The following is a 57,671-nucleotide window of genomic DNA, read 5'->3' as shown; positions in this document are numbered from 1 at the left end:
CCGGCCAGGTGGGTGCCGCCATCTTTCTGCGGAATGTTGTTGGTGAAGCAGTACATCGTTTCCTGGTAGGAATCGGTCCACTGCAACGCCACTTCCACGGTGATACCGCTGTGCTCGCCCACGACCGAGATCACGTTCGGATGCAGCGGGGTCTTCAGCTGGGCAAGATGCTCCACGAAGCTGGCGATGCCGCCTTCATAGTGGAAATCATCGCGACGACCTTCTCCGCGCTGGTCGATCAGCACGATCTTGACGCCGGAGTTGAGGAACGAGAGCTCGCGCAGACGACGGGCGAGGATGTCGTAGTGGAACTCGACGTTGTCGTGGAACGCTTTGGTCGAGGGCCAGAATCGGAGGGTGGTACCACGCTTTGTGCTGGCCTCAACCTGCTTCAGCGGCATCACGGCCGCACCGTCGGCGTATTCCTGGTGGTAATGGAAACCGCCCTGATAGATGTCCAGCGTCAGCTTCTGCGACAGCGCGTTGACCACGCTGACGCCCACGCCGTGCAGGCCGCCGGAGACTTTGTAGCTGTTGTCGTCGAACTTGCCGCCTGCGTGCAGGACCGTCATCACGACCTCGGCTGCCGAGACCTCGCGATCCAGCTTCCTGCTCATCTGCTCGTGCTTGCCGGTCGGGATGCCACGGCCGTTATCCGTCACGCCCACAGACCCGTCTGCGTGGATCGTGACCGAAACGTGGTCGGCATGGCCCGCGAGCGCCTCATCGATGGAGTTGTCGACGACTTCGAACACCATGTGGTGCAGGCCGGTGCCATCGTGTACGTCACCGATGTACATGCCGGGACGCTTGCGGACGGCCTCCAGGCCCTCCAGCGCAGTGATGCTGTTGGCGTCGTAGGTGCCGCTGTTTGCAGGTGCAGGGGTGTTCTGTTCGTCGGTCATTGCGCTCGCCGTAGGCTCCGCAGGTCGGGCGCCAACGAATGGCGCGCCGAGAAAGAGGGGGTGATACAACCTGAATTATACCAGCCGGGCAGGTCTACCCCGTGGACCACTATGGCACACCGGTCACTTGGCCATGTTCCACGTGGAACCGCGCGATATCAGTGCGATCCAGCAGTGGTGATGGGGTTTCGGTGGCGGTAATGAATATCTGCGCCGGGCCAGCCAGCAGTCGGTCCAGCACCCGGCCTTGATGGTTGCGATCCAGCTCTGATCCCAGGTCATCCAGTGCAATCACCGGCCAGTGCCCGCGTTGCACGGCGTAGTCTTCGGCTTGGGCCAACAGGCAGGTGAGGGCAGTCAGCTTGGCCTGTCCACGCGACAGTGCGTCGCGCCCCGGGATGCTGCCGAAGCCAACTGTCCAATCCGCACGGTGCGGTCCCACCGAGGTATAGCCCGCCTGCCGGTCTCGCTCGCGCGCAAGCAGCAACGCATCGGCGAGGGACACCTCGTGGCGGCGCCAGCCAGGGCTGAGCGTCATTGACTGCACGTCCAGTTGTGGCGCCAGTTCGGCGGCCAGTTCCACGGCTCGGGACTGCAGGCGCTCCAGGTAATGAAGACGCCGACTGGTCAGCGGTTCTCCCGCCTCCGAGAGCTCATGATCCCATGTGTCCAGCATTCGCGGCGCTCCCCCTTGCTTCAGCAGGGCATTGCGCTGTTTCAGCGCCCGGGAATATCGCCGCCACAGGGAAAGAAAGTCTGGTTCCACGTGGAACAGACCCCAATCCAGGAATCGACGCCTGGGCTCGCCGCCCCCGCTCACCAGTGCGTGGCTGCCGGGCTCAAAGGTCACCACGGCCAAGGCTGCGCACAGGTTTCCCAGCTGCGCGACATCTTCTCCGTCCAGCCGGCCTTTCCAGTCCTGTCCAGAATGACGAAGACCCGCGCGACGCCGGGTTTCCCTGCCTTCGGCGTTGGATTCGTCCCATTCCACGAAAACGTCCAACGATTCCTGGCCTTGACGGATCAAACCGTCCCGCACGCGGCCGCGGAAGCTGCGCCCGTAGGCCATCAGGTGCAGCGCTTCGAGCACGCTGGTCTTTCCGGCGCCGTTGTCGCCCGTCAGCAGGTTGATACCCGGATGCGGCAACAGGTCTGCCGACTCGAATCGACGTACGTTCTGTAGGGAAAGGCGGCGGATCTGCATGAAGGGAGGTTGCCGGAATCGACGGCGCGGGAGGGTGAGCGATCTACCAGCTTACTGCATCGGTCAAGGGCATCGACTGGCCATGGAGATCGGGCAGCGATGCAGCTCAATCGTCTCGAATCCGCTGCCTTCTGTGGCCTTGCTGGTCGCACCAACCATCAGATTTCAAGGAATCTGCGCCCTTCGCGGGTCGCTGTTCCACGTGAAAGGCGTCGAATCCTTGAATTCTGCTGGGTCCCAACCCGCGCGCCCCATCAGATTTCAAGAAATTGACGGCGTGGCCGGATACGTCTTGAAACCCTTGGGATTACTTATACACAACCTCTGCGCAAGCTGTGGATAAAAAAGCGGTTTTACTAAGCCCCGAAATCTATCCACAGGTATTCCCCCAGCCCAACCCCCACTTGGAAGGGGGGTTTCAAGGCCAATAAACCTATATAAATCATGCATATAGGCTAGTTATACATGAAATCTGGCCCTACCATCACCACCATGCTTTAGATTTATACCCAGATTTAAAAGCTTGGGAGCCCCTTCGATCAGGTCCGGCCGGGATGTGGATAATCGAAAACAGGGGGGGTGCGACGCACGTGGCAAACCATCGACATCTGGCCCGCCGCACCAGCGCATCTTACGAACGACCGGCCAACGAACCCTGCATCGAAGACCCCATCGGTCCATGGGGCGACTCAGTGGCGCGATGCTCCGCCTGCTACGAATGATCCACGTGGAACAAAAAAAACGCCCGAACATGTCGGGCGCTTCTTGTTCCACGTGGAACCGGATGTCAGAGACGCAGCGGCATCACCACGTGGCGAGACTTCTCGCTGCTGGCTTCGCGGACCAGTGCGGAGGAGTTCGAATCACGCAGCTGCACGATGATGAACTCGTCGCGCAGCGCCGACAGGGCATCCAGCACGTAATTCACGTTGAACCCGATCGCCAGATCGGAGACCGTGGTCTCGGCCTCTATTTCTTCCTGGGCTTCTTCCTGCTCCGGGTTGTGCGCGCTGATCTTCAAATTGCCCGGCGAGACTTCCACGCGGATGCCGCGGTACTTCTCGTTGGACAGGATCGCCGCACGCTGCAGAGAGGCGCGCAGTGCTTCGCGGTCCACTTTGACCTCACGGTCGGCGCCAATCGGAATCACGGCCTCGTAATCCGGGAACCGGCCGTCGATCAGCTTCGAAGTGAAGGTGACATCGTCGCGCTTGACGCGGACATGGCTGCGGCCCACTTCCAGCTCGATCTCGCGATCACCGCTTTCCAGCAGACGCTGCAGCTCGGTGACGCCCTTGCGCGGCACGATGATCTGGCGCTTGGAACCGCTGGGCTTGGCCAGGTCGGTCTCGCACAGGGCCAGACGGTGTCCGTCAGTGGCCACCGTGCGAAGCGTATCGCCACGCAGGTCAAACAGCAGACCGTTGAGGTAATACCGCACGTCCTGCTGGGCCATTGCAAACGCAGTGCGCTCGATCAGCTCCTTCAGCGTGGCTTCGCCGATCACCACACGCTCGGTGGCCTCGACCTCGTCGACCGACGGGAAATCATTGGCGGGCAGGGTAGCGAGCGTGAACCGGCTGCGGCCGGCCTGCACGGTGATCTTGTCGCCGGTCTGCGAGACCGTGATCCGGCTGCCGTCAGGCAGGGCGCGGATGATCTCGAACAACTTGCGGGCCGGAATGGTTGTCTCGCCGTCCTGAGCATCTTCAACCGCGATCCGCGACACCATTTCAACTTCCAGATCCGTACCGGTCAGCGAAAGCTGCCCGTCTTTGACCTGGACGAGGAAATTGGCCAGAACCGGCAGGGTCTGGCGGCGTTCGACCACGTTGACGACCTGTGCCAACGGCTTGAGAAAGGCTTCGCGCTGCAGTGTGAAACGCATGTGGTTCCGTGCCCCTATGCTTTAAAAGATGTGGAATAAATCAAAAGCTTGGTGGTGATGGTAGAGCCAGAATTCAGGGAAAACACATCTAAGTATTTGTTTCCAAACAATATTTCATGCTCGAAACCCTCTGGAATACCGCCCCTCAAGGGGTGGGGAAAGCTGTGGATAAAATCCGAGGCGTCTACAGCAGGCTTTTTATCCACAACATGCCCCACGCTTGCCCCCGGATTCTGCACCGTTTTGTGCGATGACGCCTCAATGGCGTCCGTGCATTATTCGCTCAGCTTGCGGATCAGCTTGTCCCAGTCTTCCCGCAGCTTGCCGTCGGTTTCCATCAACGTCCGGATCTGGCGGCAGCCATGCAGCACCGTGGTGTGGTCACGTCCGGCGAAGGCGTCTCCGATCTCGGGCAAGCTGTGCTCGGTCAGTTCCTTGGTCAGCGCCATCGCCACCTGGCGTGGCCGGGCCAGTGACCGGGTCCGCCGCTTGGACAGCAGATCCTTGATCTGCAGCCCGTAGTAATCGGCGACGGTTTTCTGGATGTTGGGAATGCTGATGGCCTGCTGCTGGGCCCGAAGCAGGTCGCGCAGGGTTTCCTGGGCGAAGTCGGTGGTGATCGCACGGCCAGTGAAATTGGCCCGGGCGGTCAGGGTATTCAGCGCGCCCTCGAGGTCGCGCACATTGGAGCGCATCTTCTTGGCAATCAGGAACGCAACATCGTCGGGGATTTCAGTACCGCGCTCGCGTGCCTTGGCCAGCACGATCGCCGCGCGCGTTTCGAAGTCCGGCGGCTCGATGGCGACCGACAGGCCCCAGGCAAGCCGCGACTTCAGGCGCGCTTCCAGGCCCTCGACTTCGCGCGGATACCGATCGCAGGTCAGGATGATCTGCTGCTTGCCGTCGAAGAGCGCGTTGAACGTATGGAAGAATTCTTCCTGCGTCCGGTCTTTGCCGGCAAAGAACTGGATGTCATCGATCAACAGCGCGTCCACCTGCTGGAACTGGCGCTTGAACTGATCCATGGTTTTTTCCTGCAGGGCCCGGATCATCGCGCTGAAGAACTGTTCCGAGCGCAGGTAGAGCACCTTGGCATGCGGATTGGCTTCGCGCATCGCATTGCCGGCGGCAAACATCAGGTGGGTCTTGCCCAGACCGGTGCCGCCGTACAGCAGGAGCGGATTGTGCGCACGGTCACCCGGCTTCTGCGCGGCCTGGAAGGCGGCGGCCAGACCCAGCTGGTTGCTCCGGCCTTCGACGAAATTGGCGAAGGTGTAGTGCGAATCCATGTTGCCGGCGAACGGCACCACCGGCTCACTGGCCAGCGGTGGCGCAGCGGGCGAGGCACCGCCGGTGAACAGCCCCGGATTCGGCGCGATCTGCGTCTCCATGGGCCGCGGACGCGAGCCGATTTCAAGAAAAACGTCGCCAAACCCTGCGAAATGGGTCAGCAGCTCGCGGATGCGTGGCAGGTAAAGGGCGCGTACCTGGTCCACGATGAAGGCATTCGGAGCGAAGAGGATCAAGGCGTCAGCGCGCAGATCGGCCTGCAGCGGCTTCAGCCAGGTGTGAACATCCTCGGGCGGGAATTCCGCCTCAAGGCGTTCGAGACAACGGGACCAGGCATCCATCGGCAATAATCATCTTGGGCCGGGGGGAGGGCGCAGGAAAGCACCGTCCCGACTGGCCGGAAAGGGGGAAAAGGATGACTCAGACTACCACCGCGCGGCAGGCTCTGGAATGGTTGTCCCCCAGTTATTCACAAAATCATCCACAGCTATTGCACAGCCCCATGAAATAACGTAGTCACAAGGGCTTGACTTGAGGGGGGTATGACCTCCAGAATTGCCGGTTCTTTCCGTCCATTTCATACGAGAGGCCCAACATGGCCACCAAGCGCACTTTCCAGCCCAGCAACCTCAAGCGTAAGCGCGACCACGGTTTTCGTGCCCGTATGAAGACCGCAGACGGCCGCAAGATCCTGTCGCGTCGCCGCGCCAAGGGCCGCAAAGTCCTGAGCGCCTGATTGCCATGCCGCTTCCCGCGGCAGACGCAATCCTTCCGATAGTGAGTAATGCCGACCCGCGCAAGCGATTCCCTCGCTCTGCGCGTGTTCGCACGCGTGCCGAATATTCTACGGTCTTCAACGGCGCCCGCCGGGTGTCCGAACCGCTGATGACCCTTCACTGGCTGCCGGGAGACCGGCCGGCCAGAATGGGTCTGGCCGTTTCACGCAAGGTGGATCCGCACGCCGTAGGGCGTAACCGGATCAAGCGCGTCCTGCGCGACGCCATGCGTCATTGCCGTGCCGACCTGCAGCCAGGCGATGTTGTCGTCGTGGCCCGCAGTGCGGCGCGCGCAGCCAGCAACGACGAGATCCGTCAGGCCTTCCTGCGCCTGTTGCGTCGCCTTGGTGCATTGCCCGCTCCGGTCCTGGACGGCACAATGCCGCCTCCCGACGGCGTCGCATCGCCTTCTTCGAATGAGCCGGCACCACGTCCCGGCAACGCAGAGCCTGTCCGCTGATGAACCAGACCCGTATTTTCCTGATTTTTGCCTGGCTGATGGTAGCCGTGCTGCTGTGGATGGAGTGGGGCCGTGAAAAGGCTGCCCCGCCGGTCACCGCCGCCACGACGTCGGCCCCGGCAACCCAGCAGGCTGTGCCGGGCACCACCCCGGGCGGCGTGCCCGGCGCGCAGGTCCCCGGCGCCAATGGTGCCCCGGCTGCCGCCACGGCACAGGCCACGGCCGCGCCGGCCAGCCAGCGCATCACCATCACCACCGACGTCCTGCGCCTGGTGCTGGATGGTGGCCGCGTACTGGATGCCGAGCTGCTGCAGTTCCCGCAGACCAAGGACGACAACAGCCCGCCGGTGCGGCTGCTGACCGAAGATGCCGTTCACCCGTACAGCGCCGTGAGTGGCTGGGCCAGCGAAGACAAGAGCGTGCCGGTGCCGGGCGCAGAAGGCTTCAAGCTGGTGGGCGAGCAGCGCGACTTCGTGCTGGCCGACGGCCAGAACGAGCTGCAGGTCCCGTTTGTCTGGAATGGCCCGAATGGCGTGGTCATCGACCGCACCCTGACCCTGTCGCGGAACCATTACGCGGTGCAGGTGAAGGACGTGGTCCGCAACAACGGCGCGGCGCCGTGGAGCGGCTATGTCTACCGGACGCTGGACCGCAGCCCGACCATCCTGTCGCGCAGCATGACCAACCCGGACTCCTTCAGCTTCAACGGTGCCACCTGGTACGACAACGACAAGAAGTACCAGCGTCGTGCGTTCAAGGATTACCTGGACGATGGCGCGCTGAACCAGAACATCACCGGCGGCTGGCTGGCGATGCTGCAGCACCACTTCTTCACCGCGTGGATCCCGCAGAAGGATCAGGTCGCCCACTACGTGCTGTCCCAGCATGACGGTCGTGACCAGATCGAAGCCCGCGGCCCGGCCTTCAACGTCGCGCCTGGCCAGCAGGTCAGCAGCGAAGCACGTCTGTGGGTCGGCCCGAAGCTGGTCAGCCAGATCGCCAAGGAAGACGTGCCCGGCCTGGACCGTGTCGTCGATTACAGCCGCTTCTCGCTGATGGCCGTGATCGGCCAGGGCCTGTTCTGGGTGTTGAACCAGGTGCACAAGCTGGTCAACAACTGGGGCTGGGCGATTGTCGGCCTGGTGGTGCTGCTGAAGATGGTGCTGTATCCGTTGTCGGCGGTGCAGTACAAGAGCGGTGCGAAAATGCGTCGCTTCCAGCCGCGCATCGCGCAGTTGAAGGAACGCTACGGCGATGACCGCCAGAAGTTCCAGACCGCGATGATGGAGCTGTACAAGAAGGAAAAGATCAATCCGATGGGCGGTTGCCTGCCGATCCTCATCCAGATGCCGATCTTCTTCGCGCTGTACTGGGTGCTGGTCGAATCGGTGGAACTGCGCCAGGCCCCTTGGCTGGGCTGGATCCAGGACCTGACCGCGCGTGACCCTTACTTCATCCTGCCGGTGATCAACGTGGCGGTGATGTGGGCGACGCAGAAGCTGACGCCGGCACCGGGCATGGACCCGATGCAGCAGAAGATGATGCAGATGATGCCGATCGTGTTCGGCGTCATGATGGCCTTCATGCCGTCCGGCCTGGTGCTGTACTGGGTGGTCAACGGTGGCCTGGGCCTGCTGCAGCAGTGGTGGATGACCAAGCGCCATGGCGGCGACCCGGTCCCCGCCGTCGCGACCAAGAAGTAAGCCACACAGGAACCCGCCGAAAGGCGGGTTTCCTGCTTCTGGCTCCCCGTGAAGCAACGCCGCACAATGCACGCCATGGATACCACTGCTACCGACACCATCGTTGCCATCGCCACCGCTGCCGGTGCCGGCGGCGTGGGCATGCTGCGCCTTTCCGGGCCGCGCTCGGCGACCATCGCCCACCTGCTCGGCGCACCGGTGCTGCGGCCGCGCCATGCGCACTACGCGCGCCTGCGCGATGCGCACAACGAGGTGATCGACGATGGCATCGTGCTGTGGTTCCCGGCACCGAACAGCTTCACCGGCGAAGAAGTGGTGGAACTGCAGGGACATGGCAGCCCGGTGGTGCTGCAGCAACTGGTCGCACGTTGCATCGCACTCGGTGCGCGTCAGGCGCGACCGGGCGAGTTCAGCGAACGCGCGTTCTTGAACGGCAAGCTGGACCTGGCCCAGGCCGAAGCCATCGCCGACCTGATCGCGGCCGGCGACCATCGTGCCGCGCGCGCCGCGCGCCGTTCCCTGGACGGCGTATTTTCGCGCCGCGTAGATGAGGTGGCAGAACAGTTGGTGAGGCTGCGCATCCATGTGGAAGCGGCCATTGATTTCGCCGATGAGCCGCTGGATACGCTGGGCGGTGAGCAGGTGCGACGCGGCCTGCTGCAGGCACGTGAAACGCTGTCGCTGCTGCGCCGCGATGCCGAACGTGGGCGCCGCCTGCGCGACGGCCTGCATGCGGTGCTGATCGGCCCGCCGAATGCCGGCAAGAGCTCGCTGCTCAACGCGCTGGCCGGTAGCGAACGGGCGATCGTCACCGACATTGCGGGCACCACCCGCGACACCCTGCGCGAGACGATCCGCCTGGACGGGCTGGAGCTCACATTGGTCGATACGGCCGGCCTGCGCGAGGGCGGCGATGCGATCGAGCGTGAAGGCATGCGACGCGCACGCGCCGAAATCGAACGCACCGATCTTGCATTGATCGTGCTGGATGCGCGCGATCCCGCCGCGGGCGAAGCGGCCATCGGTGCGTCGTTGCAGGGCGTGCCGCACAAGGTCTACATCCATAACAAGTCCGATCTGTTGCCGCCGGGTTCTGGCAGCAACGACGCGGACCGCGTCTTCGTTTCAGCGGCCACCGGTGCCGGTCTGGATGACCTGCACGCACGGCTGCGTTCGATCGCCAGCGCCGGTGCCGGCGAACAGGTGGACGGCGAGTTCTCCGCGCGTACACGCCACGTCGATGCCATCGAGCGCGCGCAGGAACATGCGCTGCAGGCCGATGGCGAGCTGGCACACGAGCATCTGGAACTGGCGGCGGAAGAGCTGCGTCTGGCACACGACGCCCTGGGCGAGATCACCGGCGCGATGAGCGCGGACGATCTGCTGGGCCGCATCTTCTCCAGCTTCTGCATCGGCAAGTAGGCCGCTTGGTAGAGCCGACTTCAGTCGGCTGCCTTCCAAAGGCACCACGACACCCGACGATAAGCGGACGACAGGAATTCGTCCGCAATCTTCAGTAAGAACGATGATCAGTTGAAGATAGACGCATGGTCTGACCCTTCCTCGCATCACACGCTGGTGTGACCGCCGGAAGCCTGCCCATGACCCCATATCCCGTTTCCCTCATTGTCCCGCCAGAAGGCTATGCCGATTGGCTGGAGGAGCTGAAACAGCGCATCAACTCTGCCCAGCAACGCGCCGCGCTGGCCGTCAACCGTGAGCTCGTCCTGCTCTACTGGGAGATGGGACGGGACATCCTCGTCCGCCAGTCCGGGCAGGGATGGGGGAGCAAGGTCATTGATCGTCTGGCCCATGATCTCAGACTGGCCTTCCCCCACGCCAAAGGCTTCTCGCCGCGAAACCTCAAGTACATGCGTGCCTTTGCCGACGCCTGGCCGGACCCTGCATTTGTGCAAGAGGTGCTTGCACAATTACCGTGGTATCACCAACTGACTCTGCTGGAAAAGCTGTCGACTGCCCCACAACGTGTCTGGTACGCGAACCAGGCCATACAGCACAACTGGTCGCGGAGCGTGCTGGTGCTGAACATAGAAGGAAAACTGCTCGAACGCACCGGCTCTGCCGTCACCAACTTCGCGTTGCGTCTTCCCAAGCCGCATTCGGATCTCGCCCGTGAAACATTGAAGGATCCCTACCGATTCGATTTCCTTGCGGTAGGGCGTGAGGCAAGTGAGCGCGAACTGGAAGACGGCTTGGTCCGACATGCCACGGACTTCCTGTTGGAGCTGGGTGCCGGCTTTGCCTTCGTAGGCAGGCAGGTGCTCCTCGAAGTCGCAGGCGAAGCGTTCTTCATCGACCTTCTTTTCTATCACCTGCACCTTCGCTGCTATGTTGTCGTAGAGCTGAAGGCAGGCAAGTTCAAACCCGAGCATCTTGGGCAGCTGGGCTTCTATCTCACCGCCGTGAATCAGCAACGCAAGCGAGCCGACGACAATCCAACGCTTGGACTCCTGCTCTGCAAGGAACGCAACAAAGTGGTGGCCGAGTACGCCCTGAGTGAGAACGTGCAACCCATGGGCATCGCGGAATACCACGTGTTGGGCCCGTTGCCCGAAGCGCTGCAGACACGCCTCCCCAGCATCGAACAGATAGAGAAGGAGCTTGCAGACGGTCCGACCAAAGCCGGGTGACACGCTACCTCCCCCTGTCATATTGCCGACGCATACTCGCCGCATTCATCATCCAAGGGGAACGTCTGTGAAGTCGTGGGGTTGTGCGTTGCTGCTCTCGCTGGCCGTGGCACCATCGGTGGCCATGAGCGCCGAAACTTCTTCAGCTGCACCGGGCAAGGCATCGGTCTATGCCCACCGTGGGGCCAGTGCCTTGCTGCCCGAGCACACGTTGGCCGCGTATGCGCAGGCCATCAGCGATGGCGCCGACTACATAGAGCCCGACCTGGTCATGACCAAGGACGGTGTGCTGGTGGCGCGCCACGAGAACGAGATCGGCGGTACGACCGACGTCGCGTCGCGCAAAGAGTTCGCTGACCGCCGCACCCGCAAGACGATCGATGGCCAGCAGGTGGATGGCTGGTTCAGCGAGGACTTCACCTTGGCCGAGCTGAAGACGCTTTACGTGCGCGAGCGCCTGCCGGCGCTGCGCAGTACCGCGTTCGATGGTCAGTTCCGCATCGCCACCTTCGACGAGATCCTGGCCTTTCTGGTGCAGCAGGCCGGGCGCGCGAACAAGGGCATCGGCCTGGTGCCGGAGATCAAGCACCCCAGCTACTTCCAGTCCATCGGCCTGCCTATGGAGGACAAGGTGCTGGCTGCGCTGCAGGCCAACCCCTACACCAAGGTAGGGCCGGTCACGCTGCAGTCGTTCGAGACCGCCAACCTGCGCTATCTGCGCGGGAAAATCGGACGTGGCAGCAACATCCGTCTGCTGCAGTTGACCTGGAAAGGCGATGCGCAGCCCGCGGACATCGCCAAGGCCGGTGGCGCGCTGACCTATGCGCAGATGCTGACCCCGGCCGGCCTGAAAGAGATCGCCACCTACGCCGACGGCATTGGTCCGGAACTGCGCTCGATCATTCCGTTGGACGCAAAGGGCGCGCTGGGTGCGCCGACCACAGTGGTGCGCGACGCGCACGCGGCGGGGCTGATGGTGATCCCCTATACCTTCCGGCCGGAGAACACGTTCATTGCCGCGAACCTGCGCACCGGTGAGCCGAACGCTCGCAACAACGAGGGCTCCGTCGCGGAGATGCGGGCCTATCTGGCCACCGGCATCGATGCATTCTTCACCGATGATCCGGCACTGGGCCGTAAGGCCGTCGACGGCCCCTGACGTCGCACGGTAGCGCCGGGCCACGCTCGGCGGAATCCATCGGAACGCGTGCAAAGCTCCCGCCGAGCACGCCTCGGCGTTACCCCAGGAGCAGGGTCAGTCCTGGCGCGCGTCGTCCTGGCCCGGGCGGCGGAACGGCAGCACCACGTAGTCTTTCCCCTCGCGCGGCTGCCACAGCACCGGCACCTGGCGCGGTGAGGGGGGCTCCAGTTCGTCGTCGGGCAGGGCTTCGATGGACTCTTCTTCGTCTTCCCAGCTGTAGCGTGGCCGTACGGCCATCGGGTCGCTGTGGCGGAACAGCAACGCGGCGATGATGCCGGCGAACGCTCCGCCCATGTGCGACTGCCACGACACCCCCGGCGTATGCGGCAGCACCGTCATCAACATGCCGCCGTAGAACAGCATGCCGATCAGGCCGGTGGCGATGGCGGCACGGTCGCGACGCAGCAGGCCCAGGCTGGCCAGCAGGAACATCAAGCCATGGGTAACGCCACTTGCGCCCAAGTGCAGGCTGCCGGGGTCGCCCAGCAACCAGGCACCGATGCCCGAGCCGATCCACAGCAGCGGCAGCGCGCGCAGTGTCGCCTTCGGGTACACGCTGCCGGCCAGCGTGCCCAGGATCAGCAGCGCCACGCTGTTGGCGGCCACGTGTTCCACAGAGCCGTGCAGCAGCGGCGCACCCAGCAGACCCAGCAGGCCGGCGATGTCGAGTGGCGCGACGGCCCAGGGCCGCCAATCGAAGTAGCTCTGCAGGGCGAAGATCGCCACCAGCAGCACGACCGTTCCCAGGCTCAGGTTGAAGGCGCGCAGGATGCGCAGGCGGTCAGGAGGCGGGGCCGGGGTCTTGCCGGCTGGCACGGGTGCGTTGGCGTTCATATCCAAGCAATGGCGGTGGCCGGGGCGAAACCAACCCCGGCAGGGTGGGAAAGTAAAACGGGCCGGCGGGACAATCCCCGCCGACCCGTCAGAACAGCGCGCGCTGCCGGCCCCGCAGGACCGGCGACGCGGGGGATCACACCTTGTCGTGCTTGGGCGGGATCTTCAGGCTCAGCACCACCGTGATGGCGATGATCAGCGCAACCACGCCCAGCGAGATCGGGGTCGGGATCTTGAACAGGTCGATGATCATCATCTTGATGCCGATGAAGCCCAGCACCAGCGCCAAGCCATACGGCAACAGGTGGAAGCGATCGGCCATGCCGGCCAGCAGGAAGAACATCGCGCGCAGGCCCAGCACCGCGAACACGTTCGAGGTGAGCACGATGAACGGGTCGGTGGTGATGGCGAAGATCGCCGGGATGCTGTCCACCGCGAAGATGACGTCGGTGACCGCGATCAGGATCAGCACCGCGAACAACGGGGTGTACCACCGCTTGCCGTCACGCATGACGCTCATGGCGTTGCCGGCATAGTCCGGCAGCAGGCGCAGGTGCTTGCGCATCCAGCGCAGGGCAGGGTTGCTTTCCAGGTCGGGCTCCTGGCCCGCAGAGAACCACATCTTCCAACCCGTGAACAGCAGGAAGGCGCCGAACACGTAGAGCAGCCAATGGAACTGGGTGATCAGCACGCTACCGGCGAAGATCATGATCGTTCGCAGCACGATCGCGCCCAGGATGCCGATGATCAGCACCTTCTGCCGCTGCTCTTCGGGCACCGCGAAGTAGCCCATGATCATCAGGAAGACGAAGATGTTGTCGACTGCCAGCGCTTTTTCGACCAGGTAACCGGTCAGGAATTCGAGGCCGACCTTGTTGGCCACCACTTGGCCCGCGGTCTCATTGAGGTAGTACCAAAGGCCGCCGTTGAAGGCCAGGGCGAGCAGCACCCAGCCGATCGACCACCACAGGGCTTCCTTGAAGGTGACTTTGTGCGGGCCGCCGTGGCGCATCAATACGAGGTCGACGAGCAGCGCGATGATCACCACCGCGCCGAAGCCAAGCCATAACCACAAATTGCCGATCGTCTGCATGGGTTTGTCCGTTAAGAAAAGGAAACATCTCAAGCCGGACGGCGAGGGTCTGCAACGGAGGATCGGGAGGGGATCCAGGGACAGAGCTTCGCCAGTACGGCGAAGGTCTCGCTCGCAGCCCCGGTGTACTGGGACTGCCGTTGCACCGGAGCCTGCGGGCTCGAATTGACGGCGACAACGTTGGGAGCTACTCCCCTTCTGCGGCCGATTCTGCGGGCATAACGGCGCTGCGTCAATCAACCGCAGGTGAAGGCTGATTGGTCCGCGTTCGGTAGTGACGGCCGCTGGCCGTCAAGCGGTAGACATTGACGGCCAGCGGCCGTCACTACCGAACGCGGCCGCCCCTGCCGCAGCGATTACAATGGACCGATGAATACCTCTGCCCCCTTTGTCCGTCTCAAGAATGCCTGGCGCTCCAGCCACCCGTGGATCTTCCAGAAACTGGTCGAAAAGCCGGCCGTCCGGCCCAAGCCCGGGACCATCGTCGATGTCTTCGGCGTGGAGGGTGACTTCATCGGGCGCGGCTTCTACAACGGCCATTCGCGCATCGCGGTGCGCATCCTGGAAACCGACGAACGCGTGCCGGTCGACGCGGGCTGGTTCTCGCGCAAGATCGCCCAGGCGGTGGAACTGCGCCGCGATGTGCTGAAGCTGGATGCGGTCAGCGATGCCTGGCGCGTGGTGCACAGCGAAGGCGACGGCCTGTCCGGCCTGGTGGTGGACCGCTATGGCGATCTGGTGGTGGTGGAGTTCTTCGCCGCCGGCATGTTCCGCCATCGCGAGTGGATCTACGAAGCCCTGAGCGAACAGTTCCCGGGCTGCCGCTTCCACAGCTTCGCCGACGAGCACGTGCAGAAGCAGGAAAGCTTCGACTTCCACGGCAACACCACCACTGAAGCTTCGGTGATCACCGAGTACGGCGTGAAGTTCCGCGCCGATCCGGCCGGCGCGCACAAGACCGGCTTCTTTGCCGACCAGCGCGACAACCGCGAGTGGCTGAGCCAGCAGGTCGAAGGCAAGAGCGTGCTCGATCTGTGCTGCAACACCGGTGGGTTTGCGGTGTACGCCGCCGCGCGCGGTGCCAGTGAAGTGGTGGGCATCGACATCGACGAGGACGTGATCCAGATCGCCAAGGGCAACGCCAAGCTCAACAATGTGCGGCCGAAGTTCGTGCAGTCCGACATCTTCCCGTGGCTGCGTGATGCCGCCAACCGCGGCGAGCAGTACGACGTGGTGATCCTGGACCCGGCGAAGATGACCCGCGACCGCGACCAGGTGATCAGCGCACTCAAGAAGTATCTGGACATGAACAAGCTGGCGCTGGGGGTGGTGAAGCCCGGTGGCCTGTTCGCCACGTTCTCGTGCACCGGGCTGGTGGCTGAAGATCAGTTCCTGGACATGCTGCGCCGCGCGGCGTTCTACTCCGGCCGCACGATCCAGATCCTGAAGGTGTCCGGCGCCGGCCCTGACCACCCGTTCATGGCGCACGTGCAGGAATCACGCTACCTGAAGGCCGTGTTCTGCCGGGTGCTGTAACCGCTGATCCAAGCAGTTGGTAGCGCCGAGCCATGCTCGGCGGACGGTATCCGGGGGCACGGGAGGTGCAGCCGACTGAAGTCGGCTCTACCGATGTCGTCACGCGCAGGCTACTGTCGGGTTTTCCCGTTCCCGGTGAGACCCGCATGATCCTGCGTCGCCTGTCCCTGTTGCTCGCCCTGGCGCTCAGCGTGCCGCTGTCCGCCCAGGCCATCGACTTCAGCACGGCGGAGCTGCAGCGCGCGAAAGCCCTGCAGCAGCGCCTGCTCACGCTCGACAGCCATCTGGATACGCCGGCCAACTTCGCCCGCGATGGCTTCGACATCGATAACCGCCACGATCACAATGCTCTGTCGCAGGTGGATTACCCGCGCATGGTCGATGGTGCGCTGGATGGTGGGTTCTGGGCGATCTACACCGGTCAGGGCGACCGCACCGCCGCGGCCCATCTGCGCGACCGCGATGCGGGCCTGCAGCGCCTGCTGGAGATCCGCACCATGGTGGCGGCCAACGCTGACCGTTTCGAACTGGCCCTCACCCCGGCCGACGCACGGCGGATCAAGGCCGATGGCAAGCGCGTAGTGTTCATCAGCATGGAAAACGCCAGCCCGCTGGTGGCCGATCCCTCACTGCTGCGCTTCTACCACCAGGCCGGACTGCGCATGCTCAGCACCGTGCACTTCGCCAACAACGAATTCGCCGACTCGGCCACCAATCCGCAGGGCCCGGAGTGGAACGGACTGAGCGCGGCGGGCAAGGCGTTGGTGCTGGATGCAGTGAAGCAGGGCATCGTGATCGATCAGTCGCACGCCTCCGACGCGGTATTCGACCAGCTGATCGCGATGATGCCGGTGCCGTTCGTGCTGTCCCACAGTGCGTCGAAAGCGATCCATGACCACCCGCGCAACCTCGACGACACGCGCCTGCGGCAGCTGGCCAAAGCGGGCGGGGTGATACAGGTCAACGCCTACGGCGGTTATCTGGTGGACCCCGGCAAGAGCCCGCAGCGCAAGGCCGCCGAAGACGCGCTCAGCAAGCGCCTTGGCGGTTGGGAAGCGATGAGCATCGCGCAGGGCGCTGAACTGCAGCGCGGCGAAGACGCCCTGGATGCGAAGTACCCGGTGCGCCACGCCACCCTGGATGACTTCTTCGCCCACATGGGCCACATCCTGGAGGTCGTCGGGCCTGGGCACGTGGGCATCGGCCTGGACTGGGACGGTGGCGGTGGATTGACGGACCTGCGCGATGTCAGCGACCTGCCGAAGATCACCGCCTGGCTGCTGCGCCGTGGCTATGACGAAAAGCAGATTGCCGGCATCTGGGGCGGCAACCTGCTGCGGGTGATGCAGCAGGCGCAGGACCACGCCGAACGCTGACGGACCAGACGGGAGTGACGGCTGCTGGCCGTCACTCCGATTTACGGCCAGCGGCCGTCACTACCTGCGTAGCGTGGCCTTGGCTGTTTACCTGCCCAGCAGCGCGTGCCGACGGCTGTACAGGAAGTACACCGCCAGGCCGATCACGTTCCAGATCAGGAAGTACAGCTGGGTGCTCTGCGGCAGGCTGAAGAACAGATAGACGCAACCCAGTGCGGCGGCCGGACCGACCACGTAAGCCAGCGGCGTGCGGAACTTGCGCTCGCGGTTGGGTTCACGGCGGCGCAGCACCACCAGGCAGATGCCCACCGCGGTGAAGGCGGCCAGCGTGCCGGCGTTGGCCAGCGCGGCGATTTCATCCAGCCGCGCCACACCGGCCAGCGCCGATACCAGCAGGGCACTGAACAGCGTGGTCGCCACCGGCGTACCCGTGCGCTTGCTCACGTTGGACAGGCTGCGCGGCAGCATGCCGTCGCGGCCCATGACGAAGAACACCCGGCTCTGGCCGAACATGAAAGCCAGCAGCACGGTGGGCAGCGCGATGATGGCCACCACGCCGATGAGCAGTGCGGCCGTCGGGTGGCCCAGCTGACGCATGATCAGGGCCAGCGGTTCGGCGCTGCTGCCAAACACCGCGTAGCTCATGGCACCGATGGCAGCCAGCGCCACCAGCATGTAGATGATGGTGCAGCCGATCATCGAGCCGATGATGCCGATGGACAGGTCACGTCCCGGGTTCTTGGTTTCTTCGGCCGCCGTGGCGATCGCATCGAAGCCATAGAAGGCGAAGAAGATGATCGCGGCAGCCGCCATCACGCCACGCTCCAGCCCGTCCGGGCCCAGCGACTTGGCGAAACCGTACGGCATGAACGGCTGCAGGTTGGCCGTATCGAAGGCGGGCAATGCAACCGCAACGAACACTGCCAGCGCGATGATCTTCAAGACCACCAGCACGGCGTTGAGCGTGGCGCTTTCCTTGGTGCCCAGCATCAGGCCACCGGCCACGACCCAGGTGATCAGCACCGCTGGCAGGTTGAACATGCCGCCTTCCACGTGCGGACCGGCCGACAGTGCCAGCGGCAGGCGGATGTCGATGCCCATCTGGGTATGCACCCATTCCAGGAAGCCGACGAAGTAGCCGGACCAGCCGACCGCCACCGTACTCACCACCAGCGAGTACTCCAGGATCAGGCTCCAGCCCACCACCCAGGCGAAGATCTCCCCCAATGCGGCATAGCTGTAGGTGTAGGCGCTGCCCGAGGCCGGCATCATCGTGGCCAGCTCGGCGTACGCCAGCGCAGCACAGGCACAGACGGCCCCGGCGATGGCGAAGGAGATCAACACGGCCGGGCCGGCCAGATTGGCGCCCACGCCGATCAACGTGTAGATGCCGGTGCCCACGATGGCCCCGATACCCAGCGCGATCAGATGGGGCCAACTCAGGGTACGGACCAACTGCCTTCCGGCTTCGTGGACGGTGACGGTATCCAGGGATTTACGCCGGAGCAAAGACATGCAGGCCTCGTGGTGACTGGGAACGACAAGTGCCCGAGTGTGAACGAACGCGGCGCAGCATTACCACTGCCAAGCGCTCACCTGCGGCGCGATAGAGGTTGTCCGCGACGAGGGTTGCCGGAATCGGCACAATCGATCAATCAGCCGTTAAAGCCCAGGCGAATGCCGAAGCCGATCAGGAACACGCCGGCCACGCGACGCAGGACATCGCTGACGCGGGGATGCTGGATCAACCGGCGCCGCGCCAGGTTGCCGGCGCCGATCAGCAGGGAGCAGTAGGCGATGCTGACCACGAAGATGATGCCGGCGAGTGCGGCGAAGGTTGCCAGGCCTTGGTGCTGGCCTGGGTCGATGAACAATGGCAGGAAGGCCATGTAGAACAGGATCGCCTTCGGATTGAGCAGGCTGACCAGGATCGCCTGGCGGAAGTAATGGCCGGGCGCCAGGCGGATCGTGCCGGGCGTGTCGGTGCCGTCACCCTTGGGCGTACGCAACAGGCTGATGCCTACCCACACCAGATACGCCGCGCCGAGATACTGCACGGCATGAAAGACGGTGGGATTGGCTTTCAGCAGGGCGGCCACACCGGCCAGCGCCAGCCACATCAGGATCTGGTCGCCCACCAGCAACCCGGCCAGTGCCGTATAGCCACCGCGCACCCCCCCGCGACCGGTGGCCGTGAGCAGGGTGAAGGTACCCGGGCCTGGCAATGCCAGGAACACCAGCACGGCGACCAGGAAGGTCCACAGGTCCTGGATGCCCATCCACGGCATGGCGGCTCACTCATTCAACGCAGGGGGCTGCCATTGTAGTGGCGCGGCGCTGATCCAGCCCGGTTGCCGCGATGTGGCCGGGGCTTGCGATCCCGTAGCGCCGAGCCACGCTCGGCGAGCGCAGCGGCAGCCCCGAGACGACCAACGGTCATCACCGACAAAGCAAAGAGCTGACGGCCAGCGGCCCGCACTACCGGGCGATGGGCAACCCTTCCAGCAACGGTGCCAGCCGCTCGCCCAGGAACCCATGCAACTGCCGCACCGCCGGCGAGAACTGCTTGCGATGTGGGCATACCAGGTTCAACGGCAGCGGCTCGCCACTGCCGTCCAGCAGCACCTGCAGCCGCCCGGCACGTACGTCGTCGCCCACATCGAGCCATGATTTGTAGGCGATACCCTCACCCGCCACCGCCCACCGTCGCACCACATCGGCGTCATCGCACAGCAGTGCGCCACGCACCACCACCACGCTACGCCGTCCATCGTGTTCAAAGTTCCAGCGATCGTGCGTGCGCCCGCCCAGTTGGTACAGCAGGCAGGCATGGTCCTTCAGTGCATCCATGCTGTGTGGCGCGCCGTGTGCCTGCACATAGCCGGGAGAGGCCACCAGCACGCGACGGTTGTCCGGCAGCAGCGACAGGGCGACGTAGCTGGCGTCGTCGAACCGACCCAGGCGAAAGGCAATGTCGACCGGATCGCGGAATACATCCGTCACCTGGTCGGACAACTGCAGATGCAACTGCAGGCGGGGATGTGCGCGACGGAAGGCGGTCAGCCACGGCAGCAGCACGTTGCGGCCAAGATCCGAGGGCGCGGCCACCTGCAGCGTGCCGGCCAGCTCGGCATCCTCGCCCTGTACCCGGGCTCGACCCTCGCGCAACGCCGCCAGCACGTCGTGTGCGTATGGCAGGTACACCGCGCCCTCGGCGGTCAGCCGAAGGCTGCGGGTGGTACGAACGAACAGGCGCAGGTCCAGCTCGCGCTCCAGCCGGGCAATCGCCGCCGCGACTTGCCCCGGCAGCAGATCCGCCTCGCGCGCTGCCGTGCTGAAGCTGCCGAGCGCCGCAGTGCGGGCGAACAACTGCAGGTCATCGAAGCGGATCATTTTCACCACGAGAGAGAAAGTGATGTTGGATTCTGCGCCTTTCCAGCGGCCCCCGCAGCGTCCATGCTGGCCTGAATCCCCCTTTGCTGCGGAGTTCCCCATGCGCGCTGTTGCCTATACCCGTGCCGGCCTGTCCATCGATGATCCGAAGGCCCTGGTTGATCTGGAGATGGACATCCCCACCCCGGGTCCACGGGACCTGCGGGTCGCGGTGACCGCAGTGGCGGTGAACCCGGTCGATGCCAAGGTGCGCCGCAGCGCCGCCACCGAGACCCCGCGCGTGCTTGGATTCGATGCGGTCGGCGTGGTGGATGCCGTGGGCAGTGAGGTCACCCTGTTCCAGCCCGGCGACGCGGTGTACTACGCCGGTGCCATCGACCGGGCGGGCAGCAATGCCGAATACCAACTGGTAGACGAGCGCATTGTCGGCCGCAAGCCCGCCAGCCTGGACGACGCCAGCGCCGCGGCACTGCCGTTGACCGCGATCACCGCGTGGGAGCTGCTGTTTGATCGCCTGCGCATCGCCGAAGGCGGTGGCGAAGGCCAGACCCTGCTGGTGATCGGCGCAGCCGGTGGCGTCGGCTCGATCCTGGTGCAGCTGGCCCGCCAGCTGACCAAGCTGACCGTGGTAGGCACCGCATCGCGACCGGAAACCCAGGACTGGGTGTACGCGCTGGGCGCCCATCACGTGATCGACCACAGCCTGCCGCTGACCGAGGGCCTGTCGCGGCTGGGCATCCAGCAGGTGGAGCACGTGGCCAGCCTGACCCACACCGACCAGCACTACGCACAGATCATCGAGGTGCTCGCGCCGCAGGGCCAGCTGGGTCTGATCGACGATCCCGGCCAGCTGGACGTCATGGCCCTCAAGCGTAAGTGCGCCTCGCTGCATTGGGAGTTCATGTTCGCCCGCCCGCTGCACCAGACCGCTGACATGCAGCAGCAACACGTCCTGTTGAACCGCGTGGCCGGCCTGATCGATGCCGGCGTCCTGCGCACCACCCTGGGCGAGAATCTCGGCCGCATCAACGCAGCCAACCTGCGCCGCGCCCACGCCCTGATCGAAAGCCAGAAAGCCAAGGGCAAGATCGTCCTGGAAGGCTGGTAAGCCCGCTTCTCTCTTCCTTCTTTTTTCAACGCGGCAGACAGCACACGGAAGCCGTCAGCGGGTGGGGTATGCGGGGCCTTGAGCCGCAGGAGCCGCCAAGAGCTACATGGACGTACTTGCGCGTGCCCCGCCTGGCCCACCCGCCCGACCCACGCGCGGGTGCAGCTCGCACGCTGTCAGCCGCGAGGGGGCCCAGCCCGTTCGACCACCCCGACGCAGCGCATGAGACAGCACCCGCCTAAACTAGGCGGATGGAAACCCAGACCCTTGTACTCCTGGCCGTGCTGCTGCTCGCCATCATCCTCGTGCTGCTGGTGGTGGTGCTGCGCCGCTCCAGTGGCAGCACCGACACCCACGAACTCGACGCGCTGCGCCACACGCTGAGCGAAGAACGCGAGCGCAGCCTCGCCGCCCAGGTCGACGCCGGCCAGCTGCGCGGACGTCTGCAGGCCCTGCAGGACGACATCGAAGGCGAACGCCGCCGCGCGCAGGATGCCCAACAGGCACTCAGCGCCGCGCAGGGCCGCATCGAACGCGATGCCGCCCTGGCCAGCGAGCGTGACACCCGCCTGGTGGAACGAGGCAACGCCCTGCAGCAGATGCAGGAACAACTGGTCGACCTGCAGCAGCAACTGCACGCGCAGCGCGAAACCTACCAGCAGCTGCACGGTGACCACACCCGCCTGCAGGCCAACCTGCAGCACCAGCAGCAGGCCAGCGCCGAGCTGCGCATCTATCTGGATACGGCGAAGGAAAAGCTCAGCGGCGCCTTCGCTGAACTGGCCGGCAAGGTGTTCGAGGAGCGTGGCCAGCAGTTCGAGAAGAACGTCCGCCAAGCGACCGGGCAGTCGCGGCTCGACATCGAAAACATGCTCAAGCCCTTCACCGAGCGGCTGCAGGAGTTCCGCGGCCGCGTCGACGTGCTGTACGCCGAAGAGGCTCGCGAACGTGCCAGCCTGCTCGGTGCCGTGGGTGAACTGAAGACCCTCAACCAGGACATGGCCTCGCAGGCTGCCGCCCTCACCAATGCCCTGAAAGGCAATGCGAAGGTGCGTGGTGACTGGGGCGAGCTGATGCTGGAAACGGTGCTGCGCAGTTCCGGGCTGGAAGAGGGCGTGCACTACAAGCGCCAGCAGCACGTGGTGGACGACGAAGGCGAACGCCTGCGTCCGGACGTGGTGGTGAACTTCCCGGACCAGCGCAGCATCGTGGTCGACAGCAAGGTCAATCTGGTGGCATGGCAGGAAGCCATGAACGCCGATACGCCCGATGCCGGCAACGAAGCGCTGCTGCGCCATGCCACGGCGTTGCGCGCGCATGTGCGCGATCTCGGCGTGCGCAACTACCCCAAGGCCATGGGCGAAGAACAGACGCTGGATGTGACCATCGCGTTCGTGCCGATCGAAGGCGCCCTGTCGGCAGCACTGTCCATCGACCCCTCGCTGCAGACCTACGCCTTCGACAACAAGGTCGTGTTTGCTTCGCCGAACACGTTGATGGCGCTGCTGCGCGTGGCAGAACGTCTGTGGACGCGCGACAAGGTGCAGAAGCAGGCGCTGCAGATCAGCGATGCCGGCGGACTGGTGCTGGATGCACTGGTCGCTTTCCTGGCCGACTTCAACAACGTCGGCAAGAAGCTGGAAGACGCCACGACGGCGTTCTCCAACGCACGCAACCGCCTGCAGGATTCGCGCAATTCGGCGATCAGCCGCGCGCGTCGCCTGGCCGAGCTGGGCAGCAAAGCGAAGAAGGCGCTGCCGCCTGAACTGCAACCCGAAGTGGTTCAGCAGCTGGCGGGACCTGACGAAGAATAGACATACCGCTTGGGTATCCTCGTTGGTCTACCTGCACACCTCATGGATGCTACCGATGCGCTTGCCTCTGCTGACCAGCCTGCTGTTGACCCTCACCCTTGCCGGCTGCGCCTTCGGCGGCAGCCGCGCACCGTTGGATACGGCAGCGTCCATGCCGGAAGTAGATGCCTGCACCGCGAAGGGCGGCGAGCTGCGTCCCCTGGGGCGCCTGCAGCGGGTGCAGTGCGTGGTGCCCAATGCCGATGCCGGCAAGACCTGCACCACCAAGTCCGACTGCAGTGGCCAGTGCCTGGCGATCGGTGAAGTCGTTGCCGGCGCACCGGCATCCGGTGTCTGCCAGCGCGACGCCAGCGAGAACTTCGGCTGCCGCCAGCGCATCGACGGTGGCGTGGCCCAAGGCACGATCTGCGTCGACTGAGCGCGCGCTGCATTCCCGATTTTTCCTTTCCCGTTCCAGACAGGATCCCGTCATGACCGCACCCATCCAACAGATCTCCATCAACACCATCGAAGGCCAGCCCGCATCGCTGGCGGACTATCAGGGCAAGGTCCTGCTGGTGGTCAATGTCGCCTCCAAGTGCGGCCTTACCCCGCAGTACGAAGGCCTGCAGACGCTGTATCTGGAAAAGCAGGCAAAGGGGCTGGAGGTGCTGGGTTTCCCGGCCAACAACTTCCTCGGCCAAGAGCCTGACAGCGAAGCGGACATCCAGCAGTTCTGCAAGCTCACCTACGATGTCAGCTTCCCGATGTTCGCCAAGATCAGCGTCGCCGGTGACGACGTGCATCCGTTGTACCAGCAGCTGATCGCCGCCCAGCCGAAGACCATCGGCGAAGGACCGATGCGCGAGCGCCTGGCCGCGAAGGACCTCGCCCAGCCGGCACCGGGCATCCTGTGGAACTTCGAGAAGTTCCTGATCGGCCGCGACGGCAAGGTCATCGCCCGCTTCGCCCCGGACGTAGCGGCCGACGACGCGCGCCTCCGCGACGCCGTGGACACCGCACTCGCCGCCTGACCGATCCCGCCAACCATGGGTCGGCGCTGCCACCGCGGCGAGCATGAAAAAACCCCGCCGAAGCGGGGTTTTTTTTTCATCCAGCAGCGGTGATCAGTTGCCCCACTGGGGCATCGGCATCGCATCCACCGGGATGGCCGAATCCAGATCGTCCTTGCCACGTGCATGCTTGCCGCGCAGGTCATTCTCGATCTGATACGTACGGCGCTGCAGCCAGGCATCGCGCACCAGGGCGTATTCGTCCACGGCGCTGGAGCGGATGTCATCGGCCGCCAGCAGCTGCGAACGGGCGTCCACCAGCTGCAGGCCCTGCAGGCCGATGCGCACCTTGTCTTCTTCGATCTGGCGGATCGGCGAGAGCGGGATGTCACCGGCCAGGCCGAACACATCACGCACCGTACGCGGTCCGAAGAACGGCAGCTCGACGTAGCGCGACGGGCGCCAGCCCCACGCGCCGAGCGTCTGGCCGAAATCTTCCTTGCGGTTGGCGATCATCGCCTTGCTGGCCGGATCGAACAGACCGCCGACACCCAGCGTGCTGTTCATCAGGAAGCGGCCCAAGGTGTCCCATGCATCATCCGGGCGACCCTGCAGGACCTGGTTGACGATGGTCACCGGCGAACGGATGTTGCTGAAGAAGTTGCTGACGCCGGTGCGTGCGAAGCGCGGCACGACGTTGGTGTACGCCGTTGCCAGCGGACGCGCCACGGCGTTGTCCACCACCACGTTGAAACGATGCACGCGGCGGTTGAAGGGTTCCCACGGATCGTAGACCGCAGACGAGCCGCCGCTGACACCATCGCTGCCATACAGGGCGGTGAAATCGTCTTCGGCCGGCTCCGGGACGCCATCACCGTCGGCATCCACGGGAGCCGACGCAGGCGGTGCAGCAGCCACTGCCGACGCCGCAGAGGCATCAACGGCCGGGCCCGTGGCGACGGCGGCGGTATCGACATCCGTCGACGCCGACGTATCGCTGACCGGCGCATCGGCGGGCACTACGGTATCCGCAACGGGTGCGGCATCACGGGCGGGCTTGGCGGCGCAGGCACTGAGCGCGGCGGCCAACACGAAGAGGGGGAGAATGCGTACGACGTTCATGTCAGCTCGCGGCAGTAGGGGCAGTGAAATCAAGGTCTGCAGACAGCCGGTAGGCGGCCTCCAGTTCGGTCAGGCCCGCGGGTGTGCCCTGGATGGCCAACACGCGACCCTCGGTGCGTACCCGGGCAGCCAGTTCGGCCAGCAGTGCAACGCCGGCACTGTCCACGCGCGGCACATCGGTCAGGTCGAGCGCTTGTGCGCCCTTGACCATGCCCTGCAGCTGCGGCCACAGCGCGATCACCGCGCTGCGGTCCAGTGCGCCGGTCACCCGCAGCGTGCCCTGGTCCAGGCGGACCTGGGCCTGCTGCGTGGGGGCAGGATTACTTGCCATTGCTGCCCGGTGCCGCCTGCATGGCGCCGCTGCGCAGATCAGTGGCCACCTGCTTGATGCCCTTCTGGCGCAGCGGGGCATCGAACTGGTTGCGGAAGGTCTGCACGTAGGAGATGCCTTCGATGTTGACGTCGAAGATCTTCCACTGGCCGCCGCTGTTGCGCATCAGGTATTCCACCGGGGTCGGCTGGTCGCCCGAGCGCACCAGTTCGGTGGCCACGCGCACGCCGCGATCGCCCGGCAGCGGGGTCTCACCCTTCAGGCGGAAGGTCGGCTTGCCCTGGATGTTCAGCAGCGCAGAACCGTAGCGCTGCATCAGGTTGTCGGCCATGGCATCGGCGAACAGCTTGATGTCGGCGTCGGAGGCACCGCGCGAATGCGCGCCCAGCACCAGCCGTGCGGCGTAGTCACGGTCAAAGGTGCGGTTGAGCTCGCTGTTGATGAAGTTGCGCAGGGCGGCCGGGTCCTTGCTGAACTCGGCCTTGCGCTGCTGCAGCGTGGTCATGATGCGCGTGCTGGCATCGATGACGGTTTTGCCGGCCTGGCCCTGGGCAGCCGGCGCCGCGGCGGGAGCCGTCTGGGCAGACGCCAGCAGCGGGGCGGCGGCGAACAGGCTGGAGGCCAGCAGGAGCGGAAGAAGTTTGATTTTCATGGTTGCGGTTCCGTTGCGGGCGCGGCAGCGCCGTCATGGGATTCAGTGGACTGGGCTGCGTCGCCACCGGCGCCGCCACCCCCGAACATGTACTTGCCGACCAGCTGGATCAGGTCTACAGCGGGCTGGGTGAACACGATTTCATCGCCGGCCTTCAGCACGTCCGGATCACCGCCCGGCTGCAGACCGATATAACTCTCGCCGAGCAGTCCGCTGGTGAAGATGCCGGCGGAGGTATCGGCCGGCAGGTCCTTGAACTTGCCGTCCATCTTGATGGTGACGATGGAGTCGAACTTCACCGGGTCCAGGTCGATGGCGGCGACCTGACCGACGTTGACCCCGCCGATCTTCACCGGCGCCTGCTTGCGCAGCTGGCCGATCTGCGAGAAACGGGCCTTGAGCTCATAGCCGCCACCGCCGAGCCCCCAGCGCTGGTTGGTTGAAGCGACGGCCAGCACCATCAGCGAAGCCAATGCCAGCAACAGGAAGGCGCCGACGGAAAATTCCAGTCTGGGACCGCGGATGGCCATGTTCGTTTCACCATTTTTGACAGGTGCCCCGGCCGATGCCGAAGCGGGAGTTTCAGATCATCCCCGCGCTGCAAAGCGCAGGAACCAGGAATCCATCGTTACTGGAACAGCATCGCCGACAGCACGAAGTTGAACATGAGCACCAGCAGCGACGCGTTCACCACCGCGCGCGTGGTGGCCACCGAGGTGCCTTCGATGGTCGGTTCCGCATGGAAGCCGACGTACGAGGCGACCAGGGCGGCGGTGCCACCGAAGATGGCGGACTTCAGCATTGCCACGCCGAAGTCGTTCCAGAAGTCCACGCTGTTGCGCAGCGCCGACCAGAACACACCGTTATCCAGCCCAAGCAGGTGGACCGCTTCGAAGTAACTGGCTGAAATGGCCAGCGAGCAGAACACCCCGGTCAGCAGAGGCACTGTCAGCACCGCCGCCCAGAAGCGCGGTGCTACGGCCTTGGCGATCGGATCGATGGCCATCAGTTCCAGCGCCTTGATCTGGTCGGTGGCCCGCATCAGGCCCAGTTCGGCAGCGATCGAGCTGCCGGCGCGGCCGATGAACAGCAGCGCGGTCAGCACCGGAGCCAGCTCACGGTACAGCGACAGGCCCAAGAGCGTGGACAGCGCATCGGCGGCGCCGAAGGTGGTCAACGTGCGATAGCCCTGCAGGGTCAGCACAAGACCAACGAATGCACCACCAACGGCGATGATCGGCAGCGAACGCGCACCGATCTTGTAGATTTCACGGGTCAGCTCGGCCAGGAAGTCCGCCGTCGGAAGCGATCCGCGCAGCACGGTGAGCGAAAACAGGCCGGCGCGTCCCAGCGCGCGGGTTCCGGCAACAAAGGGCATCAGGCAGTCCTCGTGCGGGGCGCGGCGTCAAAGGGGATCGGCCCATCCGGACGACCATGCAGGAATTGCTGCAGCAGCGGATCCTGGCTGGACTCCAGCGCGGCCGGGCTGCCCTGGAACACCACGCCCCCGTTGGCGATGGCGATCACCTGGTCGCAGATCGGCAGGGTCTCGTGCACGTGGTGGCTGACGATGATGCTGGTCAGCCCCAGGCTGTGGTTGAGGCGCTGGATCAGGCTCATGATCACCCCGGAGGCAATCGGGTCCAGCCCGGTCAGCGGCTCGTCGTAGATCATCAGCGGCGGGTCCAAGGCCAGCGCACGCGCAAGGGCCACCCGTCGCGCCATGCCACCTGACAGCTCGCGCGGCCAGGTGTCTCCGGCAGCCAGCAGGCCCACCGCGTGCAGCTTCATCTGCACCAGGCGTTCGCGCACCGGCACCGGCAGCTTGGTATGGGTGCGCAGGGGCAGCGCCACGTTCTCGGCAACGCTGAGATCGGTCAGCAACCCATTGCCCTGCAGCAGCACGCCGACACTTTTGCGCATCTCCAACAGGTCGCGGTTGCCGGTAGGGATCGGCTTGCCGAACAGGGTGACTTCACCCTGCACCGGACGCAGTTCGCCGGTGAGTGCAGCCAGAAGCGTGGACTTGCCACTGCCGGACGGCCCCAGCACGGCGGTGATGCTGCCCCGTGGCACCTGCAGCGAAACGTCGCGCAGGATCGTCCGACCGCCGCGATCAATGCGGACGTTGGACAACTGCACCAAGGGGGTGGCTGAAGCCTGCATGGGCACCGTTAACGATTTTCCAACGTTGAAGAATCAGCAGCTGCGCCTGAACATAAGCGTACTGGACCGTCCAGTATTGTCGCACGCGCTGCCGGAGCTGGGGCGGCAGTAGGGTGGGACAGTCGGGAAGGGCACCGGAACAATCGGTTGCCTGCCTTGCACGGTGGCGAACGCGTCAGCCGCGCGCTACACACCCCCCGGCATTCATTTATCGCCGCGCTGCGGCACACTGTCTGCGATGAGCGACCCTGCCGGCGATTTCCGCCTCTACCATTCCAATTCCCTCGATGTGCTCGCCGCGCTCCTGGCCCGGCACGTCCGCGCGCCGATGCCCGGCCAGCCCCTGCTGGCACCGGAAGTGGTGCTGATTCCGCAGGTGGCGATGCGGCGCTGGCTGCAATCCACGTTGGCCGCCGAATATGGCGTGGCAGCCAACCTGGAGTTCCTCACCCCCGGCGAATTCGTCGCGCGTGCGCTGAATGCCAATGTGCCCGGTGAGACCGACGATCTGGACGCAGCCGCCTTGCGCTGGCGTTTGTACGCCGCGCTGGGCGATGCAGGCCTGATCGCCCGGCCACCGATGCGCGCGCTGCAGGCGTACCTGTCCGGCGGCGATCCACTGAAACCGTGGGCGCTGGCCGGCGAGCTGGCCAGCGTGTTCGAGAAATACCAGGCATGGCGCCGTGACTGGCTGCTGCGCTGGGAGGCCGGCGCCGATCCGCAGGATCCGCAGGCGATCCTGTGGCGGGCCATCGCCGAGGGGCGAGGCTACCGCGCGCGCCGCATCCAGGCCTACCTGGATCAGTTCGAAGGCGCCGGAAAACCGTTGCCACAGGGCCTTCCGCCGCGCCTTTCGGCGTTTGCCACCCTGAACATCTCCCCTGATGTGCTGCGGGTGATGGCCACCCAGGCACGCGTCGGCGAACTGCACTTCTACCTGCCTACGCCGGTGCAGGCCTATTGGGGAGACCTGCAGACGCTGGCGGAAAAGCTGCGCAGCGGGGCACCGGATCCGTTCGGCGAATCCGCAGGTGAGAACCGTCTGCTGGAAGCCTGGGGTGCAGCCGGGCGCGACTTCATGGCGGTACTCGGCAGCTACGAAGTCGTGCACCCCGCCGGCGAGATCGCCGCGTATGTCGATCCCGAAGAGGATGCCGGCCCCACCCTGGACGACGGTGGATTGTCCGACAGCCTGCTGCACCGCCTGCAGCGCGACCTGTTCCATCGCCGCGGACTGCCCTCTGGTGCCCTCCGCCCCACGCTGCGGCTGGATGACCCCAGCCTGCAGGTGCATGCCTGCCACACCCGCCTGCGCGAACTGCAGGTGCTGCATGACCAGCTGCGCGGGCTGCTGCAGGATCCGCGATTCGATCCGCCCCTGCAGGCGCGCGACATCGCGGTGCTGGCGCCGGACATCGATCCCTACGTGCCCTATCTGGAAGCGGTGTTCGGCGGCCGCAGCGGCGGTGATGACCACATTCCCTATGCGCTGGCCGACACCAGTCCACTGGCCGGTGAACCGCTGGCTGATGTGTTCGTGCACCTGCTCGGCCTGCCCGTTGCGCGCTTCGGCTTGAACGAAGTGCTGGACCTGCTGGCCAGTGCGCCGTTGGCGGAAGCGGCCGGTCTGGACGCGGCAGCCTTTGATCGATTGCACGATTGGCTGCAGCTGGCCGGCGTGCGCTGGGGCCTGAACGCCGATCACCGGCGCCAGCACCAGGCACCGGCCGACGATGCCTTTACCTGGCAGTTCGCATTGGACCGCCTGTTGTTGGGGCACGCCAGTGGCAGCGAAGGCGACATCGCCGGCGTCGCGCCGTGGCCGGAACTGGAAGGCAGCGCGCTGGATGCGCTGGATCGGCTGATCCGACTGCTGCGCGTGCTGGCGGTGTACCAGCAACGGCTGGGTGAGCGTCTGCCGCCTGACCAGTGGCGACAGCGCCTGTTGGGCCTGCTGGATGCGGTGCTGCCGACGCCGCCTTCCTCGCCCAACAGCCAGCGCGCGCTGGAGCGGTTGCGCCGACTGATCAACCAGTTCGCCGAGGACGCGTCGAAGGCCGGATCTGATGCGGCGGTGCCGGCAGAGGTGATCCGTTCCCACTTCGCCGCGGCGCTGGCCGAGGCCGATACGCGTGCACCGCTGCTCACCGGTGGCATCAGTTTCGGCCGGATGGTGCCGATGCGCCTGCTGCCGTTCCGGGTGATCTGCATCCTGGGCCTGAACGATGGCGACTTCCCGCGCCGGGACCCTGCCGCCGGCCTCAATCAGCTGACCGCAGAGCTGGACTCGCCGCGCCGTCGCCCGGGCGATCGCTCACTGCGCGAAGACGATCGCTTCCTGTTCCTGCAGCTGTTCGCCGCCGCACAGGATGCGTTCTACCTGAGTTACCTGGGCGCTGATCCGCGCGATGGCACCGCACGCGAACCGTCCGTGCTGGTCAGCGAGTTGATCGATGCGGCGATGAAGTACCACGTCGACCCCGTGGACGCCGGCAAAGGCTTCGTGGTGCGGCATGCGCTGCAGCCGTTCTCACCGGCGGCCTTCGGTGGCGGCGATCCACGCCGTTTCAGCTACCGGCGGCAATGGCATCCCGCCGCAGGGAGCGTGGGCGGTGCGCGCGCCGCGTTGCCACCGTGGTGCACGACGGCGCTGCCGGTCCTGGCGGGCGCCACGGACCGCTCCGAAGACACCCTGTCGCTGGACGAACTGCGCCGCTTTCTGATTGATCCGGCAGGCCAGTTCCTGGCGCTGTCACTGGGCCTGCGCCTGCCCGGTGACGTGGAAGAGACCGACGACATCGAACCCCTGGTGCTGGATGACCGCAGCCCCGCCGCCCGCAGCGTGCAACTGGCCGTCGTGCAGGCGACGTTGACCGAGGACGACGCACCGCTGTATCCGCGGCTGCGCGCACGTGCGCTGCTGCCGTCCGGGGCGCTGGGCGAGCGCGGCTTCGATGCCTTGCAGGCACAGACAAGACCCTATGCCGATGCCCTGCGTGCGTGGTTGCGCGCCGAGCCGTTGCAGAGCCGCCGCTACGACGTGCAGATCGATGGTGTGCGCCTGCACGGCCGTGTGCGGGACCGCCATCCGGATGGGCTGGTGCGCTTGCGTACCGGCAGCCTCAACGGACCGGCCGCCATCCGCCACGGCCTGGACTGGTTGCTCGCCAATGCGGCCGGCGACGCGCTGCCGCTGGTGCAGTTCCACGATGACGGGGAAGCGGGCATCGGGCCGCATGTGCAGCCGGCGCTCTCCGTGGCGCAGGCCAGCGACGCGCTGCGTGCGCTGCTCCGGCTGCGCCAGCGCGGCCTGCGCGAACCGCTGCGTTTCGGCCCGTACACCGGCTGGGCCATCCACACCGCCAGCGCGGAGAAGCAGCGCGCTGAAGGCGCCAAGCGCTGGCACGGATCGGACCGCAGCTGGGGCGAGTCACGCAGTGAAGCCCTGCAGCTGACGTTGCGCGGACAGGACCCGTTCGTCGACGACACCCACTATGCCGAGCTGCTGCACATCAGCCGGTTGATATTCACGGCGGTGCGCGAAGGCCGTGCGCTGGCCGATTTCCCGCAGGACGACACGGTATGAGCCACATCGCCACGCCCTTGCACGAAGACCCGTACCTGGCCCTGCCGCTGCAGGGCGTGCAGCTGATCGAGGCCAGCGCGGGTACCGGCAAGACGTTCACCCTGGCGACGCTGTTCACCCGTCTGGTGGTGGAGCAGGGTCTGCGCATCGGCCAGATCCTCGCCGTGACCTTCACCGATGCGGCAACGCAGGAGCTGCGCAAGCGCATCCGCGAGCGTCTGGCCCTGGCGGCGCAGCTGGTGGACAGCGCGCCGCAGGAGGGCGAATCGCCGGATGTGGCGTTGACCCGCTTCGTGCTGCAACGCCATCTGCAGGGCGGCCAGGAACGTGCCAGCGCCCTGCAGCGGCGGTTGCAGGTAGCGGCCGATGAAATCGACCTGGCGTCGATCTTCACCATCCACGGCTTCTGCACCCGCGTACTGCGCGAACATGCGCTGGAAAGCGGGCACACCTTCGACCCGCCCGAACTGCTGGCCAGCGAGCGGAGTCTGCTGGAAGAACTGGCGGCGGACCTGTGGCGCGTGCATGCCAGCGATCCGGCCGCGATCGATCCACTGACATGGCTGTGGAAGAGCCCCGATGCGCTGGCGTCGGATCTTCCCGCGTTGTTGAAGTCGTTGCCCCTGCTGCCTGCGCCGGGCCCGATCGGATCGGATCCGATCGACGCGTTGCAGCAGGCCACCCGCGCGCTGGCGCAGGCCGTGCGCGAGCACGGTGATGCCTTCTTCCAGGCCCTGTGCGATGCCGTGGATGCCAAGTGGTTGAACGGCACCTCGTACAAGCTGACCTGGGTGCAGCCGGTCTGCAGCGCACTGCGCGACTGGGCGCTGCGCGGGGATGAAACCGCGCAGCTGGACAGCGAGCGGCTGCCGGCTTTCCTGCCCGAGGCATTGGCGGCCAAGACGAATTCCAAATTCGCCGGCCGCGCACCGGTGTCGCCGTTGCAGGCGCCGCTGCAGGACTACCTGCATGCGCGCGATGCACGACAGGCGTGGCTGCGCCTGCAGGCCATCAACTTCCTGCACGCCGTACGCGAAGAGGCACGGCAGCGCCTGGCCACTCTGAAACAGGTGCGGCGGGTGCAGACCTACGACGACCTCATCGAGGGGGTCGCCGATGCACTGGACGGGCCGCACCGTCGCACCCTGGTGCGCCACCTGCGTGCGCAGTACCGCATTGCGCTGGTGGACGAGTTCCAGGATACCGATGATCGCCAATGGAGCATTTTCGACAGCGTGTTCGGCGACTCTGCGGAAAACCGCGATGATGACCTGCCACCTGCGCTGTTCCTGATCGGCGATCCGAAGCAGGCGATCTACGGCTTCCGTGGCGGTGATATCCACACTTATCTGAACGCCCGGCGCGAGGCGCAGGTCGCGCCGGCGCTGGACCGCAACTTCCGGTCCCGCCCGGCCGTGCTGCGCGCGCTGCAGACGTTGTACGCCAGCGCCGGCGCTGATGCGTTCCTGGACCCGGCCATCCAGTTCGAGCCGGTAGCGGCCGGTGGCGTACGCCGCGACGACGACTACCTGCGCAACGGAGTCCCTGCCCCCGGGCTCACGCTGCGCGTGCTGCGCAACGAAGGAGGCAAGCCTTTCAACGCGGAGCCGTCGCGCGAGATGGCGTGCCGGGCCTGCGTCGCTGACATCCACCGCGTGTTGCTGGAGGCGCGCAGCGGCCTTGCCGTGTTGCGCGATCGACCCGTGGCGCCCGGCGACATCGCCGTGCTGGTGCGCTCGCACCGCGAAGCCACCTTGGTGCAGACGGGCCTGGCGGCCGTGGGCATCCCCGCCGTGGCGGCGGGCAAGCAGAGTCTGTTCGCCAGCGCCGAGGCGCAGGACCTGCGCGCGCTGCTGATGGCCCTGCTGCAGCCGGCCGATGAAGGGCGCCTGCGTGCGGCGCTGGCCACCGTGCTGCTGGGACAGGATGCGGCCGCCATCGCCAGCATGGAACGCGAGGGCGATGTGCAGCGCGGCTTCCAGTCGCAGCTGCTGCAGTGGCGCGAGCGCTGGACCCGTGGCGGGCCGTTCGCGGTCATCGCCGATGCGTGTGCTGGCCAGGCCGAGCGCTTGCTGGCGCTGATCGACGGCGAGCGACGACTGACCAATTACCTGCAGCTGGGCGAACTCCTGCAGGAAGCGTCCGCGCAGGCGTTGGGCATGCATGGACTGCTGGACTGGCTGCAGGGGCAGATGGCGCACGCCGACCAGAACGATGAGCAGCAGTTGCTGCGACTGGAGTCGGACGCGCGTCGTGTCCAGATCATCACCCTGCACAAGAGCAAGGGTCTGGAATATCCCTTGGTCTACCTGCCCTTCGTCGGCATCGAGGGCGGGGCGCCGAACACGGCCAGCCATTGCACCGTGCACGCTGACGATCGCCGGGAACTGCACTGGAAGCTGGATAAGGACGCGGCGTGGGACAACGCAACGGCACTGCGTGACCAGGAGCAGCGAGCCGAAGATGCGCGACTGCTGTATGTCGGCCTGACCCGTGCAGAGCACGCCCTGTGGATTGCCGTGGGCGACCTGGCCGGCCTGTCGAAGACCCGCCTGGCGCCCATGCTGGCCGACGCGGCGGCGTTGGCGGCAGACCCGGATATCGTGGTCGATGACAGCGGCCCGCCGTTGCGCCCGCCGCAGCTTGCGCTGGAAAGCGAAGGGGCGTTGCCACCGGTTCGCCGCATCGACCGTCGCGTGCCGCATGACTGGTGGGTCTACAGCTTCACCCAGCTGGCCAACGCCGATGCAGGCCACGATGTGGACGCGGCAGCAACCGAAGTACCCGCACCGGCCGCCGACGAACCGGCGGGTCCGGAACTGCCGCTGGAGCCGGCGCTGCCTGCCGGTGCAGAGCCCGACGCGGTGCCGGTGGATCCCCGCTTCATGGGCAGCCGCTTCGGCAACGTGCTGCACGATGCGCTGGAGAACACCGACTTTGCGGCGTGGGGCCTCTGGCAGCCTGGCGAACCTGCACCGGAAGGACAGGACGCGGTGCTGCGTAAGGCGCTGCGCGAAGAGGGCTACGCCGATACGGACCTGGACGAGGGCATCGCCGTGCTGACCCCGCTGGTCGGCCACACGCTCACCGTGGAATTGCCGGAAGGCGGTGCCCTGTACAGCCTGCCATCCGAGGAGCGCCGCGCCGAAATCGAGTTCCACTTCGCCATGCAGCCGACAGCCGTGCCCGCCCTGCTGCAGGTGCTGCATCGCTTCGGCATCGTGCCGGCCCGCCGCGGCTTCGGCCTGCGTCGCCAGCTGGAAGGGTTGATGACCGGCAAGATCGATCTGACCTACGTCCGCGACGGCCGCTGGTACGTGCTCGACTACAAATCGAACCGCCTTCCCGGCTACGCACCGGCGTTGCTGCAGGTGGCCATGCAGCACAGCGAATACGATCTGCAGGCGCTGATCTATACCGTTGCGCTGCATCGCTGGCTGCGTTTCCGGCTGGGCAACCAGTATGACTACGCGCGCGACATGGGCGGTATCCGCTACCTGTTCTGTCGCGGCCTGGAGGTGCCGGGCCACGGTGTACACGCGGCGCGCTTCGACGTGGCACTGGTCGATGCGCTGGATGCGCTGTTTGCCGGGGGCGAAACCGCCCAGGCCGCGCTGGTGTCCCGCGTGCTGGGAGGCGTCGCATGAACCTGCTGACCGCATTGAAGCAGAGTGGCCAGCTGCGCACCTTGGACCATGCCCTGGCGCTCAGCCTGGGGCGTCTGCGTGCGGATACTCCGCAGGCGGTGCTGGTGGCCGCTGCGCTGGCCTCACTGGCGGTATCGCAGGGCCACGCCGGTTTCGATCCGGCGCAGCCACAGCGGTTGGTGGAAGGCGATTTCACCTGGCCCCTGGCGGCGGACTGGGCGGACCAGCTGCGCGCCTCGCCTTGGGTGGCCACGCCGGCCACGGCGGATGCGGTCAGTGATGACGCACCGCTGGTGCTGGAAAACGGGTTGCTGTATCTGCGCCGCTACCGCGAATACGAACGCACGCTGGCCGAGGGGCTGCAACGGATAGGGCGTTTCTCACTGCCTGACGCACGCGTGGAACCGCTCGCGCCGTTGTTCGCGCAGTTGTTTCCACACGCTGCAGAACGCGCGGACCAGCAGGCACGCGCGGCGGCGGTGACGCTGCGTCACCCCCTCGCTCTGGTGACCGGTGGCCCAGGCACGGGCAAGACCACCACCATCGCCCGCCTGCTGTTGCTGCTGATCGCGCAGGCGGCCCAGGCAGGCCGCGCCGTCCCCCGGATGGCATTGGCGGCCCCGACCGGGCGCGCCGCCGAGCGCATGGCGGAAAGCCTGCGGCTGGCGATGCAGCGGTTGCAGGGCGAGGGCATCGAGGCTGTGCTGTGCGAGGGCCTGCCCAGCAGTGGAACCACGCTGCACCGCCTGCTGGGGGTGATTCCGGATTCGCCGCGGTTCCGCCACCATGCGGACAATCCCCTGCCATTCGATGTGGTGGTGGTGGACGAGGCCTCCATGATCGACCTGCCGCTGATGGCCAAGCTGGTGGAGGCGATCAGCGAGGGCACGCGGCTGATCCTGCTGGGTGACCCGGACCAGCTTCCGTCGGTGGAGGCTGGCGATGTGCTCAGCGCCATCCTGCGTGCCAGCGGCGACGGGCAGGGCACGCGTGCCGATGACGCACGCGCGCTGAAGCCGCTGCTGGCACCGGCATCGTTGCTGCCCGAGGCGCCACCCAGCGCCTTCGCCGGCCGCCGGGTGCAGCTGCAGCGGGGCTACCGGCAGACAGCCACCCTGGACCTTGCGCCGTTGGCTACCGCGGTGCGTCGCGGTGACAGCGACGGCGCGCTGCGCTTGTTGCGGGATCAGTCACTGGCAGGCGTCGGCTTCCACGAAGATGTGCTGGACCCGTTGTCGGTGCAGCGCGAGCATCTGCTCGGGCACTGGCAGGCCTTGGGCGAGACGGCAGATCCCGCGCAGGCACTGGCGCAGGCGAGCCGCCTGCGCGTGCTGACGGCACTGCGCGAGGGCCCGCAGGGCGCGCGCGGCCTGAACCATCGCATTGAAACGCTGCTGGCCGGTGCCAATGCAGGCTACTTCCACGGCAGATTGCTGCTGGTGACTGAAAACAGCTACCGCCATCGTCTGTTCAACGGTGATATCGGCATCTGCCTGCGCGACGCAACGGGCGCGATCGTGGCCTGGTTTGCAGGCGATGACCTGGCCCAGCCGCGTGCATTCCACCCGGCCGCATTGCCTGCCCATGAAAGTGCGTTCGCAATGACCGTGCACAAGGCGCAGGGCTCGGAATTCGACGAAGTGTGGCTGCAGCTTCCGCGGCACGATGCACGCGTACTGTCGCGGGAACTGGTCTACACCGGGCTGACGCGCGCGCGGCAGCGGTTGCACCTGGCCGGTCCGGCCGATGTGCTGGAAAAAGCCCTGCACCGCCACGCCAGCCGGATGTCCGGGCTGGCGTGGCGCCTGGGCGCCGAACCGGTGCAGGCCTCGCTGTTCGGCTGATGCCGGACAGCAGCGTCGGTCCAACCCACCCTGGTAGAGCCACCGCCCTGGTAGAGCCGACTTCAGTCGGCTGACGTCCTCCGCAGCCGACTGAAGTCGGCTCTACCAAAGCAGTCAAACCAAAGCGGTCAAACCACGGTGCTCCACCCGCTTACTCCAGCACCAGCACCGTGCCGTCCGGGTACACGATCGCCGCTTCATCACTGCTCGCATCGAAGAAGCCCAGGCCGTGCTGGTGTGCCAGCACCTGGAACATTTCATGCGCGCGCTCGGCGACGGCGTCGTCGAAGGAGCCATAGATCACGTTCGCGGCGATGCTGTAATCGGTGACTTCATCGCGGTCGTCCTCATCGTCGGACAGCGGGCCGCTCATCGGCGGGAAATGCTCGGCCATTTCGGCAAACCAGGCCTGCAGTGCCGGGGTGGTGACCTTCGGATCATCGTGGTCATGATCTTCGTTCCAGTCGGTCTGCTTCTCGTACCAAGCGATGAAGGCAGCCGCTTCGCGCGGTGCCACGGCGGGGTCGAACACCATCATGTCGTAGCTCATCGGATCTTCCTGTTGACGTTGCGCAGCAAGCGCGGACGCGCAGGGTAGCGCGACCGTGCTTGCGGGGGGATGACTACCGTCGGAAAAGGACCGGCGGGTTACGAAGCAGGAAGCGCGGCGCTGCCTTCGCGCGCCGGCAGGTCTGCGGGGAACAGCGCGAAGCGCAGGCCGACCAGCCCCATCAGGGCTTCATCGCGGGCCTTGCCGGCCGCCACGCTGCCCACCCGCGCCAGCGAGGCGTCCAGCCGCTCGCGCAGCGCAGCCTCGCCCGGTACCGGCCGACGGGCGGCAACCTGGCGGCGGTAGTGCGTCGCGATGTCGGCCAGGATGTGCTCCACCGCCTCCCGGCTGCGCTCGGGCAGGTCCAGCCGGGCGCGCCGCAGCTGCAGGATGTTCAGCCCCACGCGGGCCTCGGTCAGCATGTCCACCGAGGCGATGTCGCTGCCCTCCGGCGTGGCGGCCAGCCGGGGTGCCAGCAAGCCCAGCAGGTCCAGCATGCGCGCAGCGAAGCGTTCGCGGTCCTGCTGGCCACGTCCTTCGGCGGCTTCGGCCAGCGTGCCCCAGCCCTGGCGTACCAAGCGCCGCGCGCTCCACTCGGCGCCCACCGAGCGGAACAACCGGGTCATCACCACCGCGAACCCGATGCCGATGAACATGGCCACGGCCGAGTTCACGAAGCCCTGGATGTTGCCGCTGTACGTGTTCTGCACGCTGAGCAGGGCCACCAGGTTCACCGTCAACGGCAGGGCGAACAGCATCGTCTTCGGGTTGTGCAGCAGCAGGCCCAGCGGCAGGAACACCACGGCCAGCAGCAGCACCAGCAGGCCGAAATCGTGAACCGCCGGAAAGATGCCGAACTGGTAGATGCCGGCCACGATGCTCGCCACGACCGCCCATATCAGAAAAGACATCATGCTCGGTGCGGGATCGTCCTGTGCGGCGAAGAACGCCGCGGCCACGGCGGCCATCATCGCGCCATTGCCACCGCCTTCCCAACCGAGCCCGATCCACAGCATGCAGTAGCTCATCAGCGCGATACCGGCACTGAGCGCGGAAAACAGCGCCATGCCGTAATCCACGTGGCGGGCGTCGGTCACCGCGCGCGCGCGGATGCGGTAACGCGGCGTTTCGCGCGGCGCCGTGCCGTGCTCGATGGCCTGGTGCAGCATGCGGCAGTCCTGCCACAGGTCCACCAGCTCCTCCAGGCGCAGCAACAGGGTGGCCAGCTGCAGGCGCTGCACGTCAGCGTCCACCTGCGGTTTCAATGCGCTGATGCGTGCCCGCAGCGACGTGTACAGGCCAGCGGCAGCGGTGGCTTCGTCAGCCACCAGCCATTCGCGGGTGTCGTCCACCACGGACTGCAGATCCTCAGGCAGCGCCTTGTCGTGACCACGCAGCGCGTCCAGCCGATCTGCAATCGAAGACAGCACGGGCAGCAACAGCAGCATGCGTTCGCGCAGGCGGGCCATCGACACGGCCGCGCCGGCATGGCGTGGATCATCGCGGCGCAGGAACTCGATCAGCGCCTCGAACTGCACCAGGTCAGCGGCAAGCCGGTTGCGTGGTGCGTGCGCGCGGCCACCTTCCAGGATCTGCTGACACCATTGCGCCGCGTCGTCCATCCAGCGACTGATGCGGCCACTCAGCATCGGCCGCACCGAGGCCGGGAACACCAGTGCAGCGAACAACAGCGCCACGACCGTGCCGAGGATGATCTCTTCGCTGCGCGCCACCACGGTGTCGAAGATCATCTCCGGCGAGGTGACCGCAGGAAAGCCGATGAAGGCGGTGGTGTAGCCGGCCAGCAGGAAGGCGTAGCCCCGCGGGCCGCGGTTCAACAGCGCCAGGAACAGGCAGCCGGCCAGCCACAGCGACATCGCCGCACTGAGCAGCAGCGGGGTTTCCACCAGATGGGGCAGCATGATCAGCGTGGCCACGCCGGCCAGCAGCGTACCCAGTATCCGGTACAAGCCTTTGGCCCGCGTGGGCCCCAGCAGCGGCTGGCTGACGATGTACACCGTGGCCATCGCCCAGTACGGCCGCGAAAGGTTGCCAGCCAGCCCGATGTACAGCGCCGTGATCGACGCCAGGAAGGTCTTGATCGAGAACAGCCAGCCTTGGCGGTCCAGCAGCACGGACATCGCGTCTACCTCGCCGCTGTCGGTGCGGCGGCGGGCGCGGCATCGGCGCCGGCATCCCAGCCACCGCCCAAGGCGAGGAACAGATGGATCTGGTCACGCGATACCTGTGCCTGCGCCTCGGCCAGCGTGGCGTCGGCCGTGGCCAGGCTGCGGTCGGCGTCCAGGCTGGACAGGTACGGCGTGCGGCCCCCCTGGTACAAACGGCGGTTCTGCGCGGCGGCCAGCGTGGCCTGCTGCTGCGCCACCTGCAGCGAATGCAGCCGACGCAGATCCTGCGCATAGCGATCCAGCGCGGTCTGTGTTTCGCGCAACGCCTGCAGCACGGTGTGGTCGAACTCGGCCAGCGCGGCGTCAGCGCCGGCTTCGGTGGCATGGATGCGGGCCCGTGTACCGGAAGAGGGCAGGGTCCACGAGATCAGTGGGCCGAACGACCACTGCTGGGTGAGCGGCTCGCCGAAGTCGGCCAGCAGGCCAGCGGCACCGACCGATGCGCCCAGGCGGATATCCGGATACAGCGCGGCAGTCGCCACGCCGATGCGCGCGGTCGCGGCGGCCAGCTTGCGCTCGGCCTGGCGCACATCGGGACGGCGCGCCAGAAGCGCGCGGCCATCGCCGACCGGCAGGGGCTGCTGCAGTGCTGGCGCATGGGCGCAATCCAGCACGCCTGGCGGCAATTGCCCCGGGGTCTGCCCCAACAGCGCCGCCAGCGAATACGCCGCCGCTTGGCGCTTGGCCTGCAGCGGCGGCAGCGCGGCTTCCAGCAGCGCTACTTGGGCATTTGCGCGCGCCAGTTCCGGGGCGGTACCGCGACCGGCGGCGATCAGGCGCTCGGTGACCTCCCGGCCGCGCTGCTGCAATTGCAGCGAATGCGCGGCCACCTGCAGCTCATGATTGGCGTGGCAGATGTCCAGGTAGTTGTCGGCGACCTCGGCCACCACGGTGATGCGGGCGATATCGCGCGCTGCGGCGACCGACTGTTCGTCCGCGCGCGCCGCTTCCGCGCCACGCCTGAGCTTGCCGAACAGATCGAATTGATAGCTCACCGCGAACTTGCCGTCGGCCAGGTTGATCGGCGGCAGCTCGTGCTCCAGCAGGAACGATTCGGCAGACAGCTGGGCCCGGCTGACACCGGCTTCTGCTTCGTACTCGAATCCCCCTGCATCCATCGCCTGCTCGTACAGGGCAGCGGCGCGCCGCAGATGCGCGTCGGCGGCCTTCAGTTCGACGTTGTCCCGCAGCGCCTGTTCAACCAAGCCGTCCAGCGTGGGGTCCTGATACAACGACCACCAGCGCGAGGGCAGGTCGGCACTCGCGGCAATCTCGGGGTTGCCGGTATCGATGAAGGCGTCGTTGGCCTGCGGCCGATGGAAGGCCGATGCCTCGGGCACGGCGTAATCCGGGCCCACCGTGCGGCACGCCGCCAGGCCGGTCAGCGCGACGACCAGCGCCACGCGGCGCAGCGTATGCACCATCGCGCTCACAGCGCGGCCCGCGCCGGCACCGTGGCAGCGGTGTCCTTCGTGTGGCCCTTCACGTTGACGGTCACCGTGGCAGTGCGGCCGGAAATCAGCTGCACGCCATCGGGTACGGCATCGATTCGGATGCGTACCGGAATACGCTGGGCCAGACGCACCCAGTCGAAGGCCGGGGTCACGTTCGGCAGCAGGCTGTTTCCCGCCGTGCGGTACCGGTCTTCGATGCCGGCGGCGATGCTCTCGACATGACCGACCAGCGCCACGTCTTCACCCATCAGCCGGATATCCACAGACTGGCCGGGGGCTACGCCGCGCAGCCGCGTCTCTTCGAAATAGCCATCCACGCGGAACGAGGTGGTGTCCAGCAGGGCCAGTACCGGCTTGCCGGCCGTTACGTAGTCGCCGACGCGCACGGTGCGGTCATTGATCTGGCCATCGGCCGGCGCCCGCACTTCGGTCCGCGCAAGATTGAGCTCGGCCAGGTCCACCGCTGCCTGCGCCGTGGCCAGCGCGGCCTGTGCAGCCTGCAGCTTGGCCCGGCGCACTTCGGCATCTTCGCCGGCGACCAGATCCTGCAGGCTGCGGTCGCGGGCGATCTCCCGGCGCAGCTGCGCCACCGCAGCCTGGCGTTCGGCCAATGACGCCCGCGCCAACTCCACGGCGATGCGGTAACGCGCCCGGTCCACCACGAACAGCAGCGCGCCTTTCTTCACTGCCTGGTTGTCGGCCACGTCCACCGCTTCAACCAGTCCGGATACATCCGGGGCCACCTGCACGACGTCCGCGCCGATATGCGCATCGCGGGTCCACGGCTCGTCCATGTAGTAGACCCACAGTTGCCGCAGCACCAGCAGCGCGACGATCACGGCCAGCACGGTCAGCACCGGCGGCAGGGCTTTCTTGACGATCTTGTTCACGATTGCATCCAACGCAGGAGGTGGAACAACCCGCCCAGCACGATGCCGTACAGGGCCAGGTTGAAGAGGGCGGGGTGCCAGACGAGCCGATAGGCGCCACTGCGCTGCAGCAGCACGCGCAGGCCGCTGTTGAGCACATAGGCCACCAGCATCAGCCCGAGCAGGGTCGGGACAAACACGCCATGGAGACTGAATTCACCGGGCATCGGCAGGGATCTGGCTTCTAGACGGGGGGAGGGACATCAACAGCAACGGGCGAAAGCCACTGGCGTCTGCACGGCAGCGGCGTCGCCCGGGAGTGCAGCGCTTACGTAATGCGATCGACGGCGGCGGCCAGCACGTGCCACACCTTCAACACCGCGCGCAGTTCTTCCATGGACAGCTCGCCGAACACGTCCTGGCGCAGCCCGATCAGCTTCTCTTCCAGCTCGCTGACCAGCGCTTGGCCGGCATCGGTCAGCCACAGCAGGTTGGCGCGACGGTCGCTGGCATCGCATTCACGGCGCACCAGCCCGCTGGCCGACAGCTTGTCCAGCAGGCGCACCAGCGAGGGGCCTTCCAGGCCCAACTGCTGGGCCAGGGTGACCTGGCGGATGCCACCGCCCGAGCGGCCGATCATCAGCAGCGGCATGGTGCAGGCGGTGGAAATGCCATAGCTGCCCAGCGTGCCATCGGCCAAGCGCTGCCATTGCCGCCCTGACTGAAGCAGGCCGGAGCTGAGCTGCATCTGCAGCCGGGTACGTTCGTCGAGGGAATCATTCATGGCAGATAGATAGGATACTACTAATTTCATGCCTATCAATAGGACAGGGCCGCTTTCTGTTCATGCCACCGCTTTCTTCCTGCATGAAAAGCAACGGGATCCCGGACGATCCGCCTTCCGGTCGGCTACCATGCTCGCCCCATCCGGGAAGCCGTCCGCAATGAGCAACGACAAGAATTCCAAGGCGCCGCAAGGCGATGTCAGCCAGACGCAGGCCGAAGAGGCCGTGCGCACCCTGCTGCGCTGGGCCGGTGAAGACCCGACCCGTGAAGGCCTGCTGGACACCCCGCGACGGGTGGCCGAAGCCTATGGCGACTGGTTCAGTGGCTACCGCGATGATCCGCGCGCCTACATGGAACGGACCTTCGAAGAGGTCGCCGGCTACGACGAGCTGATCGTGCTGCGCGACATCGAATATGAAAGCCACTGCGAGCACCACATGGCGCCGATCATCGGTCGGGTGCACGTCGGCTACCTGCCGGCCGGCAAAGTGGTGGGCATCAGCAAGCTGGCACGCGTGGTGGAAGCCTACGCGCGCCGCTTCCAGGTGCAGGAAAAGATGACCGCGCAGATCGCCCAGTGCATCCAGGACGTGCTGCAGCCGATCGGTGTCGGCGTCGTCGTGGAAGGCGCGCACGAGTGCATGACCACCCGCGGCATCCACAAACGGGGCGTCAGTATGGTCACCTCGAAGATGCTGGGCAGCTTCCGCGAAGATGCCCGCACCCGCGCCGAGTTCCTGCGCTTCATCGAAGTCGGCGGCAAGCGCTGAGCAGGTCGCCGGCCCGGTGCCTGCCGTCATGGCGGGCACCGTTCCAGCTGCACACCTGGCTGCCGCTGACCGTCTTTCCGGATCCTCCTGCTGCATGAAGCACCGCGATCGCATCATCCGTTACCGTCACCTGCGCGAGCAGCCACAGTGGAAGCTGCTGGCCGCCGCCCACGCCCCGGAGATCATCGGCCTGTTGCAGGCCCTGCTGATGGACGGTGAGCGCACATTGCCGGCCGCCGTCCTGCACGAGCGGCTGCAGCGTGCGCTGGATCAGCTCAATGGCGAAGAATTGTCCCGTGAGCTGCCGCGCACCGCGCAGGCGTACGTGGCGCACTGGCTCGCCCAGGGCTGGCTGGAGCGCCGCTTGCCCGAAGGCGCCGACCAAGAACAGTACGAACTGTCCACCCAGGCCCTGCAGGCGATCCGCTTTGCCGACAGCCTGGAGCAGAGCCGCGTCGCCGCCACCGAAAGCCGTCTGGCGCTGGTGATCAACCAGTTGTCCCAGTTGGCCGCGCAGACTGAAGCCGATCCCGATGCGCGGTTGTCCGCGCTGCGCGACGAACGCGATCGCATCGACGCGGAAATCGCGCGGGTCGGCGAGGGCCGTGTCGCTGCGCTGGACGGCAAGCGCGCGCTGGAGCGGGCCCGCCAGATCATCGGTCTGGCCGACGAACTGACTGAAGATTTCCGCCGCGTCCGCGATGACTTCGAGCGCCTGAACCGCGAGTTCCGCGAGCGCATCATCGACGACGAGGGCGAGCGTGGCGACGTGCTGTCCAAGCTGTTCGAGGGCGTGGATGTGATCGGTGACAGTGACGCCGGGCGCAGCTTCCAGGCGTTCTGGCGACTGCTGAACGACGCAGAGCAGAGTGCGCAGCTCGACGCCGCGCTGGAGAGCGTGCTCGCGCGTGGCTTCGCGCGTCGGCTGGACCGCCAGGAACGTGCCTTCCTGCGCGGGTTCACCGGCACCATGCTCGAGCGCGGTGGCCAGGTGCACGACGTGCTGCAGCACTTCGCGCGCAGCCTGCGCGGGTTCGTGCAGAGCCGCGGCTACCTGGAGCAGCGCCGCCTCAACCAGTTGCTCAAGCAGGCCCAGGGTGAGGCGCTGGCGCTGCGCGATGAATTCCCCGCACAGCGCGCCATCGGCCGCGACCTGCAGCTGACCACCACCCGCCTGCGTTCGTGGTCGCAGTGGAAGCTGCACGATCCGCGCAGCGCGCAGGTCGATGGCAGCGTGCAACGCAACGACATCGCGGCGATCAGCCTGGAAAGCGTCGGCGACCTGGTAGCTTCCTCGGAAATCGACTTCCGCACCCTGCGCCGCGACCTGCACGACCTGCTGGGCATGCAGCCGCAGCTGAGTATTGCCCAGGCCCTGTCTCAGCGCGAAGCGCCGCAGGGGCTGGGTAGCGTCATCGGTTATCTGTCGCTGGGTACGCGCTTCGGCCGCGTCGTCGAGGGCGAGCAGGAGCTCGCGCATTGGCGCGGTGGGGACGGTCACTGGCGGCGCGCCCGCATCCCGCTGGTTTGGTTCACCCAGGAGAAACGCCATGAGCTGGAATGAAGATCCGATCGACACCGCAGGCCTGGGGCGGGACGAAGAACCGCACGACGCCGAGCCGGTGGTGGTGACTCCGCTGCCGCGCCGTGGCAACGACGTGCTGTATCTGGGCGACACCGGCCGTCTGCCGGTGGATGCGCGCCGCGCGCTGTGCCAGCTGCTGATCGGGCCGAGCATCGACCAGCAGCGCCACGCCAAGTTGTGGCCGGCGCTGCTGCGCAACGAAGCCGCCCTGCGCACCGCGTTGGCCGACCTGTTCCTGGAGCTGGTGCTTGACCGCGAAAGCGGCGTCGCCTTCACCCGCCAGGCCGATACCGAAGATCTGGATACGCCGGTCCTGCTGCGCACCTCGCCGCTGACCTTCATCGACTCGGTGCTGCTGCTGTACCTGCGCCAGCAGCTGGGTGAGGCCGATGCGCGCGGCAATCGCGCGGTCGTCGCCGACGCCGAGATGGCCGAAGCGCTGGCGGTCTACGAGAAGAACCTGTCCACCGACCGCGCCGGCTTCAACCGCCGCGTAGCCAGTGCCGTGCAGAAGATGAAAGACAACCACATCCTGACCCGCCTTGCCGGCCAGGAAGACCGCCACGAAGTGTCACCGGCCTTGAAGCTGCTGTTCTCGGCCGAGGACGTTTCGGCGTTGTCGGCGGTGTACCGCCAGCTGCGCGAGACCCCGGCCGCCGAAGCCTGAACCACGGAAGCACGCCATGGCCATTTCCAAGCACACCCCCGCCCTGTTCACCGAAGGCCAGCCCGACGCGCGCCAGCAGCAGTTCCGCATGCGCCGCCTGCAGGTGCACAACTGGGGCACCTTCAACGGCCTCACCGAAGTGCCGATCGCAGAGCGCGGTTTCCTGTTCGTCGGCCGTTCCGGCTCGGGCAAGTCCACCCTGCTCGACGCGATGTCGGCACTGTTGGTGCCGCCGGCGATCGTCGACTTCAACGCGGCGGCGCGCGAAGCCGAACGCAGTGGCCGCGACCGCAACCTGGTGTCGTACGTGCGCGGCGCATGGGCCGACCAGCAGGACCGCGGCACCGGTGAGATCGCCACCCAATACCTGCGCAAGGGCGCTACCTGGACGGCCGTGGTGCTGGAGTATCGCAGTGGCGATGGCCGCGTGGTCAGCCTGGTGCGCCTGTTCTGGATCGCCGGCAACGGCACCACGGCCGCCGATGTGCGCAAGCACTACATGGTGGCCGAACGTCCGTTCGACGTCGCCAAGGATCTGGGCGGCTTCGACCTGGACCTGCGCAAGCTGAAGCAGAAGCTCGCCGACGTGCATCACTTCGACAGCTTCGCCGGCTATGCCGAGCGTTTCCGCCACCTGCTGGGCATCGACAACGAGATGGCCCTGCGCTTGCTGCACAAGACCCAGTCAGCGAAGAACCTGGGTGACCTCAACGTCTTCCTGCGCGACTTCATGCTGGACACGCCGAAGACCTTCGACGCGGCCGAGCGGCTGGTCAACGACTTCGCCGAACTGGACGGCGCGCACCAAGCCGTGGTCACCGCCCGTCGCCAGGTCGAAACCCTGTCGCCGGCGCGCGCGCATTACAACGAACTGAAGGCCATGAACCGTCGGCGTGCCGACGATGAGACGCTCAAGCTGGGCATCGACAGCTTCCGTGAGACCCGTCGGCAACAGCTGATCGACGCGCGTCTGCGCGAGCTGGATACCCGTGACCGCGGCCTGCTGGGTGAGGAATCGCAGCGGCGCGCAGCGCTGGACAACCACCAGGCCAAACTCGGTGAGCTGGAACTGCAGCGCCGCCAGCAAGGTGGCGAACGCATCGAGGAGCTGGAACGCGAGCAGGGGCGTGCGGAGGCCGAGCGCGACCGCCGCGATGCGAAGCTGGCCCAGGCCCGCGAGGCGGCAGCGCAGTTGCAGAAAGCCCTGCCCGACGATGCCCACGGCTTTGCCGAGCTGGTCGAGCACGCATCGAACGAGCTGCTGGACCGCAAGCGCGCCTCATCGGCGCTGGACGATGCGATCAGCGAACGGCTGGGGGGGCGGCGCGATGACGAGCGTCGCTTCGGCGATGTGCGTGCCGAACTTGATGCCATGCAGCGCAACACCTCCAGCATTCCTGCGCCGCTGCAGAAGCTGCGTGCGCGACTGGTCGAAGAGACCGGGTTGCCGGAGGCGGCGCTGCCCTTCGTGGGCGAACTGATCCAGGTAGGGCAGGACGACCTCGCCTGGCAGGGCGCGATCGAGCGCGTCCTGTTCGGTTTCGCGCAGTCGCTGCTGGTCGATGACAAGCATTACAACGAAGTCGCCGACTGGGTGAACCGTACCCACCTCGGCATGCGCTTCACCTATTACCGCGTGCGCCGCAACGACGAGGCGTTTGCCCGCGATCCGTCGCCGCGCTCGCTGCTGCACAAGCTGGAGCTGCGCGACCACGTCTTCGAAGGCTGGCTGCGCCGCGAGTTGGGCAAGCGCTTCGACTACGAGTGCGTGGATGCCCGTCAGCTGCGCAACGTGGAACGCGGCATCACCCGCGAAGGCCAGGTCAAGCACCCGGGCGACCGCTTCGAGAAGGATGACCGCAGCGCCGTCACCGACCGCCGCCGCTGGCTGCTGGGCTTCAACAACCGCGACAAGCTGGCGGTGTTCGAGAAGGAAGCACAGGAGCTTGCCCTGCGCATCGCGGGCTGTGACGAGGACGTCGCCCGCCTGCGTGCGCAGCGCGACCTCGACAACGATCGCCGCCTGGCGTGCCACCAACTGGTGGGCATGAGCTGGAACGAGATCGACATCGCGACCCCGCAGCAGCGCCTGGCCGACATCGAAGCCACCCTGCGCGACCTGCGTGAAGGCAATGCCGATCTGGAAAAGCTGGCCCGCCAGATCGACGCCGCGCGCGCGGATATCGAACAGTCACGCCGCACCTACGAAGACACCCGGGTGGAGCGCGGCCAACTGGTCAAGGAGCGCGACCGGCTGGACCGGGCCCGCCAGCAGAGTCGCGCCTTGATACTGCCCGCCTTGGGCAGCACACAGGAAGCCGGCCTGCAGGCACGGCTGGATGCACTGGGCCCACTGAGCCTGGAGACGCTCGAGGCGCACATGCGCCAGGTCAGCAATTCACTCAACGAAGCGCTGTCGTCATCGCAGCAGGACGTCAACCGCGTGGAAAACCAGCTGCTCGGCTGCTTCCGCCGCTTCGTGCAGGGCTGGCCGGAGGAATCCGGTGACTTCACGGTGTCGGTGGCGTCGGCAGACGACTTCCTCGCGCGCCTGGAGCGCCTGGAGCGCGACGGCCTGCCGCAGCATGAGGAACGCTTCTTCGACCTGCTGCAGAACCAGAGCAAGAACAATCTGCTTGCGCTGCAGCGACACAGTGCCGAAGCCCGCAAGTCGATCGGCCAGCGTCTGGACGAGGTCAACGCCAGCCTGGAACAGGTGCCGTTCAACCGCGGTACCTTGCTGACCATCGAACTCAGCGACCGTCGCCTGCCGGAAGTGCTGGAGTTCCATCATCAGCTGCGTGAGGTGTTGACCCAGCAGCAGACCGAACAGCGCGAGCTGGCCGAAGCGCAGTTCGCCGTGCTGCGCGTGCTGGTCAACCGCCTGGGTTCGCAGGAAGGCGAGGACAAGCGCTGGCGCGAGCTGGTGCTGGATGTGCGCATGCACGTCGAGTTCATCGGTGTGGAACTGGATGCGGCGACGCGCCAGCAGGTCGAGATCTATCGCAGCGGTGCCGGCAAGTCCGGCGGTCAGCGGCAGAAGCTGGCCACCACCTGCCTGGCGGCGGCCCTGCGTTACCAGCTGGGTGGCGCCGATGGGCAATTGCCCAGCTATGCCGCGGTGGTGCTCGACGAGGCCTTCGACAAGGCCGACAACGAGTTCACCGCACTGGCAATGAACATCTTCGACAACTTCGGCTTCCAGATGGTGGTGGCCACGCCGCTGAAATCGGTGATGACGCTGGAGCCCTTCATCGGCGGCGCCTGCTTCGTCGAGATCAGCGGCCGCCACGACTCCGGCGTGCTGCTGATCGAGTACGACGAAGACGGCAAGCGCCTGAGGTTGCCCGAACGCAGTCGCCAGCAGGCCAGCGAACCGGAACCCGCCTGAGCCACAGGCCGCGCTGCATGACCTCCGGGCTGCATGATGCCCAGGCCACGCGCCCGACCGACCTCGCGGCCCCGACACAGGCCGCGCTGCATGACGCCCAGGTAGAGCCGACTTCAGTCGGCTGCTCTTGGCCACGCCCCGACCGACCTCGCGGCCCCTGACACAGGCCGCGCTGCGCGCTCGCCGAGCACGGCTCGGCGCTACCGGCTCGTCGTCCACGATGCTCCTCGTCTGCGAGGCATGACGCCCAGGTAGAGCCGACTTCAGTCGGCTGCTCTTGGCCATGCCCCCGACCGACTTCGCGGCCGCCGACACAGACCGCGCTGCGCGCTCGCCGAGCACGGCTCGGTGCTACCGAGGTCGGCTTACCTCGACGGGATCAGGCGAACGTATCCCAGCCCATCCGCGCGATCAGCACCACCACCAGTCCCACGAACAGCTTGCGGATCAACGGTGTCCCGCCGCGCAACGCCAGCCGTGTTCCCACCACCGATCCCACGATGTTCGCCACCGCCATCGGCAGGGCGAAGATCAGCAGCACGTTACCGGTGGGGACGAAGAAAGACAGCGCGGCCACGTTGGTCGACACGTTGACCACCTTGGATGCCGCAGACGCGCGCAGGAAATCCAGCCCGAAGAAGCGCACGAACAGGAAAATCAGAAAGCTGCCGGTGCCGGGTCCGAAGAACCCGTCGTAGAAGCCGATCGCCGCGCCGATCGCCAACGCGATCCACAGTTCGCGACGCCCCACGTCACGGGGTCGGTGCAGCGCGCCGAAATCCTTCTTCCACAGCGTATAGCCCAGCATGGCGATCAACAGCACCAGCACCAGCGGTCGCACGGCGTCCTTCGGCAGCAGGCTGACCGCCGTCGCTCCCAGGAACGAAAACACGAAGGCCGTCGCCGCCGCGAACAGGACCGGGCGCCACGGAAAGCGCACATTGCGCGCATAGCGCCACGCTGCGGCGCCCGTACCAAAGGCCGAACTGAATTTGTTGGTACCGAACAGCATCGCCGGCGTGTGCTGCGGCAGTACCGTGAACAAGCCCGGCAACTGCACCAGGCCGCCGCCACCGACGGCTGCATCGACCAGGCCGGCGATGAACGCGATGGCCACCAGCCACCAGAGCTCGGGGGGGATCAGTTCCAGCACGGGTCACAGCCTGCAGAGCGGGGCGACAGGATACGCCCACTGCCCCGTGTCCAGCAGCGCGGCCGCAGCCCGGCCGTGCAAAAATAGCGAAATGACCCAGAACACGCCCGCCACCTGCCCCTGCGACCTCGGCAAGGCCTACCCGGACTGCTGCGGCCGCTATCACGCCGGCACGCCCGCCCCGGATGCCGCCAGCCTGATGCGTTCGCGCTACAGCGCCTATGTGTTGCAGCGGGCGGACTACCTGTTGGACAGCTGGGCAACGGATACGCGCCCGACCGGGTTGTCGGTTCAGGATGAACCCGGCCAGCGAACCCAATGGCTGGGCCTGACCGTGCATGAGCACACCCACGAGGGGGACACCGCCCAGGTGCGTTTCACCGCACGCTATCGGATAGGCGGCGGCAGCGCGGTAAAGATGACCGAGCACAGCCGCTTCCTTCGCCGCGACGGACGTTGGTTCTACCTCGACGCGATCTGATGGGCTCCACACCGCGGCCGACACCCTGACGAAACGAGCCGATGACGTCATCCTCACCCCGGCTCCCCGAAGCTTGCGGGGGTGAACAGATCGCTCGCTACCGTCCCCTCCGCCTCGTCCCGCCACGCCCTGCTGGCAGACCATTTCGCCCACGTGCGCCAACGCAGCGTCGCCCTGGCCGCGCCGCTGAGCGCCGAGGATGCGATGGTGCAGAGCATGGCCGATGCCAGCCCGACCAAGTGGCATCTTGCCCACACCACGTGGTTCTTCGAACGCTTCGTGCTCGGTACGCAGCCCGGCTACCAGCCGCTGCAGCCGGAATGGCATTTCCTGTTCAACAGTTACTACGAGACCATCGGCCCGGCGCATGCGCGGCCGCAGCGCGGCCTGCTGTCGCGGCCCAGTCTCGACCAGGTGGGCCGATACCGCGCGCATATCGACGAGCAGGTGCTCAACCTGCTGCGCCGCGAAGTCCTGGACGACGAAACGCTGGATCATCTGCAGCTGGGGCTGCAGCACGAGCAGCAGCACCAGGAGTTGCTGCTGACCGATATCAAGCACGCGCTGTGGAGCAATCCGCTGCAGCCGGCATATCGCGAGGACCTGGCGGTAACCACCGGCAGCCTGCAGCCGTTGCAGTGGATCGAGAGCCCAGAGCGCATTGCGTGGATCGGCGCACCGGCGTGGCCGGACAACGCTGCATTCGCGTATGACAATGAGTCGCCCCCCCATCGCGTCATCGTGCCCGCCCACGCGTTGGCCAGCCGGCCGGTCAACAACGCGGAGTTCGCTGCGTTCATTGCCGACGGTGGCTACCGTCAGGTCCAGCTCTGGATGAGCGAGGGGTGGACCTTGAACCAGGCCGAAGGCTGGCAGCATCCGCTGTACTGGGATGACGCGCTGGAGCGCGAGTACACGCTGGGCGGCTGGCGCGCACTGGATCCGAATGCCCCGGTGTGCCATATCAGTTACTACGAGGCTGACGCCTACGCGCGGTGGGCCGGTGCACGTCTGCCCACCGAGTTCGAATGGGAAGCGGCGGCGCCTGAGCAGGCGACGGACGGGCATTTCGCTGACGATGACCGTCTGCATCCCAGTGCGGCTGCCTCGCCTGACCGCGGGCTGCAGCAGATGCACGGGGACGTGTGGGAATGGACCAGCAGTGCGTACGGCGCCTATCCGGGCTTCCAGACCTTCCCTGGCAGCCTGGGCGAGTACAACGGCAAGTTCATGTCCGGCCAGTGGATCCTGCGCGGCGGCTCCTGCGCCACGCCACGGGGCCACGTCCGCGCCAGTTACCGCAACTTCTTCAATCCTTCCGCGCGCTGGCAGTTTGCCGGTGTGCGGTTGGCCCGCGACCTTCAGTGAGTAACGTTCAATGAGTACCGTACATGCGGCGCGGCAGGCGCTCACCGACCTGACCCCCAGCCGCGAGCGCGTGCTGGAGGATGCACTCCGTGGCCTGTCCAGCCAGCCACGGCGGCTGCCCTCGAAGTATTTCTACGATGCCGCCGGCTCTGCGCTGTTCGAGCAGATCACCCGCACCCCGGAGTACTACCCCACGCGCACCGAGCTTGCCCTGTTGGCCCGGTGCCTGCCGGACATCGCCCGCGCAGTCGGCGAAAAGGCGCATGTCGTGGAGCTGGGCAGCGGCAGTGGCCGCAAGACCGCGCTGCTGCTGGAGGCCTTGCAGGAACCGGTGGCCTATACCCCCATCGAAATATCCCGTGCAGCGCTGCTGTCCAGCATCGACCATCTGGCGCCTGCCTTGCCGGCGATCGAGATGCTGCCGGTCTGCGCAGACTTCACCCACCCGGTGGATGTGCCGGAACCTGAAGAAGAGCCGCGCCGGCGGCTGATGTTTTTTCCCGGTTCCACGCTGGGCAACTTCGAGCAGGCCGAAGCCATCACCCTGCTGCGTGCCATGCACCAGACCATGGGATGCGAGGGGATGGCCTTGATCGGCATCGACCTGCACAAAGACACCGCGACCGTCGAGGCCGCCTACAACGATGCCGCCGGGATCACCGCAGCGTTCACCCTGAACCTGCTGCGGCGGCTCAACCAACAGATCGGCAGCGACTTCGACCTGCAGGCCTTCCATCACCGCGCGCGCTACAGCGTGCCGAACCTGCGGATTGAAACCCAGCTCGTCAGTGACCGTGAGCAGGATGTCACCGTGGCGGGCCAGCAGTTCCACTTCGCGCCCGGCGACGCCATCCAGGTGGAATACAGCCACAAATACACCGAGGCGAGCTTCCAGCAGTTGCTTGACGCGGCGGATCTGCAGATCGTCGGCCGGTGGGATTCGGTTGCACCCGAGCCGGCATTCGGCCTGCGCCTGCTGCAACGCCGCTGAGTCGGTACCGCTGCCGCTATGATGACCGGGCCATGGCGGCACGGAGGATATCCATGTTCAAGCGCTCCCTGATCCTGCTGGTCGCGGTGTCGGCAAGTCCGATGGCCTATGCCCAGCAGGTCGATCCCGCCTTCGCGACCTGCCTGTCCACCCTGCAGGGTGCTGCGCTGAAGCAGGGCATCCCGGCAGAGCGCTTCACCGCCATGATGTCGCCGGTGCAACCGGATCCGACCGTGCTTGACCTGCTTGATGCGCAACCGGAGTTCACCACGCCGATCTGGGATTACCTGGCCACCCTGGTGGATGACCAGCGGGTGGAAGAGGGACGGGCCATGTTGGCGCAGCACGCAGCGTTGCTGCAGCGCGTGTCCGCCGAGTACGGTGTCGATCCCGCGACCATCGTGGCCGTATGGGGCGTCGAGAGCGATTACGGACGCGTGTTCGGCAAGCGGCCCCTGTTGCAGTCCCTGGCCACGTTGAGTTGCGCCGGGCGACGCCAGGCCTTCTTCCGTGGCGAACTGCTGGCGCTGCTGAGACTGATCCACCAAGGTGACCTGCAGGGTGAAGGGCTGGTGGGATCGTGGGCCGGTGCGTTCGGCCACACCCAGTTCATGCCCAGCACGTATGCCCGTATTGCAGTGGACGGGGACGGCGATGGACGTCGCGACCTGGTGGCGAGCATTCCGGACGCGCTGGCGTCCACCGCCAATTATCTCAAGCGTGCTGGTTGGCGGACCGGTGAACCCTGGGGCATGGAAGTACGCGTGCCGGCAGGATTCGCCGTCAACCAGGCCGGCCGCACCCAGCGCCGCCCCGTGTCCGAATGGAAGGCGCTTGGCGTGACCACGCTGCAGGGCGATGCCATCGCGCCGGCGGGGTTGCCCGGCGATGCGCGCGCCGCCCTGCTGCTGCCGGCGGGGATCAAGGGACCGGCATTGCTGGTGTTCCGCAACTACGATGCGATCTACAGCTACAACGCCGCCGAAAGCTATGCCCTGGCGATCGCGACCCTGGCCGACCGGCTGCGCGGCGGGGCTGGGCTGGCCACCGCGTGGCCGACCGATGACCCTGGCCTGGGCCGCCGTGAGCGCCGACAGTTGCAGACCCTGTTGGCCGCCCGCGGCCATGACATTGGACCGGTCGACGGCATGATCGGGACGGCCAGCCGCCGCGCCATCCAGGCCGAACAGCAACGACTGGGCTGGCCGACGCCGGACGGTCGCGCCGGGCGGCGGATCCTGCAGGCGCTGCAGGCCGAGTCCACCGCGGCCCCTGCGGCCACCCGTTTCACCCTTCCTTCCAACTACACCGCGCTGGCCCAGTCGCCGGCGCTGCGGAGTGCTTCCAACGTGCAGCAGATCAAAGGCGTCACCAGTGGCAAGTTCCAGGGACTCGATGCCTGGCTGGTCGAAACCCCACAGTCCACCGCGGCCATCAGCGTATTCGGTGGCCAACTGCTGTCCTTCGTCCCGAAAGGGGGACAGGACGTGATGTGGCTGTCGCCGCGCCGCGCGGAGCTGCCCACCCCCATCCGCGGCGGCAGCCCGGTGTGCTGGCCGTACTTCGGTAGGCAGGGGCAAGGCACTGACGTCCCGTCACACGGGTTCGTACGGACCCTGCCATGGGAGCTGAAGCAGGCGCGCACGCTGCCGGACGGCCGTATCGAACTCACCCTCGCACCGCCTGTGCTGGATACCTTGGCGTTGCGGTTGCAGATGGTGCTGGTGATCGGCGCGACCCTGGAGCAGACGCTGGTTACCGAGAACACCGGCAGCAGCGCGGCCAGCATCACCCAGGCCCTGCATAACTATTTCCGCGTCGGTGACGCCACGCGCGTGGACGTGGAGGGCGTGGACGGGCTGGACTATCTCGACAAGTATGAGAACTACGCCCAGCCGCGACGCCAGCAGGGCCCCTGGAACCTGCGCGACCCGCGCGATCCCGGGCGCAGCGACCGCATCTATACACAGGCGGGGGGCCGCTACGTACTGCGTGATCCGGTCATGAAGCGCCGGATCACCCTCGACACCCAGGGCAGCCGCGCGCTGGTGGCGTGGAACCCCGGCGCGGAGGCCGCCGCGAAGATGGCCGACGTCGGCGACGGCTGGCGTGACTATGTCTGCCTGGAAGCCGCCAACGCCGGCCCGGATGTGGTCACGGTCCCCGCCGGCGGCCGGCATGTGCTGAAGCAGACCCTGACCGTGCAACCACTGTAGAAGGTAGAGCCGACTTCAGTCGGCTTCGCAACGCAGCAAGGTAGAGCCGACTTCAGTCGGCTGCTGAACGACGGTGCCGACTGAAGTCGGCACTACCCAGTCGGCACTACCCAGGGGCTTTACCCGCCCGGGCATCAAGCCGCCCGCGGTCGCAGCACGATCAGCGTCACGCCACCGGCCACCAACCCCCAGAACGCCGACCCGATTCCCCCCAATGCCAATCCGGAAGCGGTCACCAGGAAGGTGACCAGCGCCGCCTCGCGATCCCGCTCCACGGCCAGTGCACTGGCAAGGCTGTTGCCGATGGTGCCAAACAGGGCGATCCCCGCCACGCACGCGATCAGTTCCTTGGGGAAGGCGGCGAACACCGCCGCAACCGTTGCGCCGAACAGACCCACCAGCAGGTAGAACCCGCCAGCCGCCATCGCCGCGGTGTAACGACGCGCAGGATCCTCATGCGCCTCCCGCCCCATGCAGATCGCGGCGGTGATCGCCGCCAGGTTCAGCGCGAACGCACCGAAAGGAGCAAGTGCCGCATTGACGACGCCGATCCAACCGATCACCGGCGAGATAGGTGCCTGATAGCCAGATGCGCGGATCACCGCGACACCGGGAATATTCTGGGAGGCCATGGTGACCACGAGCAAGGGCAGGGCCACACTGGCCACCGCCGCCCAGCTCAGCTGCGGCGTGGTCCACACCGGCACGGCCAGCTGCAGGGTCACGCCCTTTAGGTGAAGCTGTCCCTGCGCCACCGCGACGGCAATGCCGACCGCCAGGGTAAGGATCACCGCATAGCGGGGCAGCCAGCGCCGACCGACCAGCCAGGTCGCGAACATCGCCACGCCCATACCGAACTGGGACCCCATGGAGACGAACACATCCAGCCCGAACCGCAACAGGACGCCAGCCAGCATGCCGGCCGCCAATGCCATCGGCACACGCTTCATCACCTTGGCGAAGATGCCGGAGAAGCCGAGGAGCGCACCGAGGACAGCCGCGAGCAGGAACGCACCGATCGCCTCGGCCAGACTGACGCCACCCGCACCCACCACCAGCATCGCGGCACCGGGGGTGGACCATGCAGTGACGACCGGAATCCGATAGCGGAGTGAAAGGCCGATACAGGTAACGCCCATGCCGAGGCCAAGCGCCCACATCCATGAAGCGATCTCACGCTGATCGGCACCGACGGCCTGGGCCGCCTGGAAGACGATCACCGCTGAACTGGCGAAGCCCACCAGGACGGTAATGAAGCCGGCCACTACAGCGGGCAGCGAGAGATCGCGCCACCACGGGCGGCGTACGAGCGCATCCATTGTTGTGTGTTCCCTGCAAGACCCCTCCATTGATACCCGCTGTGCTGCCGTGCGCGCAACGCGCGCGCGGCAGCACAGCGCCGGCGCCAGCACCCCCGCCGACACCACGCAGCACAGCGAGTGTCATCAAATTGAAAAAAGGTGTTGACGAATCCTGCAGGATCTCTACAATTCGCTCCCTCGCTGCAACGCAACGCTTTCTTCGGAAAACAGAGCGGAAACAGCACGCCACCACCGCCGAACGATTTGATCGAACGAAGGTGTTGACGGACTCGAAAAGTCCGGCATAATAGGCGGCTCGCAACGACGA

Annotated in this window: 46 protein-coding genes (1 of these 46 cut by a window edge); 23 read left to right on the top strand and 23 right to left on the bottom strand. The window is 66.2% G+C overall.

Annotated elements, in window-relative coordinates; translation table 11 throughout:
- The 4 genes from gyrB to dnaA form a co-directional block, all read right to left on the bottom strand.
- On the bottom strand, window positions 1-905 hold the start of the coding sequence (gyrB, locus tag ABRP17_RS08425; protein ID WP_349986515.1) for a DNA topoisomerase (ATP-hydrolyzing) subunit B. Its footprint begins 1,561 nt before the window's first position; 905 of the gene's 2,466 nt are visible here — the first part of the coding sequence; its start codon is at window positions 903-905; the stop codon falls past the left edge of the window.
- 109 nt (window positions 906-1,014) lie between these two features.
- Window positions 1,015-2,109 carry a DNA replication/repair protein RecF gene (gene recF / locus ABRP17_RS08420; protein ID WP_349986517.1) on the bottom strand — a complete coding sequence of 365 codons (1,095 nt, stop codon included), beginning with the start codon at window positions 2,107-2,109 and terminating at the stop codon, window positions 1,015-1,017.
- Between the two features lie 787 nt (window positions 2,110-2,896).
- Window positions 2,897-3,997, bottom strand: coding sequence for a DNA polymerase III subunit beta (gene dnaN, locus ABRP17_RS08415; RefSeq protein WP_192081942.1), 1,101 nt, complete (start codon window positions 3,995-3,997; stop codon window positions 2,897-2,899).
- 275 nt (window positions 3,998-4,272) lie between these two features.
- Window positions 4,273-5,628 (bottom strand): chromosomal replication initiator protein DnaA, encoded by a 1,356-nt coding sequence (dnaA, locus tag ABRP17_RS08410; protein WP_188325542.1) that lies wholly within the window; start codon window positions 5,626-5,628, stop codon window positions 4,273-4,275.
- Window positions 5,629-5,882: 254 nt separating this feature from the next.
- Between dnaA and rpmH the strand changes: the two genes are divergently transcribed.
- The 6 genes from rpmH to ABRP17_RS08380 all read left to right on the top strand — a co-directional run bounded on the left by rpmH (window position 5,883) and on the right by ABRP17_RS08380 (window position 12,036).
- Window positions 5,883-6,023 (top strand): 50S ribosomal protein L34, encoded by a 141-nt coding sequence (rpmH, locus tag ABRP17_RS08405; protein WP_006404565.1) that lies wholly within the window; start codon window positions 5,883-5,885, stop codon window positions 6,021-6,023.
- A gap of 5 nt (window positions 6,024-6,028) precedes the next feature.
- On the top strand, window positions 6,029-6,523 hold the full coding sequence (rnpA, locus tag ABRP17_RS08400; protein WP_188325541.1) for a ribonuclease P protein component: 495 nt from the start codon (window positions 6,029-6,031) through the stop codon (window positions 6,521-6,523).
- Window positions 6,523-8,226 (top strand): membrane protein insertase YidC, encoded by a 1,704-nt coding sequence (gene yidC / locus ABRP17_RS08395; RefSeq protein ID WP_188325540.1) that lies wholly within the window; start codon window positions 6,523-6,525, stop codon window positions 8,224-8,226. The genes rnpA and yidC overlap by 1 nt, the downstream gene beginning before the upstream one ends.
- A 66-nt stretch (window positions 8,227-8,292) precedes the next feature.
- Window positions 8,293-9,648 carry a tRNA uridine-5-carboxymethylaminomethyl(34) synthesis GTPase MnmE gene (gene mnmE / locus ABRP17_RS08390; RefSeq protein WP_372486934.1) on the top strand — a complete coding sequence of 452 codons (1,356 nt, stop codon included), beginning with the start codon at window positions 8,293-8,295 and terminating at the stop codon, window positions 9,646-9,648.
- Between the two features lie 179 nt (window positions 9,649-9,827).
- Complete coding sequence (locus ABRP17_RS08385) at window positions 9,828-10,877, top strand: PDDEXK nuclease domain-containing protein (RefSeq protein ID WP_349986523.1); 1,050 nt, start codon at window positions 9,828-9,830, stop codon at window positions 10,875-10,877.
- A 67-nt stretch (window positions 10,878-10,944) separates the two neighbouring features.
- The gene (locus tag ABRP17_RS08380) at window positions 10,945-12,036 is read left to right on the top strand and encodes a glycerophosphodiester phosphodiesterase (protein WP_349986525.1); all 1,092 of its coding nucleotides are present in this window, start codon (window positions 10,945-10,947) and stop codon (window positions 12,034-12,036) included.
- Window positions 12,037-12,132: 96 nt separating this feature from the next.
- On the opposite strand, the gene ABRP17_RS08375 is transcribed toward ABRP17_RS08380, so the two are convergent.
- Window positions 12,133-12,912, bottom strand: coding sequence for a rhomboid family intramembrane serine protease (locus ABRP17_RS08375; protein WP_192081938.1), 780 nt, complete (start codon window positions 12,910-12,912; stop codon window positions 12,133-12,135).
- Between the two features lie 136 nt (window positions 12,913-13,048).
- Window positions 13,049-14,005, bottom strand: a complete 957-nt coding sequence (locus ABRP17_RS08370; protein WP_188325535.1) for a TerC family protein — start codon at window positions 14,003-14,005, stop codon at window positions 13,049-13,051.
- A 369-nt stretch (window positions 14,006-14,374) separates the two neighbouring features.
- Between ABRP17_RS08370 and ABRP17_RS08365 the strand changes: the two genes are divergently transcribed.
- Both ABRP17_RS08365 and ABRP17_RS08360 read left to right on the top strand, forming a co-directional pair.
- Window positions 14,375-15,541: a class I SAM-dependent rRNA methyltransferase gene (locus ABRP17_RS08365; protein ID WP_349986281.1), complete on the top strand. Its 1,167-nt coding sequence runs from the start codon at window positions 14,375-14,377 to the stop codon at window positions 15,539-15,541.
- 146 nt (window positions 15,542-15,687) lie between these two features.
- Window positions 15,688-16,917, top strand: a complete 1,230-nt coding sequence (locus ABRP17_RS08360) for a dipeptidase (protein ID WP_349986283.1) — start codon at window positions 15,688-15,690, stop codon at window positions 16,915-16,917.
- 87 nt (window positions 16,918-17,004) lie between these two features.
- On the opposite strand, the gene ABRP17_RS08355 is transcribed toward ABRP17_RS08360, so the two are convergent.
- The 3 genes from ABRP17_RS08355 to ABRP17_RS08345 form a co-directional block, all read right to left on the bottom strand.
- Window positions 17,005-18,432, bottom strand: coding sequence for an amino acid permease (locus ABRP17_RS08355; RefSeq protein ID WP_188325532.1), 1,428 nt, complete (start codon window positions 18,430-18,432; stop codon window positions 17,005-17,007).
- A gap of 140 nt (window positions 18,433-18,572) precedes the next feature.
- Entirely contained in the window at window positions 18,573-19,205 is a 633-nt protein-coding gene (gene leuE / locus ABRP17_RS08350) for a leucine efflux protein LeuE (protein ID WP_188325531.1), read from the bottom strand.
- Between the two features lie 190 nt (window positions 19,206-19,395).
- A complete protein-coding gene (locus ABRP17_RS08345) occupies window positions 19,396-20,316 on the bottom strand; it encodes a LysR family transcriptional regulator (RefSeq protein WP_349986308.1) in 921 nt (306 codons plus the stop codon).
- Between the two features lie 94 nt (window positions 20,317-20,410).
- On the opposite strand from ABRP17_RS08345, the gene ABRP17_RS08340 reads away from it, so the two are divergent.
- The 4 genes from ABRP17_RS08340 to ABRP17_RS08325 all read left to right on the top strand — a co-directional run bounded on the left by ABRP17_RS08340 (window position 20,411) and on the right by ABRP17_RS08325 (window position 24,245).
- Entirely contained in the window at window positions 20,411-21,418 is a 1,008-nt protein-coding gene (locus ABRP17_RS08340) for a zinc-binding alcohol dehydrogenase family protein (RefSeq protein ID WP_188325530.1), read from the top strand.
- 251 nt (window positions 21,419-21,669) lie between these two features.
- Window positions 21,670-23,232: a DNA recombination protein RmuC gene (gene rmuC, locus ABRP17_RS08335; protein ID WP_349986285.1), complete on the top strand. Its 1,563-nt coding sequence runs from the start codon at window positions 21,670-21,672 to the stop codon at window positions 23,230-23,232.
- Window positions 23,233-23,287: 55 nt separating this feature from the next.
- Window positions 23,288-23,650: a hypothetical protein gene (locus tag ABRP17_RS08330; RefSeq protein WP_188325528.1), complete on the top strand. Its 363-nt coding sequence runs from the start codon at window positions 23,288-23,290 to the stop codon at window positions 23,648-23,650.
- 52 nt (window positions 23,651-23,702) lie between these two features.
- On the top strand, window positions 23,703-24,245 hold the full coding sequence (locus ABRP17_RS08325; RefSeq protein WP_349986286.1) for a glutathione peroxidase: 543 nt from the start codon (window positions 23,703-23,705) through the stop codon (window positions 24,243-24,245).
- Window positions 24,246-24,338: 93 nt separating this feature from the next.
- On the opposite strand, the gene ABRP17_RS08320 is transcribed toward ABRP17_RS08325, so the two are convergent.
- The 6 genes from ABRP17_RS08320 to ABRP17_RS08295 all read right to left on the bottom strand — a co-directional run bounded on the left by ABRP17_RS08320 (window position 24,339) and on the right by ABRP17_RS08295 (window position 28,495).
- The gene (locus tag ABRP17_RS08320) at window positions 24,339-25,346 is read right to left on the bottom strand and encodes a VacJ family lipoprotein (RefSeq protein WP_349986288.1); all 1,008 of its coding nucleotides are present in this window, start codon (window positions 25,344-25,346) and stop codon (window positions 24,339-24,341) included.
- 1 nt (window position 25,347) lies between these two features.
- Entirely contained in the window at window positions 25,348-25,677 is a 330-nt protein-coding gene (locus ABRP17_RS08315; protein WP_188325525.1) for a lipid asymmetry maintenance protein MlaB, read from the bottom strand.
- Entirely contained in the window at window positions 25,667-26,329 is a 663-nt protein-coding gene (locus tag ABRP17_RS08310; protein WP_349986290.1) for an ABC transporter substrate-binding protein, read from the bottom strand. The genes ABRP17_RS08315 and ABRP17_RS08310 overlap by 11 nt, the downstream gene beginning before the upstream one ends.
- The gene (gene mlaD / locus ABRP17_RS08305) at window positions 26,326-26,859 is read right to left on the bottom strand and encodes an outer membrane lipid asymmetry maintenance protein MlaD (RefSeq protein ID WP_188325523.1); all 534 of its coding nucleotides are present in this window, start codon (window positions 26,857-26,859) and stop codon (window positions 26,326-26,328) included. The genes ABRP17_RS08310 and mlaD overlap by 4 nt, the downstream gene beginning before the upstream one ends.
- 98 nt (window positions 26,860-26,957) lie before the next feature.
- Window positions 26,958-27,707, bottom strand: coding sequence for an MlaE family lipid ABC transporter permease subunit (locus ABRP17_RS08300; protein ID WP_188325522.1), 750 nt, complete (start codon window positions 27,705-27,707; stop codon window positions 26,958-26,960).
- Window positions 27,707-28,495: an ABC transporter ATP-binding protein gene (locus tag ABRP17_RS08295; protein ID WP_188325521.1), complete on the bottom strand. Its 789-nt coding sequence runs from the start codon at window positions 28,493-28,495 to the stop codon at window positions 27,707-27,709. Before ABRP17_RS08295 ends, ABRP17_RS08300 begins: the two co-directional genes overlap by 1 nt.
- 238 nt (window positions 28,496-28,733) lie before the next feature.
- Here ABRP17_RS08295 and recC point away from each other — a divergent pair, with 238 nt between their 5' ends.
- From recC to recD, 3 genes are read left to right on the top strand one after another with little or no spacing between them, the layout of a single operon-like run.
- Window positions 28,734-32,081: an exodeoxyribonuclease V subunit gamma gene (gene recC / locus ABRP17_RS08290; RefSeq protein ID WP_349986291.1), complete on the top strand. Its 3,348-nt coding sequence runs from the start codon at window positions 28,734-28,736 to the stop codon at window positions 32,079-32,081.
- Complete coding sequence (locus tag ABRP17_RS08285) at window positions 32,078-35,728, top strand: exodeoxyribonuclease V subunit beta (RefSeq protein ID WP_349986292.1); 3,651 nt, start codon at window positions 32,078-32,080, stop codon at window positions 35,726-35,728. The genes recC and ABRP17_RS08285 overlap by 4 nt, the downstream gene beginning before the upstream one ends.
- On the top strand, window positions 35,725-37,572 hold the full coding sequence (gene recD / locus ABRP17_RS08280; protein ID WP_349986294.1) for an exodeoxyribonuclease V subunit alpha: 1,848 nt from the start codon (window positions 35,725-35,727) through the stop codon (window positions 37,570-37,572). The genes ABRP17_RS08285 and recD overlap by 4 nt, the downstream gene beginning before the upstream one ends.
- 151 nt (window positions 37,573-37,723) lie before the next feature.
- Here the strand turns inward: recD and ABRP17_RS08275 are convergent, their stop codons facing one another.
- The 6 genes from ABRP17_RS08275 to ABRP17_RS08250 all read right to left on the bottom strand — a co-directional run bounded on the left by ABRP17_RS08275 (window position 37,724) and on the right by ABRP17_RS08250 (window position 43,418).
- Window positions 37,724-38,122: a hypothetical protein gene (locus ABRP17_RS08275; protein WP_349986295.1), complete on the bottom strand. Its 399-nt coding sequence runs from the start codon at window positions 38,120-38,122 to the stop codon at window positions 37,724-37,726.
- Between the two features lie 98 nt (window positions 38,123-38,220).
- Window positions 38,221-40,263 (bottom strand): FUSC family protein, encoded by a 2,043-nt coding sequence (locus ABRP17_RS08270; RefSeq protein ID WP_349986296.1) that lies wholly within the window; start codon window positions 40,261-40,263, stop codon window positions 38,221-38,223.
- 5 nt (window positions 40,264-40,268) lie between these two features.
- Window positions 40,269-41,735 (bottom strand): efflux transporter outer membrane subunit, encoded by a 1,467-nt coding sequence (locus ABRP17_RS08265; protein WP_349986298.1) that lies wholly within the window; start codon window positions 41,733-41,735, stop codon window positions 40,269-40,271.
- 5 nt (window positions 41,736-41,740) lie between these two features.
- A complete protein-coding gene (locus ABRP17_RS08260; protein WP_349986299.1) occupies window positions 41,741-42,655 on the bottom strand; it encodes an efflux RND transporter periplasmic adaptor subunit in 915 nt (304 codons plus the stop codon).
- Window positions 42,652-42,861 carry a DUF1656 domain-containing protein gene (locus ABRP17_RS08255; protein WP_188325513.1) on the bottom strand — a complete coding sequence of 70 codons (210 nt, stop codon included), beginning with the start codon at window positions 42,859-42,861 and terminating at the stop codon, window positions 42,652-42,654. The genes ABRP17_RS08260 and ABRP17_RS08255 overlap by 4 nt, the downstream gene beginning before the upstream one ends.
- Before the next feature lie 101 nt (window positions 42,862-42,962).
- Window positions 42,963-43,418 (bottom strand): MarR family winged helix-turn-helix transcriptional regulator, encoded by a 456-nt coding sequence (locus ABRP17_RS08250; protein WP_188325512.1) that lies wholly within the window; start codon window positions 43,416-43,418, stop codon window positions 42,963-42,965.
- Between the two features lie 160 nt (window positions 43,419-43,578).
- Between ABRP17_RS08250 and folE the strand changes: the two genes are divergently transcribed.
- The 4 genes from folE (at window position 43,579) to ABRP17_RS08230 (ending at window position 49,833) form a co-directional block, all read left to right on the top strand.
- Window positions 43,579-44,190, top strand: coding sequence for a GTP cyclohydrolase I FolE (gene folE, locus ABRP17_RS08245; RefSeq protein ID WP_188325511.1), 612 nt, complete (start codon window positions 43,579-43,581; stop codon window positions 44,188-44,190).
- Window positions 44,191-44,284: 94 nt separating this feature from the next.
- Window positions 44,285-45,754 carry a DUF3375 domain-containing protein gene (locus ABRP17_RS08240; RefSeq protein ID WP_188325510.1) on the top strand — a complete coding sequence of 490 codons (1,470 nt, stop codon included), beginning with the start codon at window positions 44,285-44,287 and terminating at the stop codon, window positions 45,752-45,754.
- Window positions 45,741-46,442, top strand: coding sequence for a DUF4194 domain-containing protein (locus tag ABRP17_RS08235; RefSeq protein WP_192081918.1), 702 nt, complete (start codon window positions 45,741-45,743; stop codon window positions 46,440-46,442). The genes ABRP17_RS08240 and ABRP17_RS08235 overlap by 14 nt, the downstream gene beginning before the upstream one ends.
- A 16-nt stretch (window positions 46,443-46,458) precedes the next feature.
- Window positions 46,459-49,833 (top strand): SbcC/MukB-like Walker B domain-containing protein, encoded by a 3,375-nt coding sequence (locus ABRP17_RS08230; protein ID WP_349986301.1) that lies wholly within the window; start codon window positions 46,459-46,461, stop codon window positions 49,831-49,833.
- A 379-nt stretch (window positions 49,834-50,212) separates the two neighbouring features.
- On the opposite strand, the gene ABRP17_RS08225 is transcribed toward ABRP17_RS08230, so the two are convergent.
- On the bottom strand, window positions 50,213-50,986 hold the full coding sequence (locus ABRP17_RS08225; RefSeq protein ID WP_188325507.1) for a TSUP family transporter: 774 nt from the start codon (window positions 50,984-50,986) through the stop codon (window positions 50,213-50,215).
- A gap of 91 nt (window positions 50,987-51,077) precedes the next feature.
- On the opposite strand from ABRP17_RS08225, the gene ABRP17_RS08220 reads away from it, so the two are divergent.
- The 4 genes from ABRP17_RS08220 to ABRP17_RS08205 all read left to right on the top strand — a co-directional run bounded on the left by ABRP17_RS08220 (window position 51,078) and on the right by ABRP17_RS08205 (window position 56,042).
- Complete coding sequence (locus tag ABRP17_RS08220) at window positions 51,078-51,467, top strand: YchJ family metal-binding protein (RefSeq protein WP_349986302.1); 390 nt, start codon at window positions 51,078-51,080, stop codon at window positions 51,465-51,467.
- An 81-nt stretch (window positions 51,468-51,548) separates the two neighbouring features.
- Entirely contained in the window at window positions 51,549-52,835 is a 1,287-nt protein-coding gene (gene egtB / locus ABRP17_RS08215; protein WP_349986304.1) for an ergothioneine biosynthesis protein EgtB, read from the top strand.
- 10 nt (window positions 52,836-52,845) lie between these two features.
- The gene (gene egtD / locus ABRP17_RS08210; protein WP_349986305.1) at window positions 52,846-53,826 is read left to right on the top strand and encodes an L-histidine N(alpha)-methyltransferase; all 981 of its coding nucleotides are present in this window, start codon (window positions 52,846-52,848) and stop codon (window positions 53,824-53,826) included.
- 47 nt (window positions 53,827-53,873) lie between these two features.
- Window positions 53,874-56,042, top strand: coding sequence for a lytic murein transglycosylase (locus ABRP17_RS08205; RefSeq protein WP_372486983.1), 2,169 nt, complete (start codon window positions 53,874-53,876; stop codon window positions 56,040-56,042).
- Window positions 56,043-56,176: 134 nt separating this feature from the next.
- Here ABRP17_RS08205 and ABRP17_RS08200 read toward each other — a convergent pair whose 3' ends face one another.
- Window positions 56,177-57,361: a benzoate/H(+) symporter BenE family transporter gene (locus ABRP17_RS08200; RefSeq protein ID WP_349986306.1), complete on the bottom strand. Its 1,185-nt coding sequence runs from the start codon at window positions 57,359-57,361 to the stop codon at window positions 56,177-56,179.
- Between the last annotated feature and the right edge of the window lie 310 nt (window positions 57,362-57,671).

It is taken from the genome of Stenotrophomonas sp. WHRI 8082, from assembly GCF_040223995.2.
Lineage (GTDB): Bacteria > Pseudomonadota > Gammaproteobacteria > Xanthomonadales > Xanthomonadaceae > Stenotrophomonas.
Note: the sequence above shows the minus strand (reverse complement) of the source record. Positions and strands in the feature narration are given on the sequence as shown.

What these genes read in the sequence shown, in the direction of transcription:
- recF (WP_349986517.1), bottom strand. Translation starts at nt 2,109, where the DNA reads ATGCAGATCCGCCGCCTTTCCCTACAGAACGTACGTCGATTCGAGTCG.
- dnaN (WP_192081942.1), bottom strand. Translation starts at nt 3,997, where the DNA reads ATGCGTTTCACACTGCAGCGCGAAGCCTTTCTCAAGCCGTTGGCACAG.
- dnaA (WP_188325542.1), bottom strand. Translation starts at nt 5,628, where the DNA reads ATGGATGCCTGGTCCCGTTGTCTCGAACGCCTTGAGGCGGAATTCCCG.
- rpmH (WP_006404565.1), top strand. Translation starts at nt 5,883, where the DNA reads ATGGCCACCAAGCGCACTTTCCAGCCCAGCAACCTCAAGCGTAAGCGC.
- rnpA (WP_188325541.1), top strand. Translation starts at nt 6,029, where the DNA reads ATGCCGCTTCCCGCGGCAGACGCAATCCTTCCGATAGTGAGTAATGCC.
- yidC (WP_188325540.1), top strand. Translation starts at nt 6,523, where the DNA reads ATGAACCAGACCCGTATTTTCCTGATTTTTGCCTGGCTGATGGTAGCC.
- mnmE (WP_372486934.1), top strand. Translation starts at nt 8,293, where the DNA reads ATGCACGCCATGGATACCACTGCTACCGACACCATCGTTGCCATCGCC.
- ABRP17_RS08385 (WP_349986523.1), top strand. Translation starts at nt 9,828, where the DNA reads ATGACCCCATATCCCGTTTCCCTCATTGTCCCGCCAGAAGGCTATGCC.
- ABRP17_RS08375 (WP_192081938.1), bottom strand. Translation starts at nt 12,912, where the DNA reads ATGAACGCCAACGCACCCGTGCCAGCCGGCAAGACCCCGGCCCCGCCT.
- ABRP17_RS08370 (WP_188325535.1), bottom strand. Translation starts at nt 14,005, where the DNA reads ATGCAGACGATCGGCAATTTGTGGTTATGGCTTGGCTTCGGCGCGGTG.
- ABRP17_RS08365 (WP_349986281.1), top strand. Translation starts at nt 14,375, where the DNA reads ATGAATACCTCTGCCCCCTTTGTCCGTCTCAAGAATGCCTGGCGCTCC.
- ABRP17_RS08360 (WP_349986283.1), top strand. Translation starts at nt 15,688, where the DNA reads ATGATCCTGCGTCGCCTGTCCCTGTTGCTCGCCCTGGCGCTCAGCGTG.
- ABRP17_RS08355 (WP_188325532.1), bottom strand. Translation starts at nt 18,432, where the DNA reads ATGTCTTTGCTCCGGCGTAAATCCCTGGATACCGTCACCGTCCACGAA.
- leuE (WP_188325531.1), bottom strand. Translation starts at nt 19,205, where the DNA reads ATGCCGTGGATGGGCATCCAGGACCTGTGGACCTTCCTGGTCGCCGTG.
- ABRP17_RS08340 (WP_188325530.1), top strand. Translation starts at nt 20,411, where the DNA reads ATGCGCGCTGTTGCCTATACCCGTGCCGGCCTGTCCATCGATGATCCG.
- rmuC (WP_349986285.1), top strand. Translation starts at nt 21,670, where the DNA reads ATGGAAACCCAGACCCTTGTACTCCTGGCCGTGCTGCTGCTCGCCATC.
- ABRP17_RS08330 (WP_188325528.1), top strand. Translation starts at nt 23,288, where the DNA reads ATGCGCTTGCCTCTGCTGACCAGCCTGCTGTTGACCCTCACCCTTGCC.
- ABRP17_RS08325 (WP_349986286.1), top strand. Translation starts at nt 23,703, where the DNA reads ATGACCGCACCCATCCAACAGATCTCCATCAACACCATCGAAGGCCAG.
- ABRP17_RS08320 (WP_349986288.1), bottom strand. Translation starts at nt 25,346, where the DNA reads ATGAACGTCGTACGCATTCTCCCCCTCTTCGTGTTGGCCGCCGCGCTC.
- ABRP17_RS08315 (WP_188325525.1), bottom strand. Translation starts at nt 25,677, where the DNA reads ATGGCAAGTAATCCTGCCCCCACGCAGCAGGCCCAGGTCCGCCTGGAC.
- ABRP17_RS08310 (WP_349986290.1), bottom strand. Translation starts at nt 26,329, where the DNA reads ATGAAAATCAAACTTCTTCCGCTCCTGCTGGCCTCCAGCCTGTTCGCC.
- mlaD (WP_188325523.1), bottom strand. Translation starts at nt 26,859, where the DNA reads ATGGCCATCCGCGGTCCCAGACTGGAATTTTCCGTCGGCGCCTTCCTG.
- ABRP17_RS08300 (WP_188325522.1), bottom strand. Translation starts at nt 27,707, where the DNA reads ATGCCCTTTGTTGCCGGAACCCGCGCGCTGGGACGCGCCGGCCTGTTT.
- ABRP17_RS08295 (WP_188325521.1), bottom strand. Translation starts at nt 28,495, where the DNA reads ATGCAGGCTTCAGCCACCCCCTTGGTGCAGTTGTCCAACGTCCGCATT.
- recC (WP_349986291.1), top strand. Translation starts at nt 28,734, where the DNA reads ATGAGCGACCCTGCCGGCGATTTCCGCCTCTACCATTCCAATTCCCTC.
- ABRP17_RS08285 (WP_349986292.1), top strand. Translation starts at nt 32,078, where the DNA reads ATGAGCCACATCGCCACGCCCTTGCACGAAGACCCGTACCTGGCCCTG.
- recD (WP_349986294.1), top strand. Translation starts at nt 35,725, where the DNA reads ATGAACCTGCTGACCGCATTGAAGCAGAGTGGCCAGCTGCGCACCTTG.
- ABRP17_RS08275 (WP_349986295.1), bottom strand. Translation starts at nt 38,122, where the DNA reads ATGAGCTACGACATGATGGTGTTCGACCCCGCCGTGGCACCGCGCGAA.
- ABRP17_RS08270 (WP_349986296.1), bottom strand. Translation starts at nt 40,263, where the DNA reads ATGTCCGTGCTGCTGGACCGCCAAGGCTGGCTGTTCTCGATCAAGACC.
- ABRP17_RS08265 (WP_349986298.1), bottom strand. Translation starts at nt 41,735, where the DNA reads ATGGTGCATACGCTGCGCCGCGTGGCGCTGGTCGTCGCGCTGACCGGC.
- ABRP17_RS08255 (WP_188325513.1), bottom strand. Translation starts at nt 42,861, where the DNA reads ATGCCCGGTGAATTCAGTCTCCATGGCGTGTTTGTCCCGACCCTGCTC.
- ABRP17_RS08250 (WP_188325512.1), bottom strand. Translation starts at nt 43,418, where the DNA reads ATGAATGATTCCCTCGACGAACGTACCCGGCTGCAGATGCAGCTCAGC.
- folE (WP_188325511.1), top strand. Translation starts at nt 43,579, where the DNA reads ATGAGCAACGACAAGAATTCCAAGGCGCCGCAAGGCGATGTCAGCCAG.
- ABRP17_RS08240 (WP_188325510.1), top strand. Translation starts at nt 44,285, where the DNA reads ATGAAGCACCGCGATCGCATCATCCGTTACCGTCACCTGCGCGAGCAG.
- ABRP17_RS08235 (WP_192081918.1), top strand. Translation starts at nt 45,741, where the DNA reads ATGAGCTGGAATGAAGATCCGATCGACACCGCAGGCCTGGGGCGGGAC.
- ABRP17_RS08230 (WP_349986301.1), top strand. Translation starts at nt 46,459, where the DNA reads ATGGCCATTTCCAAGCACACCCCCGCCCTGTTCACCGAAGGCCAGCCC.
- ABRP17_RS08220 (WP_349986302.1), top strand. Translation starts at nt 51,078, where the DNA reads ATGACCCAGAACACGCCCGCCACCTGCCCCTGCGACCTCGGCAAGGCC.
- egtD (WP_349986305.1), top strand. Translation starts at nt 52,846, where the DNA reads ATGAGTACCGTACATGCGGCGCGGCAGGCGCTCACCGACCTGACCCCC.
- ABRP17_RS08200 (WP_349986306.1), bottom strand. Translation starts at nt 57,361, where the DNA reads ATGGATGCGCTCGTACGCCGCCCGTGGTGGCGCGATCTCTCGCTGCCC.